The organism is Pedobacter sp. Leaf250 (genome assembly GCF_920984735.1).
GTDB lineage: Bacteria > Bacteroidota > Bacteroidia > Sphingobacteriales > Sphingobacteriaceae > Pedobacter.
In genome coordinates, this window is sequence record NZ_CAKLBU010000004.1 from 1 (window position 1) to 57,671 (window position 57,671).

At 37.5% G+C, this 57,671-nt stretch carries 44 protein-coding genes (1 of these 44 running past the window's edge); 18 read left to right on the top strand and 26 right to left on the bottom strand.

From position 1 onward, the window contains the following. Window positions 1–281: 281 nt before the first annotated feature. The 7 genes from LUA91_RS04450 to LUA91_RS04480 all read right to left on the bottom strand — a co-directional run bounded on the left by LUA91_RS04450 (window position 282) and on the right by LUA91_RS04480 (window position 8,849). Window positions 282–1,532, bottom strand: coding sequence for a sulfate adenylyltransferase subunit 1 (locus tag LUA91_RS04450; protein WP_231424825.1), 1,251 nt, complete (start codon window positions 1,530–1,532; stop codon window positions 282–284). Window positions 1,533–1,688: 156 nt separating this feature from the next. Beyond that, window positions 1,689–2,594 (bottom strand): sulfate adenylyltransferase subunit CysD, encoded by a 906-nt coding sequence (cysD, locus tag LUA91_RS04455; RefSeq protein ID WP_231424826.1) that lies wholly within the window; start codon window positions 2,592–2,594, stop codon window positions 1,689–1,691. Window positions 2,595–2,980: 386 nt separating this feature from the next. Next, window positions 2,981–3,700, bottom strand: a complete 720-nt coding sequence (locus LUA91_RS04460) for a phosphoadenylyl-sulfate reductase (protein WP_231424827.1) — start codon at window positions 3,698–3,700, stop codon at window positions 2,981–2,983. Between the two features lie 2 nt (window positions 3,701–3,702). Beyond that, window positions 3,703–5,214, bottom strand: coding sequence for a TSUP family transporter (locus tag LUA91_RS04465; protein WP_231424828.1), 1,512 nt, complete (start codon window positions 5,212–5,214; stop codon window positions 3,703–3,705). Next, window positions 5,198–5,968 (bottom strand): uroporphyrinogen-III C-methyltransferase, encoded by a 771-nt coding sequence (gene cobA, locus LUA91_RS04470; RefSeq protein WP_231424829.1) that lies wholly within the window; start codon window positions 5,966–5,968, stop codon window positions 5,198–5,200. The genes LUA91_RS04465 and cobA overlap by 17 nt, the downstream gene beginning before the upstream one ends. 108 nt (window positions 5,969–6,076) lie before the next feature. Continuing rightward, window positions 6,077–8,158: a nitrite reductase gene (locus tag LUA91_RS04475; RefSeq protein ID WP_231425045.1), complete on the bottom strand. Its 2,082-nt coding sequence runs from the start codon at window positions 8,156–8,158 to the stop codon at window positions 6,077–6,079. A gap of 244 nt (window positions 8,159–8,402) precedes the next feature. Next, window positions 8,403–8,849 (bottom strand): Rrf2 family transcriptional regulator, encoded by a 447-nt coding sequence (locus LUA91_RS04480; RefSeq protein ID WP_231424830.1) that lies wholly within the window; start codon window positions 8,847–8,849, stop codon window positions 8,403–8,405. Between the two features lie 301 nt (window positions 8,850–9,150). Here LUA91_RS04480 and LUA91_RS04485 point away from each other — a divergent pair, with 301 nt between their 5' ends. The 3 genes from LUA91_RS04485 to LUA91_RS04495 all read left to right on the top strand — a co-directional run bounded on the left by LUA91_RS04485 (window position 9,151) and on the right by LUA91_RS04495 (window position 12,769). Further along, window positions 9,151–10,758, top strand: coding sequence for an ATP-binding protein (locus LUA91_RS04485; protein WP_231424831.1), 1,608 nt, complete (start codon window positions 9,151–9,153; stop codon window positions 10,756–10,758). A gap of 91 nt (window positions 10,759–10,849) precedes the next feature. Then, window positions 10,850–12,070 (top strand): metallophosphoesterase, encoded by a 1,221-nt coding sequence (locus LUA91_RS04490; RefSeq protein WP_231424832.1) that lies wholly within the window; start codon window positions 10,850–10,852, stop codon window positions 12,068–12,070. A gap of 72 nt (window positions 12,071–12,142) precedes the next feature. Continuing rightward, window positions 12,143–12,769: a M23 family metallopeptidase gene (locus LUA91_RS04495; RefSeq protein ID WP_231424833.1), complete on the top strand. Its 627-nt coding sequence runs from the start codon at window positions 12,143–12,145 to the stop codon at window positions 12,767–12,769. Between the two features lie 186 nt (window positions 12,770–12,955). Here the strand turns inward: LUA91_RS04495 and LUA91_RS04500 are convergent, their stop codons facing one another. Continuing rightward, window positions 12,956–13,264 carry a hypothetical protein gene (locus LUA91_RS04500; RefSeq protein WP_231424834.1) on the bottom strand — a complete coding sequence of 103 codons (309 nt, stop codon included), beginning with the start codon at window positions 13,262–13,264 and terminating at the stop codon, window positions 12,956–12,958. Between the two features lie 317 nt (window positions 13,265–13,581). Between LUA91_RS04500 and LUA91_RS04505 the strand changes: the two genes are divergently transcribed. After that, the gene (locus LUA91_RS04505; RefSeq protein ID WP_231424835.1) at window positions 13,582–14,781 is read left to right on the top strand and encodes a GAF domain-containing sensor histidine kinase; all 1,200 of its coding nucleotides are present in this window, start codon (window positions 13,582–13,584) and stop codon (window positions 14,779–14,781) included. Window positions 14,782–14,871: 90 nt separating this feature from the next. Here LUA91_RS04505 and LUA91_RS04510 read toward each other — a convergent pair whose 3' ends face one another. The 4 genes from LUA91_RS04510 to LUA91_RS04525 form a co-directional block, all read right to left on the bottom strand. Then, the gene (locus tag LUA91_RS04510) at window positions 14,872–18,723 is read right to left on the bottom strand and encodes a TIM-barrel domain-containing protein (RefSeq protein ID WP_231424836.1); all 3,852 of its coding nucleotides are present in this window, start codon (window positions 18,721–18,723) and stop codon (window positions 14,872–14,874) included. A gap of 158 nt (window positions 18,724–18,881) precedes the next feature. Then, window positions 18,882–20,750 carry a RagB/SusD family nutrient uptake outer membrane protein gene (locus tag LUA91_RS04515; protein WP_231424837.1) on the bottom strand — a complete coding sequence of 623 codons (1,869 nt, stop codon included), beginning with the start codon at window positions 20,748–20,750 and terminating at the stop codon, window positions 18,882–18,884. 17 nt (window positions 20,751–20,767) lie between these two features. Then, window positions 20,768–23,905, bottom strand: coding sequence for a TonB-dependent receptor (locus LUA91_RS04520; protein WP_231424838.1), 3,138 nt, complete (start codon window positions 23,903–23,905; stop codon window positions 20,768–20,770). Between the two features lie 206 nt (window positions 23,906–24,111). Further along, window positions 24,112–25,536: a PLP-dependent aminotransferase family protein gene (locus tag LUA91_RS04525; RefSeq protein ID WP_231424839.1), complete on the bottom strand. Its 1,425-nt coding sequence runs from the start codon at window positions 25,534–25,536 to the stop codon at window positions 24,112–24,114. 112 nt (window positions 25,537–25,648) lie between these two features. Here LUA91_RS04525 and LUA91_RS04530 point away from each other — a divergent pair, with 112 nt between their 5' ends. Then, a complete protein-coding gene (locus LUA91_RS04530) occupies window positions 25,649–27,514 on the top strand; it encodes a TonB-dependent siderophore receptor (RefSeq protein WP_231424840.1) in 1,866 nt (621 codons plus the stop codon). A 42-nt stretch (window positions 27,515–27,556) separates the two neighbouring features. Next, window positions 27,557–28,354 (top strand): type I methionyl aminopeptidase, encoded by a 798-nt coding sequence (gene map / locus LUA91_RS04535; protein ID WP_231424841.1) that lies wholly within the window; start codon window positions 27,557–27,559, stop codon window positions 28,352–28,354. 56 nt (window positions 28,355–28,410) lie between these two features. On the opposite strand, the gene LUA91_RS04540 is transcribed toward map, so the two are convergent. From LUA91_RS04540 to LUA91_RS04570, 7 genes are all read right to left on the bottom strand, one after another. Beyond that, window positions 28,411–29,040: a sulfate/molybdate ABC transporter ATP-binding protein gene (locus LUA91_RS04540; protein ID WP_231424842.1), complete on the bottom strand. Its 630-nt coding sequence runs from the start codon at window positions 29,038–29,040 to the stop codon at window positions 28,411–28,413. Next, the gene (modB, locus tag LUA91_RS04545) at window positions 29,037–29,708 is read right to left on the bottom strand and encodes a molybdate ABC transporter permease subunit (RefSeq protein WP_231424843.1); all 672 of its coding nucleotides are present in this window, start codon (window positions 29,706–29,708) and stop codon (window positions 29,037–29,039) included. The genes LUA91_RS04540 and modB overlap by 4 nt, the downstream gene beginning before the upstream one ends. A gap of 12 nt (window positions 29,709–29,720) precedes the next feature. Continuing rightward, complete coding sequence (gene modA, locus LUA91_RS04550; RefSeq protein WP_231424844.1) at window positions 29,721–30,488, bottom strand: molybdate ABC transporter substrate-binding protein; 768 nt, start codon at window positions 30,486–30,488, stop codon at window positions 29,721–29,723. Continuing rightward, window positions 30,485–30,985, bottom strand: coding sequence for a molybdopterin-dependent oxidoreductase (locus LUA91_RS04555; RefSeq protein WP_231424845.1), 501 nt, complete (start codon window positions 30,983–30,985; stop codon window positions 30,485–30,487). Before LUA91_RS04555 ends, modA begins: the two co-directional genes overlap by 4 nt. Before the next feature lie 77 nt (window positions 30,986–31,062). Further along, window positions 31,063–31,959, bottom strand: coding sequence for an AraC family transcriptional regulator (locus LUA91_RS04560; RefSeq protein WP_231424846.1), 897 nt, complete (start codon window positions 31,957–31,959; stop codon window positions 31,063–31,065). 94 nt (window positions 31,960–32,053) lie between these two features. After that, window positions 32,054–32,776, bottom strand: a complete 723-nt coding sequence (locus LUA91_RS04565; RefSeq protein WP_231424847.1) for a carboxymuconolactone decarboxylase family protein — start codon at window positions 32,774–32,776, stop codon at window positions 32,054–32,056. Between the two features lie 21 nt (window positions 32,777–32,797). Then, window positions 32,798–33,256: a cupin domain-containing protein gene (locus LUA91_RS04570; protein ID WP_231424848.1), complete on the bottom strand. Its 459-nt coding sequence runs from the start codon at window positions 33,254–33,256 to the stop codon at window positions 32,798–32,800. A gap of 457 nt (window positions 33,257–33,713) precedes the next feature. Here LUA91_RS04570 and LUA91_RS04575 point away from each other — a divergent pair, with 457 nt between their 5' ends. The 12 genes from LUA91_RS04575 to LUA91_RS04630 all read left to right on the top strand — a co-directional run bounded on the left by LUA91_RS04575 (window position 33,714) and on the right by LUA91_RS04630 (window position 44,807). After that, complete coding sequence (locus LUA91_RS04575) at window positions 33,714–34,187, top strand: (2Fe-2S)-binding protein (RefSeq protein WP_231424849.1); 474 nt, start codon at window positions 33,714–33,716, stop codon at window positions 34,185–34,187. After that, complete coding sequence (locus tag LUA91_RS04580) at window positions 34,184–34,834, top strand: hypothetical protein (protein ID WP_231424850.1); 651 nt, start codon at window positions 34,184–34,186, stop codon at window positions 34,832–34,834. The genes LUA91_RS04575 and LUA91_RS04580 overlap by 4 nt, the downstream gene beginning before the upstream one ends. A 26-nt stretch (window positions 34,835–34,860) precedes the next feature. Next, a complete protein-coding gene (locus LUA91_RS04585) occupies window positions 34,861–37,017 on the top strand; it encodes a molybdopterin cofactor-binding domain-containing protein (protein WP_231424851.1) in 2,157 nt (718 codons plus the stop codon). Window positions 37,018–37,060: 43 nt separating this feature from the next. Then, on the top strand, window positions 37,061–38,173 hold the full coding sequence (locus LUA91_RS04590) for an XdhC family protein (protein WP_231424852.1): 1,113 nt from the start codon (window positions 37,061–37,063) through the stop codon (window positions 38,171–38,173). Further along, window positions 38,170–38,760, top strand: a complete 591-nt coding sequence (locus tag LUA91_RS04595) for an NTP transferase domain-containing protein (RefSeq protein WP_231424853.1) — start codon at window positions 38,170–38,172, stop codon at window positions 38,758–38,760. The genes LUA91_RS04590 and LUA91_RS04595 overlap by 4 nt, the downstream gene beginning before the upstream one ends. Beyond that, the gene (gene moaA / locus LUA91_RS04600) at window positions 38,757–39,737 is read left to right on the top strand and encodes a GTP 3',8-cyclase MoaA (protein WP_231424854.1); all 981 of its coding nucleotides are present in this window, start codon (window positions 38,757–38,759) and stop codon (window positions 39,735–39,737) included. Before LUA91_RS04595 ends, moaA begins: the two co-directional genes overlap by 4 nt. Window position 39,738: 1 nt before the next feature. Then, on the top strand, window positions 39,739–40,911 hold the full coding sequence (gene glp / locus LUA91_RS04605) for a gephyrin-like molybdotransferase Glp (RefSeq protein WP_231424855.1): 1,173 nt from the start codon (window positions 39,739–39,741) through the stop codon (window positions 40,909–40,911). A gap of 13 nt (window positions 40,912–40,924) precedes the next feature. Beyond that, window positions 40,925–41,155, top strand: a complete 231-nt coding sequence (locus LUA91_RS04610) for a MoaD/ThiS family protein (RefSeq protein WP_231424856.1) — start codon at window positions 40,925–40,927, stop codon at window positions 41,153–41,155. Beyond that, window positions 41,156–42,241 carry a HesA/MoeB/ThiF family protein gene (locus LUA91_RS04615; protein WP_231424857.1) on the top strand — a complete coding sequence of 362 codons (1,086 nt, stop codon included), beginning with the start codon at window positions 41,156–41,158 and terminating at the stop codon, window positions 42,239–42,241. It begins immediately after the preceding gene. Between the two features lie 9 nt (window positions 42,242–42,250). Beyond that, entirely contained in the window at window positions 42,251–42,694 is a 444-nt protein-coding gene (locus tag LUA91_RS04620) for a molybdenum cofactor biosynthesis protein MoaE (protein WP_231424858.1), read from the top strand. Then, window positions 42,663–43,604, top strand: a complete 942-nt coding sequence (moaCB, locus tag LUA91_RS04625; protein WP_231424859.1) for a bifunctional molybdenum cofactor biosynthesis protein MoaC/MoaB — start codon at window positions 42,663–42,665, stop codon at window positions 43,602–43,604. The genes LUA91_RS04620 and moaCB overlap by 32 nt, the downstream gene beginning before the upstream one ends. 84 nt (window positions 43,605–43,688) lie before the next feature. Further along, window positions 43,689–44,807, top strand: a complete 1,119-nt coding sequence (locus LUA91_RS04630; RefSeq protein WP_231424860.1) for an acyltransferase — start codon at window positions 43,689–43,691, stop codon at window positions 44,805–44,807. 516 nt (window positions 44,808–45,323) lie between these two features. Here the strand turns inward: LUA91_RS04630 and LUA91_RS04635 are convergent. The 7 genes from LUA91_RS04635 to LUA91_RS04665 form a co-directional block, all read right to left on the bottom strand. Further along, window positions 45,324–46,436, bottom strand: coding sequence for a formylglycine-generating enzyme family protein (locus tag LUA91_RS04635; RefSeq protein WP_231424861.1), 1,113 nt, complete (start codon window positions 46,434–46,436; stop codon window positions 45,324–45,326). An 87-nt stretch (window positions 46,437–46,523) separates the two neighbouring features. Continuing rightward, entirely contained in the window at window positions 46,524–47,321 is a 798-nt protein-coding gene (locus LUA91_RS04640) for a DUF4350 domain-containing protein (protein WP_231424862.1), read from the bottom strand. A 27-nt stretch (window positions 47,322–47,348) separates the two neighbouring features. Next, entirely contained in the window at window positions 47,349–51,452 is a 4,104-nt protein-coding gene (locus LUA91_RS04645; RefSeq protein WP_231424863.1) for a hybrid sensor histidine kinase/response regulator transcription factor, read from the bottom strand. A gap of 150 nt (window positions 51,453–51,602) precedes the next feature. After that, window positions 51,603–54,332 (bottom strand): DUF4962 domain-containing protein, encoded by a 2,730-nt coding sequence (locus LUA91_RS04650; RefSeq protein ID WP_231424864.1) that lies wholly within the window; start codon window positions 54,330–54,332, stop codon window positions 51,603–51,605. Next, complete coding sequence (locus tag LUA91_RS04655; RefSeq protein WP_231424865.1) at window positions 54,304–55,710, bottom strand: sulfatase; 1,407 nt, start codon at window positions 55,708–55,710, stop codon at window positions 54,304–54,306. The genes LUA91_RS04650 and LUA91_RS04655 overlap by 29 nt, the downstream gene beginning before the upstream one ends. A 10-nt stretch (window positions 55,711–55,720) precedes the next feature. Continuing rightward, window positions 55,721–57,586 carry a RagB/SusD family nutrient uptake outer membrane protein gene (locus LUA91_RS04660; RefSeq protein ID WP_231424866.1) on the bottom strand — a complete coding sequence of 622 codons (1,866 nt, stop codon included), beginning with the start codon at window positions 57,584–57,586 and terminating at the stop codon, window positions 55,721–55,723. 11 nt (window positions 57,587–57,597) lie between these two features. After that, window positions 57,598–57,671 carry the 3' portion of a TonB-dependent receptor gene (locus LUA91_RS04665; protein WP_231424867.1) on the bottom strand. The gene runs 3,094 nt beyond the window's last position, so 74 of the gene's 3,168 nt are visible here — the last part of the coding sequence; its start codon lies beyond the right edge, outside the window; its stop codon occupies window positions 57,598–57,600.

Here is a 57,671-nt window from a genome sequence, read left to right on the forward strand (position 1 = left end):
CCAGGCCTAATGAACTGTTCAAGTTTAGGATAAAGAAAGAGAAGGGGACTAACATCCTGAAGGACCTTATTGGCCAATGACAAGTAAAAGTCTTATTCCTTCTCTTTGCTGGATCTTTTATGCTGAACAAAATTATATTCTGACAGCAATTCTCAAAACCTATTTATACAAACTTACGATGACAACAACAAAAAGATTGGAATGAAAAACGGGGCTACCGTAACCGATGCCCCACTCAAATTGCTTTACTGCATAAATCTCTAAAAGGAAACATTGATTTACTACTCTACAGCTGCTCTAAACATTAAAGCGCCAACGGTTAAATTCGTTCTGCTATCCACTAAAATAGCCGAACCGTTTGCCCTATTGTCATCATATAAATCGAAAGCCAAAGCATCGGCTGTTTTCACAATTACACGCCCAATATCATTCAGTTTAAATTCATCTGCCTGGTGTTTCTCCAATGTGTTGATATCAACTTTATGCAAAATTTCGCTGATCTTACATTTCGTTACCTTACTGTTATGCTGAATTAAATACGTAATTGAAGTATCCAGAGCACGTGCATCCATCCAACATAAATCAGCTTCAATTAATTTAGATTCTTGCGGCAAAGCTTTTGCGTTTACAATCGTATCACCGCGACTGATATCTACATCATCTTTTAGGTGAATAGTAACCGATTGACCCGCATGTGCAGCTTCGGGAGTTTGGTCGAAGAATTCGATTTTCTCAATAACTGAGCTTGCTCCTGATGGTAAAACCGTAACCTTGTCGTTTAGGTTAAAAGTTCCGCTTAAAACACGACCAGCATAACCACGGTAATCATGCAATTCTTCTGTTTGTGGACGAATAACCCATTGTACGGGCATGCGAGCAAGCTGCGATTTATCCAGATTATCAGTATCAACTTTCTCTAAAAAGTGCAATAAACTTTCGCCACTGTACCACTCCATACGCTCCGAATTTTGAACGATGTTATCGCCTTTTAATGCGCTAACCGGAATGTAATTTACATCAACAAGTTTAAGCTGTTGTGCCAATACTTTGTATTTATCGATGATTGAATTGTAGACCTCTTCGCTGTAATCAACCATATCCATTTTGTTAATACAAACCACAATGTGTTTGATGCTCAGCAAAGAAACGAGATAGGAATGGCGAATGGTTTGTTCAACAACACCATTTCTGGCATCAATTAATATAATTGCCAAATTCGCTGTTGATGCACCTGTAACCATGTTTCTGGTGTACTGAATATGTCCCGGCGTATCGGCAATGATAAACTTTCTCTTATCCGTTTGAAAATATTTGTAAGCTACATCAATGGTAATTCCCTGCTCACGCTCGGCTCTCAAACCATCTGTTAAAATGGCTAAATCTATTGTTCCATCATCGTTTTTGCGATTAGAGCTTTGTAATGCCTCTAACTGGTCGGCTAAAATGGAATCTGTATCATATAACAAACGGCCAATTAAGGTACTTTTACCATCATCTACGCTGCCTGCTGTAAAAAATTTTAATATGTTCATTGTTTTTAAGTATTAAGATAAAAGTATTAAGTATCAAGACTAATTGCAGTCTATCATTTTCACTTTTACACTTGTTTCATTTAGAGGCCAGTTTGTATTTCGCATCCAGTCTTGATACTTGATACTAAATACTTGCTACTAACTATTTGCTACTCCCTAAAAATATCCACCCTTTTTCCTGTCTTCCATTGCAGCTTCCGAAACCTTATCATCCATACGGGCACCACGTTCAGAAATTTTCGAGGAACTGATTTCAGAAATAATATCATCAATTAAAGTAGCTTCAGATTCTACCGCAGCTGTACAAGACATATCGCCAACGGTGCGGAAACGCACTTGCTTATGGAATACAACATCCTCCTCATCCATATTTAAAAAAGGAGATGCAGCCATTAATTGACCGTTTCTGGTAATCACTTCACGCTCATGAGAAAAATAAATGCTTGGTAAATCAATTTTTTCCCTACGGATATAATTCCAAACATCAAGTTCAGTCCAGTTGCTAATTGGGAAAACACGTACATTTTCACCTTTATGAATTTTACCATTGTAAATATTCCAAAGTTCTGGTCGCTGGCGTTTTGGATCCCATTGGCCGAATTCATCGCGAACAGAGAAAATTCGTTCTTTTGCTCTCGCTTTTTCTTCATCTCTACGGGCCCCACCAATACAAGCATCGAATTCGTATTTTGCAATTGTATCTAATAAAGTAACCGTTTGCAAAGCATTTCTGCTGGCATTTTTACCTTTTTGTTCTACCACTTTTCCTTGATCGATAGAGTCCTGAACAGAACCAACGATTAATCTTTCGCCAATTCTTTCAATCATTTTATCGCGATAATCTATCGTTTCCTGAAAGTTATGACCAGTATCGATGTGCACCAAAGGAAAAGGGAATTTTCCCGGACGAAAAGCTTTTTCTGCTAAACGGACCAAAGTAATCGAGTCTTTTCCACCAGAAAATAGTAAGGCGGGTTTCTCAAATTGCCCTGCAACCTCACGCAAAATGTGAATTGCTTCAGCCTCTAGTTCATCTAAATAATCAAAATTATATGTACTCATTTGAAAAATGTTGTAATGTTTGATTGTTGAATGTTGGAATGTTCCTCGTTCAACTTATTTGTTGTTGTCGTTGTTGTTAATATTGTTGCCTTTTCAATTTGGGCTATAAACCTCCCCCTATTAATGTTTGGGCTTTGGCTTGTTTTCTACTTCCCCCCTCCTTGAAGAGGGGGAGTTAAAGGTCAGGATTCTTAAACCTGGGTTCAAAACACTATCTATCATTTCCCTCTCTTCAAGAAGAGGGATATAGTTAACTATGTGTTAAGACTTCCTTTCACAGGGAGAGGTTTTTCACTATCGCATTAAGATTGCTTTCCCGAAATGTCGGGATAAACTGTTCCTCGCAATGACGAAATGGTGAAGCCTTTCGCTTTAGTCTTGAGCTTTTATCTTTCTACTTTAACCTCTACCTCCGTTGCGTGTAAGCCACATTCTTTTTTACTTTGATCTTCCCACCACCATCTACCGGCTCTGAAATCTTCGCCGGGTTGTACTGCTCTAGTACATGGTGCGCAACCAATACTTGGAAAACCTTTATCATGTAAAGTATTGTAAACGATGTTATTGTCCCTGATATAAGTTTTTACATCTTCCAAAGTCCAATCGAAAACAGGGTGGAATTTTATCAATTGATTACCCTCGTCCCATTCCAAATCGTGCATGTCTTCACGGTTAGCGCTCTGTTCTGCTCTAATTCCCGTTACCCAAATTTCATTACCCGTTAATGCTCTTTTTAAAGGTTCGATTTTACGGATATAACAGCATTCTTTTCTATTTTCTACCGATTCGTAAAAACTATTCGGGCCTTTGGTATTAACCATATCCTGTAACAATTCATTCTTAGGGTAATAAGCATGAATGGGTTTGTTGTAAACTTCTAATGTGCGGTTCCAAACGTAATAGGTTTCCGAAAAAAGTCGACCTGTTTCTAGCGTAAAAACTTTTATAGGAATATTATTGGCAAAAATTAAATGCGTAATAGCTTGGTCTTCCCAACCAAAACTGGTAGAAAAAATAATTCTATCAGCATATTGATCAGCCAGATATTTTAATTTATCTATAGTATTTAAACCCTGAAGTTCTGTTTTTAATGCTTCTACTCCCATCACTAAATCAATTTTAAAATAAACAGAATTACACTGCGCAAACTTACAATCATTACAATAATACCCACAGCAACCATTATGGTTTTTGCAGAAATTTTGTTCGAAACTCTCGCCGCAATCGGTGATGCAATTGCACTACCAATAATTAATCCTAAAACTGCTTCCCAATATTTCCCGCCTAACATGGTAAAAAAAGTTAGCGAGCTCAAAGTAGCAATAAAAAACCTGCTAATTTTTACTGTTCCTAAAGAAAATAAAGGGTGGCGACCACCTGCAATTAAGCTTGATAATACGATAGAGCCCCAACCACCGCCAAATGCTGCATCGATAAAACCACCAACGAAACCAAGAAAGCCAATCTTTTTTATTTTCTGATCAGCTTTTTTTCTTTTAATATTGAAAGCTTTCATTAAGATAATTCCACCTAAAATTAAGGTGTAAACCCCAACAATGGGTTTAACATACGAACTATAATGTTCTAACGATGATAAAATATAAGCACCTAAAACTGCACCAATAACCGCTGGAATAATTAAAATCTTAAATAATTTCCAGTTTACATTGCCCATTCTATAGTGCATCCATCCTGCAATTCCATTACTCAAAACCTCTGAAATATGAATGGCCATACTGGCTGATGCAGGCGGAAGACCCATTGCCAGTGAAAACGATGCTGTTGTAACCCCATACGACATGCCAATTGCACCATCAATTAAGGCGAATATAAATCCGGCACCTAAAAACCAGTAAAATAATGGATCGATATTGATTAAGAAAGTTTGAAATTCTGGCTCAGTATTCCAAAGGGTAAAACCTATTGAACCGATTAACAAGATGGCTGCAACCCATATTAGCCATTTGATATTTTGCTCGGCAAAACTTTTCTTAGGATTAATTAAACTTTGAGTAACCTTATTCAGCTTTTTAACTTTTGAAGAAAAATCGCCGTTTAATGTTTGGCGCAAGGCACTCATATTTTGCAGGGTTTCATCTAGTTCTGCAGGAATGCTCTCATTCAAAATCTGTTTTAACCGCTTTGCGATGGTGGGCGACTTGCCATTTGTAGAAATCGCAATTTTTAAATCCCCTTTCTGAACGATAGAACCCAGATAAAAATCACATAAATCAGGCTTATCGGCCACATTAATGAGCAAACCTTTTTCGTGTGTAACCTTTCTAATTTCTTCGTTTAAAATATTGTTGTTAGTGGCAGCGAAAACGATGTCGATATTTTCCAAATCAGACACATCGAAACTTTTCTGTTTCACTTTTATTTGAGGATAGTTCGAAATTAGCGCATAAACCTCTGGCGAAACCAACTCCGCAACAATCGTAATTTTAGCCTGACGACTATTATTTACAATTGCTGTTAACTTTTCTAAACCAATATTTCCTGCTCCAATTAATAATGTACGCAGCTTGTTCAGCTTAATAAAAACTGGAAAAAGCTGGTTCCCTTTCTCTTCTTCAAAGAAAGTTTCTTCACTATTAGGTTGGTTAGGCAATACTTGCATACTGTTTTACTAAGTTTTTAAATGATGGATGTAAGGAAACCACTTCGCCAAAAATTAAAAGTGCCGGTGCTTTAACATTTTCTTTCTGAACTAAACTTTCTATAGTTTCAATCACACCTACAACTAATTTTTCATCTGCCGAAGAACCGTTTTGAACCACTGCCGCGGGTAAATTTTGTCGCCCCGCTGCTTTAAAAATTTCAACAATTTTCGAAAGTTTTTTCAATCCCATCAAAATTAACACCGTAGCGTTTGATTCTGCAGCCTGATAAATATCTTGAGAAACTTCTCCAGAAGTAGTTGTGCCTGTAATTACCCAAAAGCTTTCGCTCAATCCACGGTGTGTAACCGGAATTTGTTGCAATCCCGGAACACCAATTGAGCTCGAAATTCCCGGAATAACATCAACGGGAATACTGTAAGATGCGGCATAATCTAATTCCTCATATCCTCTACCAAAAACAAATGGATCGCCACCTTTTAAACGTACCACATGACCGTAGTTTAAAGCATAATCAATCATTAATTTATTTATGGTTTCTTGCGGATAAGAATGTTCACCAGAACGTTTGCCTACATAAACTTTAATAGCCTCTGCCGGAGCATGTTCCAATAATGCCTCGTTAGTTAAGGCATCGTACAATACCACGTCTGCGGCTTGCAAAGCTTTAACGCCTTTCAAGGTCAATAAATCCGGGTCGCCCGGACCAGCACCTAAAAGGGTAATTTTTGATTCTTTATGTTGATTTACCATGTTTTTTAATTATTGAATTTTGATTGAGAGAATGATTGAATGTTCTTCTAGCGTTTGTAATATTCACTCATGCTATCATTCAGTCATTTACTCATTCTATCATTTCCCTTATGCTGCCCTTTTTTCTTTAATTTGATTTAAAAATGCCACAGCTTCGCCAAAATATTTTTCTGCAAATTCTGCTGTTGGCTCGTTTTTATTGATTTGTAAAACTAAATCTGAAAAATTGGTTGATAAATTAAATTCGCCTGTTTCCACATAGTGATTATCGAATTCTCTGATTACCCCAACCTGTGTGCTGCTATTTACACCTTTATCTAAAAGCAATGATTTTGCAGCGCTAACAAAAGTGCTGTAGGTATGGTAAATCGCATCAGCATAAGCGCATTTATCCAGATTTTGCTTTGCCCAACTAAATTTCTCATCAGCTTCTAAAAGTAAAGTGGCTACTAAATCAATTACAACACCTGCACATTCCCCTACACCAATTGCGGTTACAAATTGCTCTACATGGCCCCAGTCTACAAATTCTTCCTGCTGAAGATTGGTTAAATCTGCCAAAGGTTTCAAGAGTTGATAAAAATGGTCTTTCCCCTTTCTATCATAATATTGATGGAAGTTTTCGTTCTCTTCGTTATTTGCTTTAAAATCATTTAGGATGAAATGTAAAACGCTGGTTGCTCTTTTCGATGGTACTTTGATTACGCGTTCTGCCACACGGCCAACACCATTCCCAACTGTTCCGCCGCCAAGCATTACCTGTACAGCTGGAACAACTTTTCCTTCTGCTTTAACTGAACTGCCATGGAAACCAATCTCGGCTAAACCATGCTGACCGCAAGAATTCATACAACCACTGATTTTTATCTTGATGTTTTTCTCGTAAATAAACTCTGGAAAATCCGTATAAATTACATCTTCTAAAACCTCGGCTAAAGTCATTGAATTTGAAATGCCCAAATTACAGGTATCTGTTCCCGGGCAAGTGGTAATATCAGCTAAACTATCAAAACCAGCCGTTGTATAACCAATTTTATTTAAAGCTGAATATAATGATGGCAAAGCTTCTTCACGAACAAACTTTAAAAGCAAACCCTGATTTTGAGTTACTCTGATTTCATCGGCTACATAAGGTTTAATCGCTTCTACGAAAGCCCGAGCCTTATCAGTTTTAATATCACCAACCTGAACTTTCACATAAACAGAATAAAAACCTTCTTGCTTTTGCTCCACAACATTCGTTGCCGACCAATGTTTGTAATGCGTTTCGTTCAGGATTTCAACAGCGGAATATTCACGTTCTAAAGGTAAAGCAGGTTGAGGAACTGAATCTCGATCTATTGTATAAGTTTTTACCTTGTTGGCAATTCGCTCCTCGGCAACTAAATGTAAAACTTCTTCTAATCCTAACTTTTGAACCAGATATTTTAAGCGAGCCTTATTTCTATTGCTGCGTTCGCCATAACGATCGAAAACACGAAGAACCGATTCAGTGAAAGGAATCAACTGATCTTCCGGCAAAAAATCGTTAATTGGGCTAGCTAAAAATGGCTGTGCACCTAAACCACCGGCAAATAAAACCTTAAAGCCACGTTCACCGGCTTCATTAATTTTTGGAATAAAACCCAAATCATGGATGTAACTGAAAGCTGTATCCTTATCGCTTGAAGAGAAAGAAATTTTAATCTTTCTGCCCATCTCCTGGCAAATAGGATTACGCAAAAAATATTTAAAAACCGCGTGGGCATAAGGCGAAACATCGAATGGTTCATCTTTGTCAATACCCGAATTTGGCGATGCCGTTACATTACGAACGGTGTTTCCGCAAGCCTCACGCAAGGTAATATCATCTTGTTCTAATTTCGCCCATAGTTCAGGCGTTCTATCTAAACTTACATAATGCAACTGAATATCCTGACGAGTTGTTAGGTGTAAATTTCCACTTCCGTATTCATCAGCGATATCGGCAATGCGCAATAACTGCTTAAAAGTTACCTTTCCAAATGGCAACTTAATGCGAATCATTTGAACACCTGGCTGTCTTTGTCCGTAAACACCACGGGCTAAACGTAAACTTCTAAATTTCTCATCGTGAATGGTTCCATCGCGAAAAGCTTTAATCTTATTCTCTAAATCGATAATGTCCTGCTCGACAATATTGTTTTCGAGTTCTGTTCTGAAACTTTGCATATGTGCTGTTAGCTTATTCAAAAAATGCTCCTCGTTTAAATGAGAAGCATCCTAATATTTTATAATAATAAATTATCCGTGTAGCCTCTTTTACAATGATTTACAACAACATTGCATCATTCGGGTATTGGTTAAATTAGATATAAAACTAATATTCATCTGCCAAATATATAAAGTATATAGGAATAGTAGTAATTTTTCTTAAAAAAGATTACATTTTATTGAAGATTTCGAAAACTATTTGTTAAATGTTGTTGATGCCCAACTTGAGTGTATCTTCTCTGCCAATTACATCTGCAATGCTGGTTTCGCTTAATACTTTAAGCGTAGCATCCCTCACATCAATAAAAGCACTTCTAATGCCACAGGTTTTTTCATCTACACACTCATCACATTTGTGGTAAAAATTTAAGCTTGCACATGGTACCATGGCAATTGGTCCGTCAGTAACACGCATTACCTGTACCAATAAAATTTCTTCGGGTTTTTTGTTTAAACTGTAACCGCCTCCAGCACCTTTTTTACTATACAAGAAGCCAGCATTACGTAAATCAAGAAGGATTTGTTCCAAGAATTTTTTAGGGATATGCTCCTCCTCGGCAATCTTTGAGATTTGCATAGGTGGTTTTTCTACATTTTTGCCAAGCGCAACAAGTGCTTTTATGGCGTATTTTGTCTTTTTTGATAGCATATTTGCACAAAGCTAATAAAAGAAAGTAAATTATGAAATATGCAAATATATCTATGTAACGCACAACTGATTAGCATATATTCAAAAGATAGCATAAAAAATTATATCTTTAAAAAATAATTTCCTTTAGTGCTCAAAAACATTAAAATCTTAAACATTCGAAATCGTAAAATTAGCATCGAGTCTAAACTTTTTGCTGTTTTATGCCTGTTTAATTATTATATCGCTCATTAATATTACTGCCAACATTTTTATAGGCCTTCCATGGTTTTTAAACCTCTATATTTTCCTGGGGATTTTTGTGCATGCCACACTTTACTATTATGCAATACAAGACAAGATTGCTGATAGAGGAAGATTTTGGTACTTTATTTACAACATTGCAACCTTTGCCCCAGCTTGGTTTATGAATGAAGGTTCGCAAGGATCTACCCCCCTATTTTTTGTGTTTTATCTAAGCATCGCCATGCTCTCGCTTTCTAAAAAATACAGGTTCATTTTTGTTTTCTTTTTCTTTAGTGTGGTAACTCTTTGTATTGTTTTCGAAAAAGAGTTTCCTAATTGGGTTATTCAATATCCTAGTGAAACTGCCCGCACTTTTGATTTAACCTTCGCTTTTGTAAACATATCTTTAATGATCATCATTATGCTAGTGGTTTATAAAAAAGTAGCTGATTACGATCGGTTTTTACTTTTAAAAAGCAAGAAACGACTGGAAAATTCGCAGCAAGAACTTATAGTTGCAAAAGAAAAAGCTGAAGCTGCTACCATTGCCAAATCAAGCTTTTTAGCCAATATGAGTCATGAAATCCGTACTCCACTGAATGGAATTACTGGTGCTTCGGAGTTATTAAAGCTTACCGATTTAAATCAAGAGCAATCCGAATTACTAAATACGCTTCAGGCAAGTAATAGTATAATGACTGATATTGTGAATGATCTGCTTGATATTTCTAAAATCGAGGCCAACAAGATGGAAATCCACAATCATCCATTTGATATTAGGAAGTGCATCGTTAATGTCGAAAATATTATTAGATCATTATTTATTAAAAAAAATCTCGAACTGATTATAGAGATTGATCCAAACGTACCTCAATTATTGGTGGCGGATGAAATTAAGTATAAACAGATTATCATTAACCTGTTAAGCAACGCAGTGAAATTTACAGAATTTGGCTATGTAAAAATGAGCTTAAAATACGTTGTTGAAAACGAGACAAAGCAACTGGTTAGTGCGATAAAAGACACTGGAATTGGTATTGATGAAGACGGCATGACTAAATTGTTCCTTCCATTTTCGCAGATAAATCCATCCACTACAAGGCAGTTTGGGGGTGCAGGTTTAGGACTTCTAATTTGCCGAAAGCTTGCAGAAATGATGAAAGGCAAAATTTCGGTTAACAGCGAAATTGGTGCTGGATCTACATTCACATTTGTGATACCTGCAAATTCTTACCAGGCAGATCCGCTGGCTAAGAACGAACGAAAAGTTCAGATCAGAAACATGATACCTGTAGCAGGCATGAATATTTTAATTGCAGAAGATAATGTATTCAATCAAGTGATTACATCCAAAATGCTCGAAAAATCGGGATATAAACACATGATTGCTAATGATGGATTAGAAGCTGTAAAAAAAGCGAAGGAAACGCACTTCAACATTGTATTGATGGACATGCAGATGCCAAATATGGATGGTGTTGCAGCATCAATAGAAATCCTGAATAACTACAAAAACAGCTCAATTATCCCTCCGGTAATAATAGGTTGTAGCGCCAATGCCATGCAAAACGACATAGAAAAATGTTTAAATGCTGGCATGAAAGATTTCTTGGCTAAACCATTTACTTTAGACGACCTTCGTTCTGTAATGATTAAATGGACAAAAAACGACGACCCGAATTAATCAAGCAACCGTAAAAATAATTTCAGTTTGAAACATTAATAGATTTCTCTAGGTTTAAAATCTATTTTTACAGTTTTACTGCAATTTATTTATGAAACGAAAGATTAATTTCTTGCCAATTTTAGTCATTGTGATCTTGTTTTTCGCACTCAATTCTTATGTGCTATCAGGCTTTGGTACAATTAACCACTCTACTTTACTGGCTCCATTTTTTTGGGTATTTATTGTCGGCTTAACGGTTGCGCTATTTTTTGCAATTTCCCAAATGCGAGCAAATGGAATGAGTAAGTTTTTCCAAATAGTTACACACGCCTTTTTAATTGTGTTTACCGCTGAAGTGGTTTTCGCATTCTTTCTACTTCTCGGAGATTTATTTCGCTTCATATTATCTATCTCCACAAACTTTCAGGCCGATGGATTTCAGATTTTAGGCAGGAGCCTTTATTGGGTAGATTTCGCATTCGTAATGTTTTGTGTTACCGTTATACTTTTCATTTTTGGTATTATTAGAGGTAAATATGCTTACCGGGTTATAAAACATACTTTGTATTTTGATGATTTGCCTCACAATTTTGATGGATTTACCATTACTCAAATTTCGGATGTTCATGCCGGGAGTTTTACCAAACCAAAGGAAGTTCAAAAAGGCATCGATTTAATTAATGCACAAAAAAGCGATCTCTTTGTTTTTACAGGCGATTTAGTCAACAATGCTGCATCCGAAATTGTGCCTTACATTGGTCATTTTTCACAAATCAAAGCTCCATTTGGTCAATTCTCTGTATTGGGAAACCATGATTATGGTGATTATATCAAATGGCCAACTGAAGCCGATAAAATCAAAAATTTACAACAGCTAAAAAACCATCACGCAGAACTTGGATTTCGTTTGCTTTTGGATGAGCATGTTGAATTAACTAAAAACGGAGAAAAAATTTTCCTCGCAGGCATTGAAAACTGGGGACTCGGATTTGGGGAACGTGGAGATTTAAATAAGGCTTTGGCCGGAACCAGCGTTAACGATTTTAAGGTGTTGCTTTCTCACGATCCATCGCATTGGGATGCCCAGGTGAAGAATAATCCATCAAAAATTCAGCTCGCATTGGCTGGCCATACCCATGGTATGCAATTTGGTATTGAAGCCTTTGGCATTAAATGGAGTCCGGTTAAATATCGTTACAAACATTGGGCAGGCGTAAAAGTTGAAAATGGAAGGTACTTAAATGTGAACAGAGGTTTTGGTTTCATAGGTTTTTCTGGCAGAATAGGAATTTGGCCAGAAATTACGGTAATCGAGCTGAAAAGAAAATAAATTGCTTGTAAAACTAAAAGAATAGTAGGTATTCTATTGATAAATATTATCTTGTTATAAAATACATATCAAATGAAATTCTTGCTCCTTTTCTTATTTACCTTTTCTGTTTATGAAACACCTACTATCGAAAAAGATAGAGAAAGATGGAAACCTTATTATTCAGATGAAAAACCACAAAGAATTGCAGATAAGTGGTTTTTGCCCTTTGATGTGGCTGATCGCAAAAAGGTTAGCAACATTAAAATCATCAGTATTTTTGGCGATCATCGTGATAGTTATTACAAGGGCCACATCCATACTGCGATTGATATTAATCCGGTGAAGCCGAAAACCAAGTTGATACCCGTATATGCAATGGCCAATGGAGTGGTTTGCTCAGTTCATCTCGGTGAAAATCAGAAAACAGTTGTGGTTAAACATACACTAAAAGATGGTAAAACCATGTTTACGAGTTATAAACATTTAAAAGAAGTTTATGTAAGCAATGGTCAGCAAGTTAATGAGCAAAGCAAATTGGCCAGGTTATTTACAAAGGAAGAAAGTAAAAAATACGGCGGCGATTATCATCATCTTCATTTAGAAATCAGGAAAAAATTTGATGATTATGGCTGTGCCAGCTGGCTTACTTTTAATAACAATCAGCTGAACGATAGATTTTACAATCCGCAGGTTTTCTTAAAAGAGAATGTAAAATAACACCTCGAAATTTGGTTTTAGATCTACACTGGTAAGGCTTGATTGCACACAACCATTGCAATTTAATTGATTATGATGGTTGTAGAATATTTAAGGAGTATTAAATAAGAATCGTAACATAACTTTAGGGCTAATCCAATTATTGTTCTAAAGGCAACATCCTATTTTATAGCTGGAAAATAAATTCTAAAATTTAATCTTCAAAGTGCATTTTTTTAATTCTTTATTATTTATAAAAACATCGGGCAAGGAAACCCTTAAGCCCTTTGCGCTTTGTTTCCAGTTTACTTCAACAACTTCGTTTTCAATCTTCAATTCTTTAACTTTTAACACATCTGTTGATAACGATTTTATAATCAAATCTCCATAATTAAACTCCTGAAGAACGATACTCAATTCATCATCTTTGCCCGAATAAAATATTATTGGCTTGATTTCATGAATATTCAACGGATTATTGTTTTTTTCTGGTTGAGACTTGATTTTTTTAGACATGATTTTTATACTGATATTAGGGAGCATTAAAAAACGTAAATAATTATTGAGCAAGTATTTATTGAATTATTAACGTATATTATTCATAAATCAACTTTACTTTAATTTATGTCTGCAAGATAAAAATATCCCTTACTCACATTTTATTTTTCTTCACGCAAACGTTTGAGAAGATATTTAAATAAAACATTGAATAATATTCCAACTTATAACTGATCATTTAATCAATAAATGGGTGGCTAGTTTAATAGAGGCTGTAAAAACAAATATTGATTAATTTCGTTTACCTTTATGCACTCAAAAAACCCAAGTCTTAAATGATCATTTACCCATTACCAATAAACGAGACTGAAAGGCTATCCGCTTTAGGATCTTATAATATTTCTGGGGATGGGCAAGAACGGGATTTTGATGACTTAACACAATTGGCAGCAGAAATATGCCAAACTCCTGTTGCACTGGTTACTATTGTTGGCGATGACACCCAATGGTTTAAATCGAATTTCGGAACAGATATAACACAAACCCCCAGAGAAGTAGCTTTCTGTTCACATGCCATTGCGGGCAATAGCGATATCATGGTGGTTAATGATGCGAGAAAAGATAGCCGTTTTGCTGAGAATCCCCTAGTTACTGGTCATCCAGATATTGTTTTTTACGCTGGTGTACCACTCATCAACCCTGAGGGATATGCGCTGGGCACTTTATGTGTAATTGATCATCAAGAAAAAGGCTTGAGCGAAAGTCAGATTTCTGCACTTAAAATTCTGGCTAAGCAAGCACAGCATCAGCTCGAACTGCGAAGAAAAGTGAGCGAACTCGAAAGGGTTAACATTGCTTTAAGCGAATCGAACTTATTTATTGAAAAGTTTGCGCAACGCGTAGCACACGATATTAAAAACCCATTGGCCAGCATTATTCTTTCTGCAGAATCATTAAGAAAGAAATTTGACACACAGGGTGATGAAAAAGCAGTAAGACTGATTCAAATTGCATTACGATCGGCAAGAAATTTAGTGACTTATGTAGATAACATGCTTGATTATTCGAAAGCACCATCTACCCTATTGGAAAGACAAGAAACTTTGGATTTTAGATTTTTACTTGAAAATTTAATCCCGATGTTAAATGTTCCTCAAGATTTCCAAATCATTATGCCCGAACGGATGAATATCCGAACCTCAAAAATTGCAATGGAACAAATTATGCTCAACTTGTTAAGCAATGCCATCCGTTATAATGATAAAGACAAACCTCAAATAGAGGTTTCGTGCTGTTTAGAAAATGATCAATACGTATTATCTGTAGCTGATAATGGCAGGGGAATTTCGGCTGAAGACATAAAAAATATATTCCGTGAAGGTTTTACAGCACAAGAAAACGACCGTTTTAACCGTAAAGGAAATGGTTTTGGCTTAGATGCAGTTAGTAGTTTAGTGGGTAAAATGCAAGGCAGCATTAAAGTAGATTCTATCTTAAAACAGGGTACAACTATTTCCATATCTCTGCCTGCATAAACCGATTTTTATTCATAAATGTGCATAAAAGCAAAAGTCTTGACTTTTAAATCAAGACTTTTACATCAACCCAAGCTTAATATCTAATCTTTATAGTTTCTTTGATATTAACGATTTATCAACCAAAATTCCATTTAACATTTTTAAATTGAATGTTAGTTTGTGCCTGGCCTTTAACCTAATTATAAATAATACTTCATTTCCTGATAGCGTTGGTTGGTTACCTACATTCACAAAGGTTGGATAGAGTACTTTGTTTCCATCCGAATGCAAACGATCGTAAGTTAAATTTTCCATAGATTTCATTCCGACAACGCTTACCCCCAAATATTCATAATCTTTTGCATCATATGGTAAAGCAAAACTGAGCGCATTCACATCTTTTAAGGCAATAGCTTTCACTGTAATTTCAATAATCTGATCCTTTTCAAAAGTTGATTTTGTAGTACTTAGGGCAAGGGTTCCACTTAATGCAGAATTTGATGATTCTCTTACACCACCATCCAGTTGCGTCGCTACTTTAGAAATATCGAAAGCATCGATTAAACCATTGCTGTTGATATCACCTTTACTGATGTATCCTTCAAAATCAGCATCTCCTTTTCTTAAACCCGTATAATTGGTATAGGATGTTAAATCATTTCGATCTATAACTTTATCGTTGTTTATGTCGCCAGCGATATTAGCCTCGCTTCCGGCAACCCTAAAAACGTACATTTCACGCCCCGAACCGAAGCCGCCAGCACCTTTCTCCACTTCAAATTTTAAGTATCTTGCTAAAGGGTTTCCTTTAAATGTGATCACTTTTTCGATTCCGTTATTTTTCCAATCGAAATCGGTTGCGGGTATCCATATAGTTTTATCTTCACTGTAAAACACTTTTCCTTTCATTAAAGTTCCATTGCCACCACCCTGACGAGGCAGATAGCTTAACCGATCTAGTTTGTTTACTCCTTTTAAATCGATGATCATCTCAAAAGAATCAGATTTTACGCCCCATTTGGTATGCCACATACTCGATTCGTCAAAATCAAAAAGATTTTTTAAGCCCTCTCCCTTTTGGTTTTCGGCAGTAGTTTTAGCCGTGAGGCCTTTAATAGCAAACTGCAACGGATTGGCTTCAGTGGTTACTTTTAATTCTGTCCAATTTGAAATGCCGTCTTTATTTACAGCCCTTAATTGTAACGAATAAGCAGTTTCTGGAGCTAAGTTTTCAAAAAGAAGTGTGGTATCCGTAATAGTTGAATACAACATATCTTTAAATTGTATTTCATAATAATCGGCATTCGCAACCTTATCCCATCTCGGTTTGAAGCTAAAAGCGCCGTTAGCTCCATTATTAAGTTTAAAGTTTTGCGGTGCAGTTAATTTCCCTGCCGACTTTAATTGTCTATCCACCAACTCCGATTTAAAACCATTTATTATAAGTGTGATTTCATTTTTGGTGATATCGGTTGCGGCCAATTTTACCGAAAATTGCGGGTTTTTGATAATGGCGACTTTTTCAAAATCAGTGCCTTTAGTGCTAAATTGATTTAGGTTTGGTTTTTCATCATAAAAGAAAACGTTTTCACCTTTAGCAAAGTCTTCTTTTGATAAAACCTCGCTTAACTTTACTTTTTCGTTGCCTACTTTTACCGAAACTTTTTTAGGTTTTTCAGTTAAATTAATTCTGAATTCGGTGGTTTTATTTGTTGTAAAGCCCTCAAAATTCCCCTTTGTTGTTTGAATATTGATGATAGCCTGATCTTGATCAACATTTGATTCGATTAATGTTTTAACACCTTTTCCTAATTTATAGGCTTCAGTAGTTCCGTCATCATCATACGCTGTGAATGAACTTTTACCATAAAGATAAACCTCAAAAATTCGCGTATTTTTATTGATTTGCTTTACATTATTATTGGCAGCAGTTAATGGAATGATGGCTCCTGCTTTTACAAAAACTGGAAGTTTCCAAAGTGGCGCATCAAAATTGTTGATGATTCGATCGCCCTGATACGTGTTGCCAGAAAAATAATCTATCCAAATCCCTTTTGGCAAATAAATTCCATTTCTGATATCGTTTCCATCTTTATCTGTTTTGGTTTCTTGATAAATCGGCGCAACCAATAAAGCCGGACCGTACATAAACTGGTATTGAGTAGAAACGCCTAGAGTGAAAGCGTTCGGATATTCCAGAAACATTGCCCTAATCATCGGCAGGCCATCTATAGCTTCATTTGCAATGCTATAAGTGTAAGGAAGCAATTCGGATTTTAACTTTAGATAATTGCGATTTATAGAAGTTATTGGTTCGCCCAAAGCATGTGGATACTTTTCGTTAGCACCCCAACCATCCATATTTAATTGCATGGGCGTAAAAGTTTTCCATTGAAAATCTCTGGCATTAACGGCAGCGTTTTTACCTCCGAAAATACCATCCATGTCTGACGTAATATTTGGCTGACCAGAAAGTCCGGAGCCGATGTAGGTTGGAATATGAAAGCGAATGTACTCCCATAATCCGCCGGTTTGATCGCCCGACCAAATGGTGGCATAACGTTGTGTTCCTGCCCAACCATCAAGTGAAATAATAAACGGACGATCGTTATTTCCGTAATAAGGCATGGTTTGGGCTACATCGGCAACGCCATTTAAACCAAAAGAATAACCTGCACCAACCCATGCCACATCGGTTTTTAAAACACGAACACCTGCATCTCTTACCTCGCGAACAATATCACGTTGCAACAACGGACTAATTCCTTCCTTTGGATGAAGATCTGACTGTGTCCAAAGGCCAATTTCTACACCTTTTTTACGGGCATAATCGCCGAGATCTTTTAAGTTTTGAATATTGCCTTCTAAAGTTGCTGTTTGACCGTAGCCTGCACCGTAACCATCGTTGGGCAAAATCCATCCGAAGGGCATATCATGTGCTTCATAACGATCAATAACAGCACGGGCAGAAAACTGATAATTATTTTTTTCCCCGTTTAACGATTCCTTTAGGCCGCCATTATCTTTTTGACTTTCCTTATATTTCTTTCCATCCTCAAAAAGAATTCCTTTTTCATCTTCTTTCCAAAAATCGCGGTTGTAGGCATTTAGATGTCCTTCGTAAAAACCAAACTTTGGCAATAAGATTGGATTCCCGGTTAGCTGGTAAAAATCATTTAAAATGGCTTTTGCGCCTTCATCTACCATGATGAATAGATCTAGATAACTGGTTTCATGGGTTAAGTTTACTTTTCCTAATTCCTTTGCACCAAAGTCGTATTTGCCTTTTGCAAAGGTGTACCACATTATCCCATAACCTTTGGTCGACCAATAAAATGGCGTTGGTGAAGCTACGCCGCCATCTGTCCAGCTATTTTGGTTTTCGATTGAAATGGTTTTTCCTTTATGAGAAAAGCGACCATTTTGAACTCCTCCACCATAAAAATATTCGTCTGCACCTTCTTTAAAAACAATTTTAGCTACATTATTTTCTAAGGATATTGGTGAAATTTGATCGAGTACAGTAGAGTTATTTTCCAGATTAACAACTTTAAACAAAGTGGATTTTTTATCAATTTGGATTGAAATTTTTGAGGTGTTTACTTTAATTATGTTTCCCTCATCATTTAATACAAGTTTAGCAACGGTCTTTCTAGGGGTTTTTACCAAAATTTCTGCAGCTGGTTTTGCTTCAGGATTTCTAATAAAACCACCATCTTGATCTTGAAACAACCTAAATATATTTTCACCATAAAAATCGATGGTTAAACGTTGCTTGTTAGAAAGCAATAATTCGACTGTGGTTTCATTAATTTTCTTTGCGCTAACTATTTCTGCTGGATTAGATTTAATAGTTAAAAAGGCAATGTCTTTATTATCGGCACAAGCATTTTCAATTTGAAAAATTAAAATAAATAGCAGCGTTGGAAAAATAATGGATTTTAGGAATTTTAATTTCATAAACAAGTTTTAACTTTTACTAAAATAAAGCGAAACATTGCAAAAACTAAATAAAACTCTGCGCAAACGGTTGATTAAAACTTGAAAATTAAATCTATAAAAAAAGGCCATCCCAATATGGAACGGCCTTAAAATCGAAACAAATATTTATTTAGATATTAATAACCATTATTACCAAATTCTGAAGCATTGGTAATGGCATCTAAAAAGTATTGTGGAATCGGCCTAACGGTGTGTTTTTTCGGATCAAAGTTAGGTGCAATAATTGGATTAGTTTGCTGGAAATAAGCATTTGTAAGGTTTCCAGTTCTTTTTAAATCAATCCAGCGGGTATGTTCGCCAGCCAACTCTCTTCCACGCTCTTTTAAAATATAAGCGACATTCATTTCTGCAGGTGTGGCTAACATTTCGCCTTCACGACTGGTAATGGCAGCTCGTTTACGAATTACATTTACGTAGATTGATGCTTTTAAAACGTCGTTATTTGCTAAAATGGCCGCTTCGGCAGCAATTAAATAAACCTCACCTAAACGAAGAATCGGAATATCGCCCAACCAGTTTTGATTAGACTGTGCATACATTTTACCAGAGAATTTTTTGAATGCTGGAAAAATATTGATCAAACTGGGTTCATTAGGAAAAGAAGCAGGTAATTTATAATTGTTTGATGAATCAAAAAGATCACTAGGATCTACAACCAATGCAGGGATTTTTCTTTTATCTGCAACAGGAATTGTCCAGTTTGGCGTAAAAACTGAAAGACCAACATCATTCGTCATATTTTTTTCCTCCTCGAAAGTACCTCCCGAAGCCAGAAAATAATCAGGGCCAGTGTATGCTTGTCTGGTACTCAAAATAGTTTTACCAACAATTGATGGATCTTTTTGGTAAGCCGTTGCCAATGCAGCAGTAATTACTTTATCAGCACTCGCATAAAATTTGTAAGTAAAAGTATTGGCAAATCTGGTATCAGGTGTATTTTCCCTCGGATCGAAAATATTGGTTAACAAATATTTTGTTGGCTTATATTGTTTAGAGTTCGATCTACCATAAAGCACAGTTGTTTCGATGGTTCCCCATTCTGCCCCTCTACCGCCTAAATCGGGCAAATAATATTGACGGGTACGGCCTCTGTTAAAACCTTCAGGGTTTAAACCAGAAACATCAATTGCCTGAAGAAAAAGAAATTCTGTATTGCTTTTATTGTTTTTTAAATCGAAAGCCTTTGCAAAGCCAGATCGTGTAGCATCACTCAAATATAAAGCTGCGTTATATTTAGCTGGGTTGTTAATCAGTTCTTCAGCCGTGGCTAAAGCAAGTTGTGCATATTGCTCTTTTTCACCCAACCGTGTACGCTGCAAGTATACTTTCGCCAACATGGCATAGGCAGCTTTTTTGGCAATCCGACCTCTTAAAGCACCTTGTGTAACAGGCAGCTTTTCACATGCAAATTTCAAATCAGAAATGATGACATCGTAAATCTCTTTTTCTGTACTACGCGTTGGTTGAATATTATTGCCTTCGGTAGCAGCAGATTTTGTGGTTAAGTAAACAGCTCCAAACTGCTCTACCAAATTAAAATATGCCCAGGCCCTCCAGAAATAAGCTTCGGCAACTTTTGTATCAATATCTGCCTGAGAACTGTAGCCTTTTACTTTTGAGCTGAATTCAATTGCAGTATTGGCAAGACCAATAGCCGAATAACAGCCTCCCCAAATGGTTCTAAGGGTAGATAGATTGGTATTTAAAGTGTTATCATAAGTGGTAATACCAATATCAGATCCAGCATAATTAATCCATAAATCGGTTCCCATTTCAGATGGGCCAATGAAATCTACTTTTCCATAGAAGAAATAATTATCAACGTAAATGGTATTAATTAATCCTTCAAAACCTGATTTATTTGTATAGGCAGTTTCTAAGGTGGTAGCTCCAGGGTTTACTTCATCAAGGTATTTTTTGCATGAAGTTGTGCTAAGCGAAAATACTACAATTAAGCCTAACGAATATTTATATAATGTTTTCATTTCCTTTTTCTTTAAAATTAAAATGAGGCGTTTAATCCAAAAACCATCTGTCTGTAAAGTGGAAAACTATCATTTCCAGCAGTTTCAGGATCGATGTTCTTCAGCAAATCACTTTTAGCAAACACGAAGCTGTTGTAAGCGGTGCCATAAAACCTAATGCGGCTAAAACCGGCCTTGCTGCTCACTTTAGTTGGCAAGGTATAACCAAGTGTAATATTTTTTATCTTAAAATACGATCCATCAACAATTGATAAAGCGCTGATTAGCGTATTATTTACTGCTCCAAGTGTTGGTCTTGGAAAATCATTTGTTGGGTTTGTAGGTGTCCAATAATTATATGTATCAGGCTGTGCAATTGAGTTCCAATAACCTAAAAGCTGTGCGTTTATGGTTTGTCCATAACGCATGGTCATAAATACAGTTAAATCGAAACCTTTATAAGCGAAGGTATTTTGTAAACCTAAACTAAAATCTGGCGTGTTATGTCCTAAAATCATTCTATCTGCTGCAGTGTACGGGTGAACCCCATTATCACTTACACCCGATGCATCAATTCTTGGTACAGTTGCCAATTTCATATCACCAGGTTTGGCACCATATTTAGCCGCTTCCGTTTCTTCGCCCAGTTGCCAAATACCTAATTTTTTATAACCGAAAATCACCGTTTGTGGCAATTGGCTGCCAACAAATAGGTTATTGGTAATTAATGCAGTGGTGGCAACAGAATTACCTAAATCAATTTTGGTTAGCTCTTCTGTAGCTCTTGTAAAGGTAAATGCAGAATTCCACCTGAAATTTTTCGTATCAATGTTCCTGCTGTTAATGGTTAACTCAATACCTTGATTTTTGGTTTCACCAATATTGGCATAAATAAAATATTGGTTCTTGGCATCATAACCACCATCCGTAGGAGGAAGATTTCGTGGATATAAAACACCTTTTGATTTGGTGTGGAAATATTCTCCGGCAAAATCTACTCTCCCATTAAACAAAGTAAAATCTAAACCTAAGTTGAAATTGTAAGATCGCTCCCAGGTTAAAGCCTCATTGCCTAAAGCACGATTAGTAGAATATAGCGGCAATGCTGTTGAGCCACCCAAAGTAAGTGGAAAATCCCCGGATCTCGAAGCCACCAAAGTGCTGTTATTATACGCAGGAATGTTTGGATTTCCGGCTACGCCATAACCTGCTCTTAATTTCAGATTGGTAACGTAAGCTTTACTAAATTCCATAAATTTCTCATCGCTGATACGCCATGCTGCCGAAACTGATGGAAAAGTAGACCATTTGTCAATCAACTGCGATACACCATCCCAACGGTTAGAGGCCTGGAAAAGATACTTTCCTTTGTAACTATAGTTAATTCTTCCAGCAAACGACATTCTATTTTGTTGCGTGTAACCAGTTGACTTAACTGTAGATATAGTCGCAGCGGCCAGGTTGTAAAATTGATAGTCATCAAATTCAAGTCCGGTACCATAAATAAATGAACGCTCTCCTCTTTTATCCTCTAATGATGTAATTCCAGTAAAGGTAAACTGATGATCTTTTGCAATGGTTAAGTTGTAGTTGATAATATTTTCCCACAAATAATTGTAGCCGATATTGTTTTCGTAACTGGCCTCTTTTGCAGTTCTACCTTCTGAAAGGATGTTATAAGAACGCTCGTTGGCAAAAGTACCTTGTCTGCTCGCCGAAAGTGTTAAACCCAAATTTGAACGGATCGACAGGTTTTCAATTGGCGTAAATTCTACATAAGGATTCACCGCCAGGAAAAGACTTTTTGTATTATTGATAAAAACGCCATCAGCATAATTTGCAATCGGACTCACGGCAGATACACCTGCAAGTGGAAGTGCATTTACAGATCCATCAGAATTATATGCAGAACCCAATGGATAAACGCCAAACGCTTTATTGATCCGACTATTGGTTTGGTCGCCATTTCTTAAGTTTACCGTAGTTTGTAATCCTGCTTTAAAATATTTATTAAAGTTTACATCCACTCCACCACGTACATTATAAAATTTTGATTGATCGCCTTGATAAATTCCTTTTTCCTGAATGTAACCCAACGACATGTAGCCCTGTACCTTCTCAGATCCACCACGGATTGAAATGTGATGGTTTTGTTGCGATCCGTTGCGTAGCGTTTCATCTACCCAATCAACCCATTGGTTATTGTTTATTGCTGTGATTCCCGAAGCTGGTATACCCGCATCAGTTAAATTTGCCGGATATCTTCCATTTGCCGCAAAATATCTTTCATTGATGTAACTCAACCAGGCATCACCTGTTAAAGCTTTTGGGAATTCTGCCCTTCCATTGGTGCCGTAATAAGTATCCACATCAATTTGCACTTTCCCGGCTTTCGCTTTTTTAGTGGTGATCATAATTACACCATTGGCACCAGCTACACCATAAATTGCGGTTGATGATGCATCTTTTAACACATCTATGGTTTCAATATCGTTTGGATTTAAACTGTTGATATTTCCAATGATTCCATCAATAACATATAAGGGATTTTGTGAAGCACCTGGAATGGAACCTACTGTAATGGAGCGGTTACCCCTAAGTAAAACGTTTGGCGACTGACCAGATTGGCCACTTGTACGCTGAATATCTAAACCAGCAACTCTGCCTTGTAAAGCTTCCATTGGGCTACTCACCGGATTTAGCGTAATGTCTTCGCTTTTTACGCTGGACACAGCACCAGTCAAATCTTTCTTTTTTACGGTACCATAACCCACCACCACAACATCGTCTAGATTGGCAATATCTTCAGTCATTACAATCTTGATTTCGCTTTTGCCATTCACAGGAATTTCTGTCGATTTAAATCCGACCAAGCTTAAAACGAGTGTTTCATTACCCGTTTCTAAATTAATCGTAAACTTTCCATCGGCATCTGTAGCAACAGCTGCACCGCCACCCTTAACTTTTACTACAACGCCAGGAAGTGGACCACCTTTAGCATCCACAACAGTTCCTTTTACTGGAATTAATTTTGTTCGCTTAATTTTTGTTATGGCGACCAGGTGCTTTGGTGATTCTGCTGCGAAAGATAGGAAAGGTAGCAAGGCTATTCCTCCTATTAAGCCGAGAACACCAACTGTCTTGATTAGACGGTTGTCATGTAAATTTTTGCTCATAGTTTATAATATTGGTTAGGTTTATTACACAATTCAATAATTAAACGTCAAAAATACGTTTATGAATTTTATCCAGACGATACACATCACATTTTTTACAAATGAGATTGATATTCTCTAATAAATTTAAGTGTAATCAAATTTAATGTCATGATGCACATTATGTATGTACTATACTTGCATTAGATTGTAGAATATTATCCTGTTTAAATTAGCATCGCTTTTAAAGATTGATCTAAAATATCAATGGCAAGTTCCATTTCTTTTTCGTTTAAACTGCCAAAACCCAAGCGGGTAGCAATAAGATTTTTGTTTTGATATAAGATTGTTTTAGGAATAAAAAGTCCATTCTCCAAGCATTTTTTTTGCAGCTTAATTAAACTGAAAGGAACTAACCACTGCACCCAAACTGCCAATCCTTGGTTTGGAATTTGAAAATTTATCAACCCAGAAAATTTATTGTTTAAGAGTGAAACAAAATAATCACGGCGTTCCTTATAAATCTTTTTATTTTTCTTCGCTAAGCGATGAATTTCTCCTTCCTTAATCCATTCAATAAGTACCTGCTCTTTTATTATATCTACGCCTGGCGCCAAAATGCGTTGATGTTTTTCCAATTCATTTATAAAATTTGGCGGACCAGAAACAAATCCATAACCAAAACCAGCCGGCACCGACTTGGCAAAAGAGCCTACATAAACTACACTTTTGTGCGTATCTATCGCTGCAAGTGGTAAAATGGTATTGTTATCGAAATGAAATTCAAAATCATAATCATCTTCAATAATAATGAAACCGAATTGCCTGGCCAATTCAAGAATTTCAATCCTTCGTTTTGCACTTAAAGAAATGGTGGTTGGATAATGGTTAATCGACGTGAGATAAAGGATCCTGATTTGTTGCTCATTGCATATTTTTAGTAAATGTTGGGTATCAATTCCTTCCTGATCAACTGAAACAGACACAATTTCTGCTCCGCTATCCAGTATAGTCATGTTAGAGAGATAATAACCTGGCGATGCCACAACTACTTTATCTCCAGCCGAAATGAATAACCTGAGCACCATGTACAAACTAATTTCATGATTGCTGGTGGTAAGTAAATTGGATGGCGCTATTTTGAGTCCACGTGTAAGGTTTAAATAATTTGAAAACTGTTTTTTAAAATCGAGGTGTGTTTGTGCTAAAAGCTGTTTACTTCTATTTCGTTTCAATTTCGACACGTACAATCTCGCAAGCACATCGGTATGAATCAACCTGGCATCGGGCAAACCATCGTTAAACTGAAGTGGCAACTCGCTTATTTCAATTGGGTTATCTAAAATAATTGATCGTTTAAAATTGAAATCAACCGGAGCATCAAGATCAATCTGCAAGGAAGAAGTATTTTCTTTTTTAACAATCTGCTTTTGATTAGAAAGTATAAATGTACCTTTGCTGGGTGAAATTTCTATAAATCCCTGCGATTCCAAATCTTGAAAAGCTTTAATAAGGGTATTTCTGTTTATCCCTAAGAGTTTGCACAGGATTCTCGTCCCCGGCAATTTCGTACCTTCTGGAAGCAGGCCAAGTTGTATCGCTTTAATAAACTCAAAAACAATTTGCAAATAAATTGATGTTGAGCTACTCATATCAAGTTTTATAAAACTTTTGAAAGGAATTTGAACCGGACTATCCATTATCTTCAAACTGGCATACTTTAGTGGTACGGCAAGGTACTACTTTTGCAAAAAAAATAAACAAGTGAAAAGATTTTATTTTGCCCTACTGATGTTTTTAAGCGCTAATTTATTTGCTCAGCAGAAACAAGATACTGTTATTAAGATTGATGATGTAGTGATCAACGAGAATGGTTTTAAAACGCCGATCTCAAAACAAAACAGAAATGTTTACATCATCGATAAAGAAATGATTGCTAAACTACCGGCCCGCAGCATTCAGGAATTACTGCAATATGCAAATGGGATCGATTTAAGGCAACGTGGACCGTTCGGTGCTCAAGCCGATATCAGCATTGATGGTGGAAGCTTCGAGCAAACTGTTGTGCTCTTAAACGGAACCAAAATTATTGATAGCCAAACGGCACACAATATGCTAAATCTGCCAATTCCTATTGAAGCTATAGAAAGAATTGAGGTTATTCGCGGACCTGCGGCAAGGATTTATGGCATCAACAGTTTAACAGGTGCCATTAACATCATTACCAAAAAACCAACAAAATCTGGTGTATTGGCAGATGTGCATGCAGGCTCAAATTTTGATAAAAACATTGAGGGATCTGGAAAAACTTTTTACAATGCCGGCTTTCAGTTGGGTGGTGTAATCAGCAAAGCTAAACAGCAACATTCTTTATTTGGTGCGCATGATAAAAGCAATGGTTACCGTTTTAATACTCAATTTGAAAACACGAAACTGTTGTACCAAGGTAATTTTCAGCTAGATGAATTGAATGAAATCAATGCTTCTTTCGGTTATACCAAAAATGAATTCGGGGCAAACGGATTTTATGCGGCTCCTGGCGATAAAAATTCGATTGAAACCGTGCAAACTACTTTAGCTGCCATACAATCGAAGCACATTTTATCTAATCGCTGGACTTTACTGCCTCGTTTAAGCTATAGATATAATTTTGATAACTATCGTTATTTTGGCAATGTTAATCCGAATGCAGGAGTGAGTAAGCACAGTACAAATTCATTTGCTACAGAAGTAACCAGCACTTATAGAACCAATAACGGTGAACTGGGTTTAGGTGCTGAAGTGAGAAGTGAAGACATCAATTCTTCAAACATTGGCAATCACCGCCGAGAAAATGTTGGTTTCTTTACTCAATATCGCACCAATTTGCTCGAAAAATTAAATGTAAATGCTGGAGCATACCTTAATTACAACTCCTCATACAAATGGCAAATTTACCCTGGTATCGATGCCAGTTATGCCTTAACAGATGAATTTAAGTTTATTGGAAGTATTGGAACCAGCCAGCGCATTCCATCTTTTACAGATTTATACCTTAACCAACGCCCGGGTAATATCGGAAACCCTGATGTAAAACCTGAAAATGCCTTCCAAAGTGAAGTAGGCTTAAAATTTTTGAAGAAAAATCTTACCCTGAATTCGAGTTTCTTTTACAGAAGCATAGATAATTTCATCGACTATACCCGCTTGGTAGCCACCGAACCTTTTCAGGCAAATAATGTAGGTTCGATGATTACAAAAGGATTTAACATCCGTTCAAACTATGGTTTTGAAATAAACGAGGACTCGAAATTCAATGTTAACCTGGCTTATTCTTATTTAGATTCAATGTTTAAAAACATGGCACAGGTATTGGCCTCTAAATATCAATTATCTGCATTGAAACATCAGGTTACCAACACTGTAGATTTTAAATACCACAATTTTTCGGTATTGTTTGCTACACGATTTAACCAAAGAATTACTGGTCCATCTTATTGGATTAACGATTTCAGACTCAGTCAATCCATTAATAAATTTACGGTTTATGTGGATGCTCAAAACATTTTCGATACCCAATATTTTGAGATTGGTGCAATTCCGCTTCCTTCCCGTTGGTTCAGTTTAGGGGTAAAATTTGTAACGCTGTAATTCTGGCGGGCATTTAAAAAACTTATTCGTAATTTTGCGGCAATGATTTTTTACAAAACTGACGAACAAGTAGAACTGATGCGAATCAGTGCACTTTTGGTAAGCGAAACACTATCTGAAATCGCTAAAATATTACGCCCGGGCTTGCAGACTATTGAAATTGACAAACTGGCTAATGAATTTATTTTAGATCACGGCGCCGTACCATCGTTCTACAATTACAGCGGCTTTCCACACCATATTATTACATCGGTTAATGATGTAGTGGTTCATGGCTTTCCAGGTGAGGAAACTTTAAAAGATGGAGATATCATTTCTGTGGACGTTGGTGTGATCAAAAATGAATACCACGGCGATCATGCCTATACTTTCATCATTGGCGATGCCAGTAAAGAAATTGTAGACTTGGTGAGAACAACAAAAGAATCGCTTTTTGTAGGAATAAACGAAGCCGTTGTAGGTAAACGCTTGGGCGATATTGGTTATGCCATACAAAATCACAATGAGAAACAAGGTTATGGTGTAGTTAGAGATTTCGTTGGTCATGGTTTGGGCAAAAGTATGCACGAAGATCCTCAGGTACCTAATTACGGCAAACGCGGATCGGGTTTAATGCTGAAAGAAAACCTGGTTATGGCCATTGAGCCGATGATTAATATGGGCAAAAAAGAGGTTTATATCGAAAAAGACGGCTGGACAGTAAGAACTAAAGATGGTAAACCTTCAGTACATTTTGAACACGATGTTTGTGTTAAAAAAGGGAAGGCCTTAATTTTATCAGATTATGCTCCGATTGAAGCTGCAGAAAGAAATAATCCCAATTTAAAATCTGATTATTAAAATTTTTATTGCTGGTTTCTTCATCGATAACACAGCAAAGAAATGAAATAAGATATTTAATCCTCCTGACTTAAAAGATTGAAGATTTGATTTTTGGGATGCTCCCACTCCTGGTCTTGATGTGTTACCATTAATACTGTTGTTTGCTGCTCTTCGAAAAGCGATTTCAATCTTTCCATTATACGGATTTTAAGTGCCGAATCGAGTGCGGCAAAAGGTTCATCCATAAGTAACAATTTGGGTTTCGTAGATAATGCCCGTAAGATGGCCAGGCGTTGCTGTTGTCCGCCAGAAAGTTGCCTGGGTAATCGTTCTTTAAGCGAAGTTAACTCTCCAAGTTCAAGTAACTGGTTGATGTAATCGGCATTATCACTTCCATAATGAAGATGTTGAGCTACAGTCATATTGGGGAAAAGTGCATAATCCTGAAAAACAAAACCAACATTACGCTCCTGTACCATTTTCGAATATTTTATTTGACTATCAAACCAAACCGCATCGCCAAATTTTATTAATCCCGAATCTGGCGTAATAAAACCGGCCAAAATTTTCAAAAGCGTCGACTTCCCAACACCCGATGGCCCTAAAATTCTGGTAACAGAATTAAACTGAAAAACAGTTTTAACTTGGAGCCTGAAACTGCCTGGCCCGCGGCCTATTCTTTTATTGATGTCTATTGCTATCATTCGAAAGGGCTTTTAACTGCATTCTTATTAATGATAAAAACACCTATAACAATCAAAAAAGTGATCGCAAATAAAATAAGCGCATAATAGTTAGCTGAAGCATAGTCCATCGTTTCCACTGCATCGTAAATGGCGATTGATGCCACTTTGGTTTCTCCCGGAATATTCCCCCCGATCATTAAAACTACACCAAACTCACCCAAAGTGTGTGCAAATGTTAAAACCACCGCAGTAAAAATTGACGGTTTGATATTTGGCAAAAGAACTTTAAAAAATGTTTGCACTTTCGATTTACCCATCACAAAAGATGCTTCCTCCATCGATTTCGGCAGATGAGCGAAAGCCGATTTAATTGGGCTAACCATAAAAGGAAGACTGTAAATAATGGAAGCAACCACCAAACCTTTAAACGAAAAAACCAATTGCAAATCGAAATGTCGGTGTAACCATTCACCAAAGCCATTGTTCGGACTAAAAGCCAGAAGCAGGTAAAAACCAAGCACCGAAGGAGGCAAGACCAAAGGCATCGTAATAAGTGCTTCGGCAATGAGTTTAAAGATAGTTTGCCTGCGTGATAGCCAATAAGCGATAGGAACGCCAATAAATAGCAATAAAATTGTGGTAATGGCAGCCAGCTTTAAACTTAGCCAAATCGGTTCCAAATCCATTATTTCTTATTTCTAATTTGGCAGATGATAACCATTGCTGTTTAAAATTTTTCTAGCTGATGCAGATGATAGGTATTCATAAAACTTTACAGCATTTATTCCCGATTTTTTTGCATTGGAGAGCAAAATTACCGCCTGCTCAATTTTTTGATAACTTATTTGATCTATCCTGGTCCATTTAAGTTTTGCATTAAATCCATTCTCATATAAAAAAGACTCCGTTGTAAAGCCTAAATTCACCACACCCGTTTGGAGATATGTATTCACCTGCGAGATACTTTCTCCAAATACCAGTTTTAGCTTAATACTGTTTTCTAAATTATAAAATTTTAACGATTGTTGGGCAGCTCTTCCATAAGGGGCAGTTTGGGGATTCGCAATTGCAACTTTCTTTACTGCATTAGTTGACAATATTTGCTGCCATTTTTTAATGTCACCTTGCACAGTTCCGCAAATAATCAGGCTGCCTAAAGCATAAATTTTCGGTTTTTCAATTCCATAACCTGCTTTAAAAAGCTTTGTAGGAAATTCTGTATCAGCAGAAAGAAAGACATCATATGGTGCTCCATTCATAATTTGCGTTGTAAGTTTTCCTGATGCGCCGGAAATCACTTCAATATCAATATTTGTTCGTTTTTTAAAATCAGCCTGCATTTTTTTAATCACCGCTTGTGCATTTGCTGCTACTGCCACCCGAACAATTTGAGCGTAGGTTTGAAATTGAATCAGCAACAGAACGCCAATACAAAAAAACATTTTACGATATACGATCCTCATCATTTAGCGAATTCAATTTTAATACTGGTTACCTGCTTTATACACCTTGCTGGCCGCTTATCATGCTCTACAATAATTCTGAATGGGCCATCTGTAGAAAGTAACGGTTCGTTATCAATTGTATCAGCCAAAATTATTTTCTCATCAGAAAAATCTGAATCCAATTCTGCCAACGAAAAAACCACCTGATAACCATCAATAGCCTCAACAATAACATATTTTGTTAAATTTTCTCTCCGAAGATCTTTACCCAAAGTTGCGCCACCTTTTGCCAATATAGTTGATAGTAAAACACCAGAATATTGAAAATCGGTACTATCCCTGTCTTTTCTCGAAACCTTTACCCTCGGCATTTTTTGGAAATCCGCCATTGTGAGTAGATATGGTTTGCTTAGCGCTCCTCCAACTTTTATAGCATCGGAAGTTTGTGCAGCTGCCGACAAAGCGTAGCAGACCATCACGACTAAGAATATAAATTTTGGAATAATATTGGATTTCATATTGGGATGCTGGGAAGTGTTGATTTTAAACGAAACAAATATAGAAAAATGACTGGCTATGTGCTTCTGGAATCGATTTAATTCAACTTGCGATATTCATTTGGAGAATAGCCGACACGTTGTTTAAAAACCCGACTAAAATGTTGTGGATATTTAAACCCCAATTCGTAGGCAATCTCATTAACTGTTTTCTCCGGATCGAATATTTTTTCTTTTGCAAGGTTAATGGTTTTATATTGAATTACCTCTAACGCTGATTTCCCAGTTTCCCTTTTGATTAAATCGCCAAAGTAATTTGATGAAAGGTTAAGTTGCTCTGCACAGTAATTCACATTAGGCAAACCCAATAATTGTGGCTTATCACTTTTAAAGTAATCATTAAGTAATTTTTCAAAACGGGCAACAATCCCTTTATTCGCATTATCTCTGGTGATAAACTGGCGATCGTAAAACCGGGTGCAATAATCAAGAAAGAGTTCGATATTAGCTGCAATAAGTTTTTTACTGTGATGATCGATATCTCGCTTAAGCTCATATTCAATTTTGGAAAAACAATCTAAAATAATTCCCCGCTCTTGAATAGAAAGGTGAAGCGCCTCATGTACCTGATAAGAAAAGAAGTTATAATCGTTCATGTGGCGACCGAGTGCCGTACCGAGTAGCAAATCGGGATGAAAAACCAAAGCCATGCCTTGTGGTTGGTAAACATGATCAGGGTTATTTTCTCCTATAATCTGATCGGGAGCTAAAAAAATCAACGTTCCCTCCTCGTAATCGTAATTATTCAATCCATAACGGAGATCACCACATTTAATCTGCTTAAAGAAGATCGTATAAAAACCGTAAGCCATTCGCTTCGATTCTCTTTTCGAAGCTTTAGATAGGTCGACTATGGAAACCAAGGGATGCAAGGTTGCATGATTGTTAAAATCATTGTAACTTTTAATGCTGTCGAATTTTAATATTGAATCCATTTTAGTTATTTTCTATTTGTAAACTTAAGCGATGATCCAGCAAAGAAAAATATTTCATGATATCGTTAATAGCTAAATAATTTATATAATTTGTTTATTTAGGATTGGTTTCAAGCAATTTTTTTAGTACTGTTTTGCCAGCCGCAGCCTGCGATTTGCCCACGAGTTCACCTACTATTTTAAACATTTGGTCGAGTTGTAAAGAAGTTAAACCATTATATAAACTCAAATTTAAATGCGCTTGCAATTGGCTATCAACATCGCCTAATGCTGCAAGTGCAGAAACAGTAACCAGTTCCCGATCTTGATAGCTAAGTACTCCGCGACTAAAAATATCAGCAAATAAATGTTCCTTTAAAAACACTTCAATAACTGGCACAAACTGCGCATAACCAGCTTTACTAGTTTCAGGCTTACCAGATAATTTCTCTAAATTACCTTTCCCCAACTCATATTTATTAACTCTCGCATCTAAAGTTTGAGGTGTTTTTCCTTCAATATCATTAATACCTTTTGCTTTTCTTTCTTCAGTAACTTTTTTTAAAATATTAATAGCATTTAGCGATCTTGGGAAGCCAGCGTAAGCAGCAAGTTGAATTAACACTTCTTTTGCTTCATTAATGCTCAAACCTGAATCAAGGGCTTTTGTAGCCTCAACTTCCAAAAGCTGCTGGTTACCGCTAGCCGTAAGCGCCGCAATAGAAACTAAACTTTTTTGCCTGAAATTTAAACCGCTTTCCGTTTGTGAAAAACTTTCGCTTCCAGCAAACAAGAATATTAAGGTTAATATGTTGCGTTTTATTTTTTTTCCAATCATAGGGTTATCTTTTTAGAATTATTATTTTGAATAGACACTATCATTCACTTTTTCCAACCAAACCACAGCGCCTCTATTGCTATTGGGACCAACTGCAACATGAGTCATTTTACTTTTTGCAGCGGCACCATGCCAATGCGCTACATTTGGTGAGCAGGTTACAGATTCGCCTTTTTCTAAAATGCGTTTTTTACTTCCACGCTCCTGATAATAAGCGGTTCCTTCTGTAATCAAAAGAATTTGGCCGCCAGTATGTTTATGCCAATTTGTTCTTGCACCAGGCTCAAAGCTTACTGTTCCTAAAGTACAATCCAAGTTGTTTTTTGATTCGGTATGCATTTTAACTGAAACTATTCCTGTAAAATTATTTTGCTTTTTCTGACTATTAATCGATGTAGCACCAGATTCTTGAGCATTTAGCAATATTGGAAATGCCAGCAAAAGGATCAATGTAAAAAGTTTTAAAAACAGATTTTTCATAAGATTGAATTAATGATAACTATTCAGAAATCTAACACTCAAATATCAGCGATTTTTTTAGCTACTAAAGTATATGAATTACCTAAATATCTACCAAAAACCACGGAAGAATGGTTTCATTAACTAGTGACAATATGTTTTTGTTTCTCTACAGGTGAAAATGGTAGTTTAATCAGTAATTTATATAAAAGATTGCTACAGACTTTTAAAGACATTTGCTAAGTAAAATAATAATTACGGCTATGGTTTTAAGTAATTGCTGTTGGCCTAAAATCTTATATTATAGTATTTAATTGCCTACCATAATTAATGATTCTATACCAAATTTACAGGTAAGCAAACACTTGCTTTAATTATTTGTAAATTACTTAAGGGATAACAATTTAATTGAAGATAGCTTAATAAAGCCTTGTATTCAATTATCATTTAAAGCTAAAACAAAACATAAAACAATCTTATGATTTCATTGAACGTTAATGATCAAAATTTTGAAATAGACGCAGATCCAGATATGCCACTACTCTGGGCCATTCGTGATCTTATCGGCCTAACAGGGACCAAATTTGGCTGCGGCGTAGCGCAATGTGGTGCCTGTGTTGTCCATTTAAATGGTGAAGCAGTTAGATCTTGTGTAACCAAGGTTTCCCGGGCGGCGGGACAAAATGTGCTTACCATCGAAGGCTTATCCAAAAATAATGATCATCCTTTACAAATTGCCTGGAACGAAGAAAATGTACCACAATGTGGCTATTGCCATTCTGGTCAAATTATGTCTGCAGCAGTATTGTTACGGGAAAAGCCAAACCCTAGTGATGCTGATATTGATATGGCTATGGCAGGTAATATTTGCAGATGTGGCACTTATCCAAGAATTCGCAAAGCCATACACATGGCTGCCGAACTTTCGAAAAAAGGAGGAATAACAAAATGACAAACAAGATAAAAAATTACGCTAAGGGCCATCGTGGAATTACCCGTATGACATATGTTATGGGTACAATACTTTCATTGGTAACCATAATGGCATTTGCTTTACACGAAGATGAAAAGCCATTTGTTGCTTCGAAGAAAATTGTTGTGGTAAAAGATAGCGTAGCATCAGTAGCTGCATTTCATAAAGTATATAAAGTTTTGATGAGTCCGAGGTGCATGAATTGCCATCCATCCGGCGATATTCCATTGCAGGGAGACGATAGTCATTTACACACTATGAATCCGCAACGCGGCGTTGAAGGCAAAGGACTTTATGCCATGAAATGTGCCAATTGCCACCAGCCTACTAACACGCCAGGCAAAAATACGCCTCCTGGAAATCCCAATTGGCACTTACCACCAGCAAATATGAAAATGGTTTTCCAGGGAAGATCGCCTTATCAATTGGCCAAACAATTGGTTAATCCAAAACAAAATGGCAATAAAGATTTAAAAAAATTAATTGAACATGCTGACGACGGTTTGGTGCTGGCAGGTTGGAATCCTGGCGAAGGCAGAACGCTTCCTCCAATGAGCCATGCCGAGTTTAAAAAAGCCTGGATTACTTGGTTAACAACAGGTGCTTATGCGCCAAAAGCAAAATAATTTAAAATCAACTCAATAACATAGCAATGAGTAACGATACTTTATCAAGAAGAAATTTTTTAAGAACAACCGGATTAGGTAGTGCAGGACTTTTCCTTGGTCTGTATTTACCAGATGCTGCCCGAGCCATGATTATGACGGAGCATGAAGCGCTGGCTGCAGATGTGTATACTGAACTTACGGCATGGGTTTTAATTGAGCCTACCGGAAAAGTAACCTTGATGTGTCACCGGGCAGAAATGGGTCAAGGAGTTTATCATTCTATAGCTCAAATTATTGCCGAAGAGTTGGAAGTTGATCTGGCATCAGTAGACATTAAATTTGCGCAGGGAAATGAAAAAAAATATGGCAGTCAGTTAACGGGAGGAAGTTCTACCATCCGTGGTTCTTACAAAAACTCATTAAAATTAAGTGCTTCGGCAAGGGTTGTTTTAACCATGGCTGCTGCTGCTCGTTGGGCAGTTCCAATAGCCGAATGTTATGCAGAATCTGGCCATGTTATCCATAAACCAACAGGTAAAAAATTCCATTTTGGAGAACTGGTGGTGGAAGCTGCCAAATTAAAAGCGCCAGAAAATATCGCACTTAAACCAAGATCAGCATATAAACTTATCGGCAAACCCCTTCACCGAAAAGATACGCCGATGAAAACCAATGGTTCGGCAATATTTGGTTTAGACAAAAGAATTCCGGGAATGGTTTTCGCCGCCGTAGAACGTAATCCTCGCTTACGCGGGAAAATTAAAAGTTTCGACGATTCGGCCACCCGTAAAATTCCTGGTGTTACCAACGTGATTAAAATCGCCATGGGCGTTTACGAAATGGATCGAGAAGGTGTGGCTGTTGTAGCTACTTCCACCTGGGCAGCATTGCAAGGAAAGAAAGCGCTTAAAATTGAATGGGACGATACTGGTTTTGAACATGTGAACAGCCTGGAAATTTTCAGCAAGCAACGCGAATTACTTAAAACTGAAGAAGGCCGGATATTAACTACCCAAGGCGATCCTAATGGTGTTATTACGCAATCAAAAGATCTTTTGGATGTGGTTTACGAAACGCCATACCAATCGCACTGTGCGATGGAACCATTAAATTGTATTGCTCACCACCGCGGCGATACCGTAGAAATTTGGGGACCTGTACAGGCACCAAACTGGATTCAGGACTACATCAGTAAAAAAATGGGGATTGCCTTTGAAAAAGTAATCGTAAACATGACTTTCTTAGGCGGGGGATTCGGTAGAAAAGCATTAACAGATTATCCGCATGAAGCTTTGGTAATTTCAAAAGCAATCGGACTTCCGGTGCAGGTGGTATGGACTCGTGAGGATGATGCCACACAAGGTCCTTTCCGTCCGGGAATTTCTTACAGATGCCAGGGTGTGATAGATGGAAACAAAAACATTAGTGCAATCAAATTCCGCATGGCGGGCCAAAACAATGATCATTTTAGATCTGGCGATAATGGTAAGGCAAACAGAAGCACTTCCGAGGGTTGGTTGAAACCTTATTTCGAAAGCATCAAAAATATCAGCTTTGCTGATGTAACGTTTAAAACACCAATCCCTACTATATTTTGGAGATCGGTTTATGCATCTACCAACGGCTTTGCATACGAAAGTTTTGTAAACGAATTGGCGCATAAATCAGGAAAAGATCCGCTGGAGTTTCGGCGGGAACATTTGAAGGAGGAAAGAACACAAAAACTGTTAGATAAAGTAGCTGAAGTATCTGGCTGGAAAAATAAAGGAAAAGGCTTTGGCATGGCAGTTACAGAATGTTTTGGAACAACCGTTGCTCAAGTGGTAAAAGTTTCTAAATCGAAAGGAGGAAAATTAAAAATCGATCAGGTTTGGGCCGTGGTAGATTGCGGTTGGTATGTTAATCCCGATATCATCCACGCACAGGTGGAAGGTGCTATTGTAATGGGATTGGGAGCGGCCACTATCCATGAAATTACATTTAAAGATGGTTTGGTTGAGCAACATAATTTTTATGATTATAAAATGCCAAGGATTACCGATATTCCGCCGATTGAGGTTCATATTATGGAGAACAATGAGGATGCAGGTGGTATTGGCGAGCCAGGTTTGCCTCCGTTTGCACCTGCATTAACCGATGCTATTTTCGACTTAACAGGAAAAAGGATAAGAAAATTACCATTCGATATGGCCAGTATTTAATTTTTATCCCAATCTTGCAGTTCGATTTGAATAAAATCTCCTTATGAAAGAAATTGTTGATATTCTGGGTGCGTACCAAAAGGCATTGGCCGACAATAAAAAATCGGCTTTGGCAACAGTGGTGAAGGTAGAAGGTTCATCGTACAGGCGGCCAGGTGCCCGTATGCTGGTAACCGATGATGGGCTTTTAACAGGCGCCATTAGCGGTGGCTGCCTTGAAGGTGATGCACTTCGTAAGGCGCTTTCGGCCATTCATCAGCAGGAAAATAAATTGGTAACTTATGATACAACCGATGAAGATGATGCAAAATTTGGCGTTCAGCTTGGTTGCAATGGCATTGTTCATATACTTTTCGAACCTATTTTTCCAGAAGATAAATTTAATCCGATTGAAATATTAAAGGCGGCAAATAGCCGAAGAGAAAATTGTGTAATTGCTACCCTGTTTTCAATAGAAAGTAAAAAGCAACCTGGTTCAATTATGTTGTTTCGGGAAAAAGACAGCTTCGAAAAAATTACCGACGAGATTTTAGGTTCCATTAAAAATGATGCCTTTGATGTATTGAAATTGAAGTTATCTAGATTTGAAAATTACGCATTCGAAGGTGAAGATTGCGATGCTTTTCTGGAATTTATCCCACCTCCTATCCAGTTGATCATTGCTGGTGCAGGAAATGATGCGCAACCGCTTGCGGAAATGGCAAACATATTGGGTTGGGAAATTACAGTTGCTGATGGGAGACAAACACACGCATCGCAACAAAGATTCCCTAAAGCAAAGCGGGTTTTAGTGGCTAAACCAGAACAATTATTACCTCAAATTGAAATAGATGAATTAACAGCATTTGTGCTGATGACCCATAATTACAACTATGATACCGCACTTTTAAGCTTGCTTTTGAAAACCCAGGCGCCTTACATCGGCACTTTAGGTCCAAAGAAAAAGTTGATCAGAATGTTGGAAGAGCTTAATCAAACGGAAAACGAATTGAGGGTAAATGGTCCGATTGGATTAGATATAGGCGCTGAAACTGCTGAAGAAATTGCCATTTCAATTATTGCAGAAATACAGGCCACTTTTGCTGGTGCATCAGCCGGAATGTTAAAGGAAAAGAAAAATCCGATACATTATTACGATTTAAAAGGCAATTCATGAGCACCGCAATCATCATATTAGCTGCAGGTAATTCGAGCAGAATGGGTAAGCCAAAGCAGCTTTTAAATTACAATGGTCAAACCTTTCTTGATATTGTAATTACTGAATCTGCAAAAACAACTTTCTATCCAATAATAGTTGTTTTGGGGGCTTATGCAGCAGAAATTAAGCAATCTATAGCCGATAAAGGTATTTTTTATGTAGTAAATGAAAATTGGGAAAGCGGTATGTCATCCAGTATTTCTTTCGGACTACAATCTGCACTAAATATTGATCCTGAAATAGAAAATGTAATTCTAACTGTGGCAGATCAGGTTCATATTTCTTCAGAAATTTTTGAAGCGCTTAACAGCACTCATCAATTTACAAATAAAAGCATCGTCACTTGTGCCTATTCTAAAACAACTGGTTCACCATCATTGTTCAACAAGAAATATTTCGAAGAATTGCTAAATTTAACGGGAGAAACTGGCGCAAAACCTGTAATAAAACAGTATATTACCGATACCGCTACGATTCCTTTTGAGTTAGGAAAAGTTGATATTGATACAGAAACCGACTATAAAAAATTAATAAACAATAAATGATAGCAGATTCGTTTGGGAGAGTGCATGATTATTTGCGAATATCGTTAACCGATAATTGCAATTTCCGCTGCTTTTATTGTATGCCAGAAGAAGATTATGATTTTACGCCGGCTTCGCGATTAATGCAACCTCACGAAGTTTTAGCTTTAGCAGAAACCTTTGTAGCGCAAGGCGTTAAAAAAATTCGATTAACTGGAGGCGAGCCGCTTGTTCGTAAAGATGCGGCTGAAATTATCAGAGGCTTGGGCAAACTTCCAGTAGAATTGGTAATTACAACCAATGGAACCCGAATTGCTGAAATGCTGCCAGTATTGATCGAAGCAGGCATTAAAACCATTAACATCAGCCTCGACACCCTGCAGCCTGAAAAGTTTTTCATGATTACCAGAAGGGATGTTTTTCATCAGGTCCGAAGCAATATCGAATTATTGCTGCAACATAAAATTGCCGTCAAAATAAATATGGTGGTGATGAAAGGGCTTAACGATGGTGAAATAAAAGATTTCATCGACTGGACAAAACACAATCCCATTCAAATCCGGTTTATTGAATTTATGCCTTTTACAGGCAACAAATGGACGAGCAATAAAATGTTCTCGCTGCAAGAAATATTGAGTATTGTGGAGAAAGATTTTATTGTGTTACCAGTAAATTCTGCCCCGCATGATACCGCTAAAGGTTTTATGATACCTGGGCATGAAGGTTCTTTTGCAATTATTAGCACCATGACGGCTCCATTCTGCAGCACCTGCAACCGCATGCGCTTAACGGCCGATGGTAAGCTGAAAAATTGTTTATTTTCTGATGGAGAAACCGATTTATTATCAGCATTAAGAAAAAATGAGGATGTTCTTCCTCTAATATTAGCTTCGATTTGGAGTAAGAAAAAAGAATTGGGCGGCCAATTAATGACAAACTTCGAAAATATCGACGCCAATACCATCAAAAACAGAAGCATGATAACCATTGGAGGATAAAATGATAAGTGTTGAAGATGCAAAAAAGCTGATTAGAGATCATATTTCGCAACTAAACCCCATTTTAAAATCATTGCAGGATTCTGCTGAACATGTTCTTGCGGAAGATGTTTTTGCTGCTTTTGATATTCCCGCTTTCCGCCAATCATCGATGGATGGTTATGCCATTATTTTTGGTGATCAAAATCAAGACCTTGATTTAATTGGTGAAATGGCAGCCGGAACTCCTGATAAAATTTCTATAATTCAAGGACAAACCAGCCGAATATTTACAGGTGCTCCACTTCCTGACGGTGCCGATACGGTGGTGATGCAGGAAAAAACCAGCAAGAAAAACAACAGCATCAGTTTTGAAGATGAGAAGTTAGTAAAGTGTGCCAATGTGAGGCAAATCGGTTCTGAAATTCATGTCGGCGAATTGGCTATGCAAAAAGGCGATTTGCTTAGTCCGGCGGCATTGGCTTTTTTAGCAGGAATTGGAATTTCTGAAGTTTTGGTTTACCCAATGCCAAGCGTTGCCATAATCCTTACCGGAAACGAACTACAAAAACCTGGTTTGCCATTAAACTTTGGTCAGGTTTACGAATCGAATTCCTATTCGCTCACCGCTGCATTAAACAAAGAGGGAATTTACCATATCGAGGTAGTAACAGCTGAAGATACTTTAGAGACATTAACAAATGTTTTGAAAACAGCTTTAGAAAAAAATGACGTGATTTTACTAACAGGCGGCGTTAGTGTGGGTGATTATGATTTTGTGTTGCAGGCCGCAGCAAATTGCGGAGTAGAGCAAATCTTTCACAAAGTAAAACAGAAACCCGGTAAGCCTCTATTTTTTGGCAAGCAAAACGATAAAGTTATTTTTGGATTACCTGGAAATCCATCATCGGTATTAAATTGTTATTACAACTATGTGGTTCCGGCAATAAAACAACTATCCAGAAAAGAAAATAACGTAAAATCAATCCAGGCAGAATTAACGCATACTTATAAAAAACCTAAAGATTTAACTCACTTTTTAAAAGGAAATTATATAGATGGCAAAGCTACAGCCCTTGGCGCTCAGGAATCTTATCGGTTAAGTTCTTTTGCACAGGCAAATTGCCTCATTCAATTAAACCAAGGGCAAGAAAATTTTTCCGCAGGTGAAAATGTAAACGTAATTTTGATTTAGAATTCGATTAGAAATGGAGATAGAAATAATCAGCTTTGGAAAAATATCGGAATTTATCAATAATCAAAAATTGAGTATTGATGTGGAATCTACTGATGATTTGAAAACTCATCTTGAGAAAATTTTCCCGCAACTTGTTGGAATGAAATATAAACTGGCTTTAAATAAAAACATTGTGCAACATAATTGCGCAATTAAAGATAATGACAGCATTGCCATTATGCCACCATTTTCAGGAGGATAAATGAATACGGAGCGATACCAAAGGCAGATTATTTTAAGCGGATTCGGAATGGAATCGCAGCAACGCCTAGCTGATGCAAAAGTTTTGGTAATCGGTGCCGGTGGATTGGGCTGCCCAGCCCTACAATATCTTGTTGCCGCAGGCGTAGGCTGCATCGGCGTTGCCGACCATGATGTGGTGGAACTTTCTAACCTGCAAAGGCAAGTACTTTATGGCATAGACGATATCGGTTTATTAAAAGTTGATGTAGCTGCAAAACGGCTTCAGCAAATGAATCCGGAAAGCAAGTTAATCCTCCATCCTACTTCTATTAATAAAAATAATGTAATCGAAATCATCAGCAATTATAACCTCATTTTTGATGGAACTGATAATTTCGAATCGAGATACCTGATAAACGACGCTTGCACATTGCTTAAAAAGAGCTTGGTATTTGCAGCAGTTTCTGGTTTTGAAGGACAAATAGCTGTATTTAATACCCCAGACGAGCAAAAGACTATTACCAATTATCGCGACTTATTTCCTGTTCAACCCAATGCCAATGAAATTCCAAATTGTGCAGAAAATGGCGTTTTAGGTGTACTTCCAGGCATTATTGGAACTATGGCAGCAGGCGAAATTGTTAAATTAATTACTGGAATTGGAAAACCGCTGATCAACAAATTACTTCACTATAACTTACTTAATCAAGAACAATATGAAATTAATATTAGTCCTTCAGATGAGTATAAACAAGTAACAGCATCTGATTTAATGAATAATACAGCTGAAAGTGTTTTATCAAGCTACACAGAAATCGATGCCGAAAGTATGTTAGAATTGAGCAAAAAAAAATCTACTTTGTTAATTGATGTTCGTGAGCGGCATGAATTCCCAAAACTAAACCCGACTACCTATCAACAGATTCCAATGTCTGAATTTGATGTTTTTGCCGCATCTGATATTGTTGCAGACAACATTATTTTGCTTTGCCAACATGGGATTAGAAGTGTTGCAGCAGCCGAAAAATTACATTCAATATATGGTGATAGCAAGAAAATTTACAGTTTAAAAGGCGGCATCGCAAAATGGAGAAACCATTTTTAACAACTTAGCATGAGCGAAAAGAAAATTAAAAATATATTTGTAAACGGTCCTGTTTCACCAGAATTTATTGCTAATAGCATTGGTAACCACAACACAAAAACCGATATTGGCGGTCATAGTATCTTTTTGGGCCAAGTAAGGAACGACGAAATAGACGGCAAAATAGTATCAGCGATAGCATATACCGCTTTTGAAGATTTGGCACTCACTAAAATGCATGAGATTAGAGAAGAAATTTTTGCAAAATATCCGCTAAGCTGCATGCACATTCACCACAGCCTGGGCGTTATTGGTGCTGGCGAAATTTGTTTATTTGTGTTTACATCATCAAAGCATAGAAAACCCGCAATTGAGGCCTGCAACGAATTGGTAGAAAGAATAAAGTCAGAACTTCCCATTTGGGGGAAAGAAATATTTGCTGATGAAACCCATCAGTGGAAAGAAAATATTTAAAATGGTAAACATCACAAAAAAATCGAATACTTTAAGGAAGGCCATTGCAAGTGCAACATTATGTGTTTCCAAACAAGAAACCATTGACGCTGTTGTGCAACGAAAGGTGCCTAAGGGCGATGTTTTCGAATTTGCCAGGGCAGCAGGTTTGTTTGGGGTAAAAAGAACCAGCGATGTAATTCCCGATTGCCATCCACTGCCTGTTGAGTACACTTCCATCACCTTCGAAGTAAAGGATTTGGAAATTGAAATTTTGGTTGAAGTGCATACCATTTACAAAACCGGCGTGGAGGTAGAAGCCATGCATGGTGCTTCGGTTACGGCGTTAACCATGTACGATATGTTGAAACCGATTGATAAAGGCATCGAAATTAGAAACATCAAATTGCTCGAAAAATCTGGGGGCAAATCAGATTTAAAAAATAAACAGTTCCCTCAACTTAAAGCAGCAGTGGTAGTTTGTTCTGATTCAATTTATCAAAAGCAAAATGAAGACCTTTCGGGTAAAGCAATTATTGCCATACTTCAGCAATTTGGCATTGAAACTTTGAAGTATGAAATTGTACCGGATGAAATAGAAGCCATCAGAAATGCGGCAACTAACCTTTCAGGAGCTGAACATCAACTTTTGATTTTTACGGGAGGCACTGGATTATCGCCCCGAGATGTTACCCCTGAAGCCATTTCACCACTTATTAACAGATCGATTGATGGGCTAATGGAAACTGCCAGGCGTTACGGACAAGAACGAATGCCTTACGCCATGTTATCAAGAGGTGTGGCAGGTTTTATTGGTGAAACATTGATAATTACACTGCCAGGATCAAAGAACGGGGTTGAAGAAACAATTGATGCGTTGTTTCCACAAGTATTGCATGTATTTAATGTTCAATCCGGAGAGCGACATTAGTTTAAAGATTTCTGTAAAATATCCGTAGGAAAAAGGTATTGTTTCTGGTTTTTAGACAAATTGCAGATCTTATAAGCTTTTTACATGATCACTGAAATGAATAAGTCCTCGTCTAAACCACACTATCCTATTTTGGACGGACTTCGGGGCGTTGCGGCTATAATCGTGGTAACATTTCATCTTACAGAGCCATTAGGAACTGGTCATCTTGATATATTGGTTAACCATGGCTACTTAGCAGTAGACTTTTTCTTTCTATTATCGGGTTTTGTTATTGGTTATGCTTATGATAACCGGTGGAACAAAATGACCATCGGCAACTTTATCAAACGCCGGATAATCCGTCTGCAACCTATGGTTATTCTAGGAATGACACTTGGCGCCATAGGATTTTATTTCACTGATTCAACAATCTGGCCACTCATTCACACCATTCCGATATGGAAAATGTTATTGGTAATGCTCATCGGATATACCATTTTACCCATACCATTATCATTAGATATCCGTGGCTGGCAAGAAATGCATCCACTAAATAGCGTGGGTTGGTCGCTTTTTTTCGAATACATAGCCAATATATTGTATGCAATATGGATAAGAAAATTTTCGAAAACAGCATTAATCATAATTGTAATTATTTCTGGCATAGCACTGGCGCAATTGGCCATCGCAAATGGAGATGTTAGTGGCGGGTGGACACTTAATGTAGAGCAAGTGAGAATCGGATTAACGCGAACCATCTATCCTTTTTTTGCAGGTCTTCTACTGTCTCGGATAATAAAACCTGCTCGGATAAAAAACGCATTATTATGGTGCAGTTTATTAATTGCTCTAGTTCTTTACATGCCACGTGTTGGTGGTGAAGCACATTTTTGGATGAATGGTCTTTATGAATCTATTTGTATTATTGTTGTCTTTCCAATGATTATTTACCTATGTGCAAGTGGTATGTTGCACACTCAGAGAGAGCAAAAAATCTGTAAATTTTTAGGTGAAATATCTTATCCACTTTATCTGGTACATTATCCACTGGTATATTTTTATGTCGCCTGGATTAGCAATAACAAAGGCACAACAATTGTTCAAGCGTGGCCTTATGCGCTACTTATTCTACTTGGTAGTATCCTATTGTCCTATATTGCCTTGAAATGTTATGATGAACCAGTAAGAAAATGGCTACAGAAGAAGGTTTTTAAGTTTTAAGCTATTGATGGCGTATGAGTGTAACGTGTGCAACTGTTAAATATTCAATCTTCGAATTCATTAATATTCTTTATATTTCTGAAATGTGTTTCACACACGACAAGCGTTTGCTAACAAGGATAAACCAAAAAAGAGAATAAATACAGCAGATTGAAGATATGAACTGTTAGATATGAACATCCATAGAAATTTATAAAAACAAAAAGCCTTAGATTTCTCTAAGGCTTTTTCCGTACCGATAATCGGGATTACTTTCAATATTTAAAAGCCTTTTTATTGCTTATTGAACCGGTTGTAGACGATTTGAAGGCGAAAGGATTTATATAATTGCTCCAAATATTTCAGTAATTATTTCTTCAAAAAACCTTTCATCGGGAAACTTTGAACCGAAAAACTTGACATTGTAGGTGATAGTAATTTATTTCAAAATTGGTTATAATTCAGTTATCAAAATGAATTATTGGAAACGATGTTAGCAAGGCAGCTACTCATCTTTTAATTAAAACTTATTAGATGTTATTTAGAACTAACGCACCTAAATCCGGTATGTTCAAGGCCAGTATCAGTCGAAGTTTTCATTCTCGAAGTAACCTTATATCCCTCACAATATGAGGCGTTGCACATAAACGACCCTCCGCGAACTACCTTCTTTGGTACGCCTGGCTCCATTGGATCAAAACTATCTGATGGGCCAATTGGATTTATAGCTGATCCACCTACCGTTTTATAATAATCTGAACGATACCAATCACTGCACCATTCCCAAACATTTCCTGCCATATCAAACAAACCATAACCATTTGGCTTGAATTGTTTTATAGGCGCAAGGCTTCCAAATTTATCCCAGTTTGTATTGCTAACCGGAAAACTTCCCTGCCAGGTATTGGCTTTAGCAATATCTTTTTCAACATCCTCATTTCCCCATGGATATAAGTTCTCTTTTAAACCGCCTCTTGCTGCATATTCCCATTCCGCTTCGGTAGGCAAACGCTTTCCAGTCCATTTACAATAAGCCATCGCATCATCCCAAGAAATATGGACAACCGGATAATTATCTTTTCCATTGATATTGGTTTTCGGTCCATGGGGATGTTTCCAATCAGCTCCTTTCATCCAGCGCCACCATTGAGCAGCATTATCCAAACCATCAATGGAATGAGGTTGATAAAACACAAGTGATGCGGCAACAAAAACACTATCTGGTGGCTTTGGAGTTCCTGCAGGCAGTTGTTTTTTTATTTCCTCCCACACCAGTTTCCGTTCTGCAGTTGTTAGATATCCCGTCGCATCCACAAACTTTCTAAATTCTGCATTGGTTACTTCACTAACATCCATCCAAAAAGAAGATAGTTTGACCATGTGTTGTGGGTATTCATCTTCTCGTCCTTCTTTATCCTTAGCACCCATATTAAACCTTCCGGCAGGAATCAGAATCATGCCGCGATGACTAACGTTATTGGCTACAAAACTAGATGAATCCTTTATCACCCCAAACCGATCAGGAAGATTTTGCTCGCAAGAGGCCAAAGAATCTTGCCCCTGTTTTTTTTCGATGCTATTCTTTGATTTAGAGCATGTTAAACAAAAGAGTGGCAGTATCGCAAAGATTAAAGTTTTAACTTTCCTCATATATGGAATCACAAAAATTTCAAATAGCGCATAAATAATAATAATACATCTGAAGTTATTAACTCACCGCTGATTACCTGATGTTTATTAACGCTTTAATTTTATTGATTTTAGCATAAACTTCGACAGATCATCTGCTGCTTTATCATTCTCGAAACTTTGCGGCAACCTGCCATTCGTATATTCATTATACAACCATGGATCACCAATAGCTAAAACAGTTCCCTTTCCATATTGAGAAATCACCATTGCAACCTCGCCTTTGCTAGTTTTTAAAACTGGCGTTGCTGTATGGCTTATGGAAATAGAAGAAGCATCTTTGATGAAAATCTTTTTCGAGGTTTTGAATACTTGGTTGTTTTTGATGTTTAGTGCACCCTCTTCAAAATGAGCATCATCTACAACATGTAAAATTAATTCGTTATTAAATTTGAAACCAAATTTTTCCGCTAAAAGATTAAAGTGCTCCAGGTCTGCGTTCGCTTTATCATTAGCAAAAAGTAAAAGAACGCCGCCACGTTTCACCCAGGCCGCTATTGCATTTGCATCCTCAGAGTTCATGTAGTTTGGTTTAGGATTATCTTTCAGGTGATCAGGATCTACAATGATGTAAACATCGCTCCCTGCCAGCGTTTTCGCTGTTGGTTTTTGAAAAAGTACGCTAAGTTCTTTTGCGCCATTACCCTTAAAAGATGCACCTAAAATAGAGAAACCGCTCATTTCCGTATCGTTCCACAAATAATGAAAAGGTAGGCTTTGTCCATTTGCGCCTGGCTTGGTTTCGCTGTTAAAGTAATGATCCAGCGTAACAACTTGGCTTTGAACATAGCTATTTATACTAATTAATGCCGCTGTGAAGATGAATTTTAAATAGGCTTTTGTCATGATTTGATTATATGTGGATAATTTGGTCTAGCCTTTTTCTGAATCTAACTTGATCAGGTATTCAGTTGGCATACAACCATAGTATTGCTTAAAAGCTGTTGAGAAATAAGATGGGGAGTTGAACCCGCACATATAAGTAACCTGGGCCATCGTATATCGCTTGCTTTGCATCAATTCAACTGCCTTTTTAAATCTGATGGTTTTGACGAAATCAGTTGCTGATTCTCCTGTTATTGCCTTAAATTTTAAATAAAGATTAGATCGGCTCATGCCAATCTCCTGACTAAATTTTTCTACCGAAAAATCTGAATCGGATAAATGCTTCTCCACCACATCTATTGCTTTTTTGAGAAACTCTTCATCAAGGGTATTGAAGGCCAGATTTTGAGGAACCACCTCCCTATTGCCGCTGTAATAATCTATCAAACGTTTTCTAGCTTTCAACAGGTTGGAAATTTTGGCTGCAAGCATCTCAATGGAAAAAGGTTTTGTGATATAATCGTCAGCCCCCATTTCCAATCCCTTAATCTGCTGATCGATTTCTGATTTCGCCGTGAGTAACATCAAAGGAATATGAGAAGTATTAATATTCTGTTTCACACGTCTACAAAAATGCAGACCGTCAAGCTCTGGCATCATCACATCGCTCACAATCAGATCAAAAGCCTGTTCTTCAAGTATTTTGAGTGCCATAAGCCCGTCAAATGCAACGGTAACCAAGTAGTCGGACTCAAAATATTCCCGCAAATAATCTAGTATTTCCTGGTTGTCATCCACTAATAACAAATGGCTTTTGTGCATGCCGTCTGCTTCAACAACATTGGAATCTTCCAGAACCTCTTCAACATTTTGATCCGCTTGGCTGGTTAATGCTTCAGATACAGTAGAGAGTTCATAAATCTTACTGTCTTTTTTATCTATATCTCCATAGGTAGTATCTGAAGTCGGGATCGAAACCGTGAAAACACTACCTTTACCGATTTCACTTTCGGCAGTAATAAATCCATGATGCAATTCAACCAGCCGTTTTGTGAAAGCCAGACCGACACCTGAACCCAGGTTCATTTCCTGGTTGTTGACCTGGTAAAAACGGTCAAAGATTTTGGCAAGATCATCCTTGCCAATCCCCACACCGGTATCGCTTATTTTGATAATGGCATAATCTTTTGAGATAGATAAATCGAGACTGATTTGATCTTGGTTTCTAGTGTATTTAAATGCATTGGAAAGCAAGTTGAACAATATTTTCTCCATTGCATCATGGTCAAAGAAAAAGGCAAGCTTTGCCTGGGTAGAGCGATAAGTATATTTGATATTTTTTTGATCTGATAAAGGCTTGAAAGATTCGTATATCTCATGTATAAAACTTACAATATCACCCCTTTCTACTTTTAAACGCCTTGTTCCCGTTTCTGTTTTCCTGAACTCGAAAAGCTGATCGACCAGATTATACAACCGCTTTGCATTCGTGAGCATCATTTCATGACGCTTTGTAATCGCCTTTTGCGCCAGTGGCTTATTGATCATTTCTTCCAGTGGAGCAAGAATTAAGGTTAGTGGGGTTCTCAATTCGTGTGAAACGTTCGTAAAAAAATCCATTTTCATCTGATTGATGTAGCGAACTTTTTCTTTATCCACACGTTCAAGCTTTAACTGATGCAGTGCTCTAACACGCTCTGCAATAATCCTGTAAGCAACATAAGCCCCAACTATAGCAAAAGCGAATACCAAAGTGTAAAACCACCAGGTATTATACCAGGGTGGAAGTACGTTGATTTGCAAACTCCGCACTGCACTAGTCTCTCCATTCGGGCCTACAGCCTTAATTTTAAAATGGTAGTTGCCTGCTTTTAGATTATTATAAACCACCTTCAAATCATCTGTTCGCTGCCAGTTTTCATCCACACCATCCAACATATAGAGGTAGTGGGTTCGATTAGCTGAAATATAATTGAAGGCATTGAAACGGATGGTAAACTGCTTATATTCAGAAGCGATCCAAATTTTATTGGTTTGATCCAGTGGATTTTCGAGTATTTCGGTTTCATCGCCCATATTCACCATTCGGCCGAAAACCTCAAGTGCAGTAAAGGATACTTTTAATGGTAAGGATTGTTGTTTGATATTTGAAGGATAAAAATAAGAAACCCCATTAATGCCCCCGTAAAGTAACATACCGTCCCTGGCTTTGCAAAAAGCATAGTCATTAAACTGATTATTCTGCAATCCGTCACTTTCATCAAAAGTTTGGACTGATTTGGTTGCTGGATTATAGCGGACAAGCCCTTTGTTGGTAGAAATCCACAGGTTGCCTTCCTGATCAGATTCAATTCCATAAATGGTACCTGTGATAAAATCTTTTCGGTTTCGATGTGTGATGAATGTTTGGCTTGATTCATCGAACAAACTCAAGCCTTCCCTTGATCCAACCCATATTCGCTGATTACTATCTTCAGTAATGCAGGTAATTACATCATCACTAATTTGAGATTTAGCGGTATTCCCGAAAAGCATATTATCCGGATAAAGCAAAGTAACTCCATTGGTTGTACCGATCCATATCCTACGCCTGTTATCCTCAAAAAGGTAGGTGATATCATCAGAACTCAACCTTTTTCCAGCCTTATCCAAATGAACGTGAGAAAACAAACCTTTGTCTGAATCAAATTGGTCTAATCCAGACCGGGTTCCCACCCAAATTCTGCCCTTATAATCTTTTAGCACACTGTATACCAAATTACCGGAAATTGAATTTGGATCATTTTCATCATGTAAAAAACGCTTAACTGATCCTGTAGCGGGGTTTAATATATTTAAACCGCCATTATGCGTTCCGATCAGCACTTGCTCGCGATCATCAAAAGCGATAGCTTTTATGTTATTTGATGCCAATGTGCTGGCGCTGCGCTCACTGCTCGTATAATAGCTAATCGTGTTGTTCTTTCTATCCCAATAATTCAGCCCCTTATCATTGGTACCGATCCAAAAATTACCTTTTTTATCCTGACTGATGGCACTAACCACCTCATCATTTAACGATAATTTGCCCGTGTTTTGACTCAGCAGGTTAAACTTGATATCATTGCGATGATAATAATTTACCCCTCCATAAAATGTACCCAACCAGATACCATCTTGCTTATCCCTGAAAAAGCACCGAACTGAATTCTGGCTAATGGTGTAGGGTTGAGAAACCTGATGAAAATAATTATCAAACAGCCCAGAAGCAGCACTAAGAATAGACAAACCTTTGAACGTTCCAAGCCAGATATCCCCCTGTGTATCTTTCCCTACACTCCTAATGTTATTGTCGGCAATACTGTTCGCATCCGCTTGATGTAAAAAAGTTTTCTTTTGATTCGTTTCCGGATTGTAGCGAATTAATCCAGCTCCTTCTGTGGCCACCCATAAAAGGTCACCATCCAGATAAACCTCATTTATCGCTGCTTTCTCCGAACCCAGATCAATTTTTGATAATTGGCTCTTGTTTCCCGACCTTTTGAAAAGCCCAACATCGGTTCCGATCAAAAGATCTTTTTTCCAGTTGCCGATATAAGCTATTTTCCTAATTCCATAATCGAATAAATTTAAATTTACTTCCTCAAAAGTCTTTGATTTTGGTGACAACTGAAAAATACCACCCACCACTGAAGTTGCCCAAAGATTATGGTGCTCATCTTCAGTAATCGAAGAAACATACCACTCCCCTAAGCTCCGAGGTAATTTATAGTTGATAAACTCATCTTTGGCATAATCGTATCGGCTAACGCCTTGATTACCTCCTATCCATAAATTACCGACATGATCGACAAATAATGTGCGGATGTAATAAGATTGAAGGCTATTTGGATGAGCCTTAACAGGACGGTAGACTTTAAAACCTTTGCTATCATAGCGGTTGAGTCCATCCTGCGTCGCCATCCAGATAAATCCCAGCGTATCCTGCTTTATCGAGAAAACGGTGCTCTGGGAAAGTCCCTTGCTTACTGAAATATTTCTGAAATTACGATCAGAAACCTGCGCTTCCGAATCGCCAGTTATCACAATAAAGCATAATACAAAAATGGCATTCAGCCACCTGAATCGTAACCAATTTGCTTTTTGTATGATTGATAACTTCTGTAGAAGCATAGAATTTATGATAACCTGATGATTAAATATTCAAGATAAGCATTTATAAGTTTACATAATCACACTCAACATTACGAAGTTAGCGATGCATACTGTAAGCCACTTTTAAATTTGATTAAAAATCTTTTAATAGTGATCAATTTTAACATGTTAGTTAGCGCTATCATATTTCAAAACATCAGGAAACTGATCTACCACTTCTTTTTTGACTAACTTACCATCGATCATCTCAAGCAAAACAGAACTTCCCTTTAGATCTCGAACCAAGGCCTTCCCCTGAAATTTCACTGGCATATTTCCATAAGTAAATAACGATTCGCTTTGCGCTCCGTCTATTGTTAATGCAGCCTTTTTATCGCCATTCAACTGTGCCCTAATACGCCACTCTCCTATCCTTACCTCACAAATCCCTTCATCGCTATCAGGCATTTTAATCACTTCCACCTTACCGGTTTTAATTTGTATAATCGTTAAAAATCTGAAGTTTTTAGCTGGCAGAGACGTGATGCCCGCATGCCATTGGTTTTTGAAATCTTTGATTTTACCCTCATCATCCGTTACCTTATTCCAATTTTCGGCAAGTTCAGAAAATTGATTATGTACCACCAAGTTAATCGGACTGTTGGCAAAAACTGTTGCCACGCTGCGTACAGAATCATTTTCAGTAGTGAAATCTTTTCGATTTGTAACGTTCGAAATTTCTGCTTTAATCTTGCTATATGGTGCATGAAACAGGGTAGTCCATTTTACAGGTTTGCTGGCTGATAGCTCATCGTAAAGCACAATATATTCTCCAGCAAGCTGAAGCATGTGCCGGCGATATAAGGTTACGCCCGATTCTCCGTACACATTCCCTGCTGTTGGCGCAACTTTGATCTGATCAAAACGGTTTAACCAAAACTCACTTTGGATCTTTCCGTAGGCATTACTTGCATCTCCCAAAGCGTATTGAATATTTTTACCACTGATTGATCGGGGTATCCAGCCATAACCTTCTTCACCAATCTTTTGACTAATGCTATCCGCTAAAATTGTTGAATAGGCCCTGGAACTTCTATAATAAAAAAGGTTGTGTTTATCGCTAAAATTGCTGTAATATCCACTTCCACCAAACAACACCTTACCTTTATAATTGACGGTTAAAGCATTTTGTGAAGCATGTCCGTGACCTGATGCACCAAATGGACTGCTTAACAAATAACTGCTCAGATTATTTCTGGCATCGTTGAGGTTTTCATGCATGGCCACAACGCCTACATCATTGAATATCCTGGCTTTGGGTAAATCGTCGAAAGATTTTGTAACAATCTTTCGGTCTGGCTTATAATTTAGAAGTCTAAACAATAGATAATCATCCGTTCCTTTAAAAAATTCAGGATTATCGACTTTTATCTTCGCTACATAATTGTTTAGATAGGGATTATTTACTTTAAGAGCTAGTGCATCTGCAAACCAGGCTTCTCCTTTTACGATGTATGGAATATTTTCCCACATATCACCCGTTGCTGTCGATGCGGAACCGTTGGGATGGGTATAAATCAGGTAATAGGGTAAGTTTTGCATCCAAGGGAGCTTAAAATAATCTACTCCACTAAAATCACCAAACATCTGAGACAGGTAAATAATCGATTTGAAGTTAACCCTAAAATAACCATTGCCTTCATGCCAACCTCCATCAGTTGTACCCAAAACCGGAAACCTCGCTGACCAGACCTCATACATATAGGTCAACCATTCTTTTGCCTCGGGTACTTCATTGACTACTGAAACTGTCGCAATTGCCAGGTTCCTTAAAGTAATTTGCCAAACATGATTATCGCTCACATGAAGCTCAAAACGGTTTGGAAGATGATCATAAACCCTCTTTGCCCGCAGCGTGATCATATTTTTTAAGCGGAGTCTTTCTTCTTGATTCAAATAATCGTAACCCGCATCATAAAACCAGCCTAAAGCTTCCAACACTGCGCCACTCGTAAAATCATCGCCAGTAGCCAGCCCATTCGGATTCATGTTGGCAATATTCAATGCTCTTCTTTTTGCATCCAGAATAAAACGTTTGTCTTTGGTTAACTGGAAGGCAATGCAAAGATTTCTAACTGGTGTGCCTACCGCATCACCAAAGCCGTGGTACATGCGTTCGATAATAATCTTTTTTTCTAAGGGTGTTTTACCTGTGGTATCAATAATTCTTTGAGGTTTTTCAACAGGAAGCGGCTCCAACATCAATTTTTCAGCAAAAGCAATAAACTTTTTAGCTTCAGGATTTTGGAGATTTCTATTGTAAAAATCTTCACCAATCTGGTTCATATTCCACAATAATGGGTGCGATCCTTCATTCCGTTTTAGCACGGTTTCTATAGATGGCGAAACTTGTAAATTAGTGTATTTGGGATCTATTAAAAAGTTGTAGGTTTCGGACCAAATCCAATTATTGCTATTCTTAAGGGTGTAGCCATATTTCCAAAACCATTTACCAGGTTTCAAAGCCTGATGTAAGGGATAAACTGCCCATCGCTGTTCTTTCCCTTCTATAACATCGGTTTTGAAATTTGGATCGGTGGCCAACATCACTTTATATTTCACGTTTCCAATATTGGGATCCTCAGGAATCTCGCTGCCACTCTCCATTGGTAAGACTTTGGTTTTACCATTTGTACCAGGCCACAATAAAGCCGGGGCATTGGTTTGAAGCGTAATACCGTTAGCTGGATATGGCCATTCGCGTACCCGGGCATGAAGTTTTGCTTCATTTACGTGTTTTACACCCGACTGCTGTGCGAAGGAGTTGATGAAGAGGAAGGAAATAAAAACTACTAAAAAAAACTTCATGATGATATATTGAGATACTTTACTAGAAACCTGAATTAAATTTATCGCCATTTTTTGTGCCCCATTGCTTAAGGTAATTTCTCATTTTTAATAATTTGTCTTTGCTTGCAGTTTCCTTTGCTAGATTATGCATCTCTCCAGGATCATTTTTCAGATCAAAAAATTGCTCCCGAATTATACCTTTATTGTAAACGATATATTTAAAATCCTTTGTAATTACCGCTCTTCCACTGATCCCCAGCAATTCTTCATTATCGGCAAATTCTGTTTCTATCACCAAAGTATCGCGAAGTGAAACGTTCGGATTAATCAATCTTTTACTTAAATCTATTCCTTTCAAATAACCTGGCTTTTCTACAGCGGCAAGGCCACAAATTGTTGGAATCATATCTACACCGTTGCAAACCAGCATATCATCTGTATAGGATTTTATTAACCCATCCATTTTGGAAATGATAAAGGGAACTTTTGCAGATTCTTCGTATAAAATCTGTTTCTGATTCCAGCTGTGGCCGGCGTATCCATCGCCATGGTCAGCAGTGAAAATGATAATCGTATTCTTGTCCAGTCCATATTTTTGAAGCGATGCCAAAAGCATTTCGATATAACCATCCACTTTTTCGACCAAACGGTTATAAGCCCATCGATATTGACGCCACTGATTTCCTGTCCAGCCTACAGATGGGTAAGTGCGCAAACCCACCGTTTTTTGCTGATCCCGTACAATTTTTGGCTCAAGTTTGGGAATTCGCCAATTTGAAGGCAAGGGTGGGCACTCCGCTACAGGCGGTGCATTTGAAATGACATCCATCTTTAATGTTTCACCCCTTGCCCACTCGCAAATATCATGGGGATTTAGGAAAGAGGCAACTAATAAAAACGGCTTATCTTTATTTTCCTTTATAAATCTGGCGCAAAATGATGGAGTTGCGGCATCGTTATAATCTAAAAAATTGGTATTCTCGATGTATTTAAATCCGTGTTGACCTACTTTGCTTGTGGGTACAGGCAAGTGCCACTTGCCTACATATCCAGTTTGGTAACCTCCGTTTTGAAATATTTTACCCATCATCAGTAAGCTATCTGGCCATTGTCCATCTTTTTCGGGTGCATTACCAACAAAACCTGTATCGTGTGGCATTTTACCGCTAAAAATTGAAGAACGCGATGGCGTACACAATGGCTGTGCACAATACGCTTTCGTAAAGCGAACTCCGTTTTTCGCAAGCTTATCCATGGCGGGGGTTTTCAAATATTTATTGCCCGCTGCACTCATGGCTTCAGCAGTTTGCTGATCGGTCATGATGACAAGTATATTGGGCCGTTTTGGCGATTGAGCAAGCACATATATCCCTAATAAGGTGAATATGAGCGTAAGCATCATCCTTTTAAGTGAGGAATTTTCCCTGCCAATAGCGTCCAATTTCATATTTATAGATTTAAAAACCTGGGTTTTGTCTGGTGATATTCTTATTCACATCCAGCTCATTTTGTGGCAGTGGATAAAGCTCATGTTTACCTTTAACAAAGTTTGTACTTGCTACATAGGCATATTGCGGACGAATGGCTTTAACGGCATCCTGGGTCGATTTTATTTTATCTCCAAGTAAACCCCATCTTATCAAATCAGATCTACGCATACCTTCGAAACACAGTTCCCAAGCCCTTTCATTTTGAATTCTAAGCAGGAATGCATCTTTTGTTAACCCAGCAGGCAAATCTACAGTTGCGTTTGTACGCTTGGTTTGCAACCCAGCCGTTAATACAGCGCCCGTACCTACACCGTTAATGCTAAGGGTTGGCGGTGTTGTATAGCCGCTGCCTGCATTTAAAATAGTGACTGCTGAAATTCTTCCAGACGTAATTACTGGTACTGCAAAAGCATCAACACCCGAACCTGTAATACTAATTGTTGTGGCGGCTGTGTAACCCGTTCCACCCGCAGCAACTGTAATTGTAATTGCACTGCCCAATGTATTGGTTCCATAAGCTCTCCTCCTCACCGTATTGACCGCATCATAGGCTTCCATAGTGGGCCCATTATTCAATTCATTATCAATTTCTGCTTTCATCAGCAGAACATCTGCATAACGCATGGCAACATAGTTGATGTTAGTGTAGCTTCTTTCTAAAGCTGAATTTTTTTGATACTCGCGGCTCCATTTTCCTGGCGTCCAGGTTTCATCTTGTCGGGCAGTTAACAGCGGTACACGGTTTCCGTTTGCATCAAGGCTATATCTGGCAATGGAAAAATCGCGACGCAGGTCACCATTATCAAAACTGGTATAAAAGGAGGCAGGAATGAATACCCTATTCAATGTACTACCATAAAGACCATTAGCGGTTAAGCCGGCGTTGAAATAGCCAAAACTTGAACTCGAAGTTGTGGTGACAGTTGGCGTGTAAAAAGAAATTTCAAAAAGACTTTCTTTGGGTTCGAAAACCTGCTGCGATTGATTTTTAAATACCTGGCTATAACTGTTGTTCAATTGATACAGACCTGATGCAATCACTTCATTTACCTGCGTTTGGGCAATCTGATAATATTTAGTGTAATCATTTGCCCTTTGCATGGTGCCATTTGCCCTTAATGAATATCCACCAGCAAAAAGCGCCACACGTGCCAAAATTGCTTTCGCCCCAAACTTGTTAATGCGTTCATCAATTGGAAGAGATGCAGGCAACACGGCAATAGCTTCCTGCATGTCCTTCATTACCTGCTCATAGATTACAAAACGATCGGTAAGGGCTAATCTTAATTCGTCTCCGGTAACCGAACTTTTTGTTTTAAAGGGTACATCGCCCCAAAGTCGAATCAGTTCTGAGTAATAAAAGCCTCTTAAAAATTTCGCTTCGCCCAACATTCTATTTAAATCAGCTTTTTCAGCAGCCGACCCACTAATAAACAAGTCCATTTGCGGAATACGTTCAATAACCACATTTGCACGATCAATGCCTGCGTATAGCGTCGACCAGGTGTTGTAAAACATTGAATTTCCAGCCAGGTAGTAATAATGTGAAACCTCTCTAAAGTCGTTCACGGTAGTTCCAGGGCTTAAAAACTCTATATCTGTGTCGGCATCAAATACCAACGGAATGTTCCAGGCATAGGTATTTGGACTTTTCATCGCCTCATAAACTCCTAGGGTGGCTGAATAAGCTTCACTCACAGATCTAAAATAGTTCGATGAAGTGAAAGCGGAATATGGGGTGGTTTCAATCGATTTTTTGCAGGAAACCAAAGGCATCAGTGCAATTAAACCAATTACTAAAACCATTCTGATATTAATATTTTTATTTTTCATTTCGATCGATATTAAAGGGACAAACTTAATCCAGCTACAAAAGATTTTCCTCTTGGATAGGCACTGAAATCTACCCCCGGCGTTA

What these genes read in the sequence shown, in the direction of transcription:
- LUA91_RS04490 (WP_231424832.1), top strand. Translation starts at nt 10,850, where the DNA reads ATGAAACGAAAGATTAATTTCTTGCCAATTTTAGTCATTGTGATCTTG.
- moaCB (WP_231424859.1), top strand. Translation starts at nt 42,663, where the DNA reads ATGAAACCCATCAGTGGAAAGAAAATATTTAAAATGGTAAACATCACA.
- LUA91_RS04540 (WP_231424842.1), bottom strand. Translation starts at nt 29,040, where the DNA reads ATGATAGCAATAGACATCAATAAAAGAATAGGCCGCGGGCCAGGCAGT.
- LUA91_RS04475 (WP_231425045.1), bottom strand. Translation starts at nt 8,158, where the DNA reads ATGCAAAGTTTCAGAACAGAACTCGAAAACAATATTGTCGAGCAGGAC.
- LUA91_RS04495 (WP_231424833.1), top strand. Translation starts at nt 12,143, where the DNA reads ATGAAATTCTTGCTCCTTTTCTTATTTACCTTTTCTGTTTATGAAACA.
- LUA91_RS04570 (WP_231424848.1), bottom strand. Translation starts at nt 33,256, where the DNA reads ATGAAAAATCTGTTTTTAAAACTTTTTACATTGATCCTTTTGCTGGCA.
- LUA91_RS04635 (WP_231424861.1), bottom strand. Translation starts at nt 46,436, where the DNA reads ATGAGGAAAGTTAAAACTTTAATCTTTGCGATACTGCCACTCTTTTGT.
- LUA91_RS04525 (WP_231424839.1), bottom strand. Translation starts at nt 25,536, where the DNA reads ATGAGTAGCTCAACATCAATTTATTTGCAAATTGTTTTTGAGTTTATT.
- LUA91_RS04580 (WP_231424850.1), top strand. Translation starts at nt 34,184, where the DNA reads ATGACAAACAAGATAAAAAATTACGCTAAGGGCCATCGTGGAATTACC.
- LUA91_RS04620 (WP_231424858.1), top strand. Translation starts at nt 42,251, where the DNA reads ATGAGCGAAAAGAAAATTAAAAATATATTTGTAAACGGTCCTGTTTCA.
- cobA (WP_231424829.1), bottom strand. Translation starts at nt 5,968, where the DNA reads ATGGTAAATCAACATAAAGAATCAAAAATTACCCTTTTAGGTGCTGGT.
- LUA91_RS04450 (WP_231424825.1), bottom strand. Translation starts at nt 1,532, where the DNA reads ATGAACATATTAAAATTTTTTACAGCAGGCAGCGTAGATGATGGTAAA.
- LUA91_RS04515 (WP_231424837.1), bottom strand. Translation starts at nt 20,750, where the DNA reads ATGAAAACATTATATAAATATTCGTTAGGCTTAATTGTAGTATTTTCG.
- LUA91_RS04645 (WP_231424863.1), bottom strand. Translation starts at nt 51,452, where the DNA reads ATGCTTCTACAGAAGTTATCAATCATACAAAAAGCAAATTGGTTACGA.
- LUA91_RS04500 (WP_231424834.1), bottom strand. Translation starts at nt 13,264, where the DNA reads ATGTCTAAAAAAATCAAGTCTCAACCAGAAAAAAACAATAATCCGTTG.
- LUA91_RS04465 (WP_231424828.1), bottom strand. Translation starts at nt 5,214, where the DNA reads ATGCAAGTATTGCCTAACCAACCTAATAGTGAAGAAACTTTCTTTGAA.
- LUA91_RS04520 (WP_231424838.1), bottom strand. Translation starts at nt 23,905, where the DNA reads ATGAGCAAAAATTTACATGACAACCGTCTAATCAAGACAGTTGGTGTT.
- LUA91_RS04560 (WP_231424846.1), bottom strand. Translation starts at nt 31,959, where the DNA reads ATGGATTCAATATTAAAATTCGACAGCATTAAAAGTTACAATGATTTT.
- modA (WP_231424844.1), bottom strand. Translation starts at nt 30,488, where the DNA reads ATGATGAGGATCGTATATCGTAAAATGTTTTTTTGTATTGGCGTTCTG.
- cysD (WP_231424826.1), bottom strand. Translation starts at nt 2,594, where the DNA reads ATGAGTACATATAATTTTGATTATTTAGATGAACTAGAGGCTGAAGCA.
- LUA91_RS04640 (WP_231424862.1), bottom strand. Translation starts at nt 47,321, where the DNA reads ATGACAAAAGCCTATTTAAAATTCATCTTCACAGCGGCATTAATTAGT.
- LUA91_RS04590 (WP_231424852.1), top strand. Translation starts at nt 37,061, where the DNA reads ATGAAAGAAATTGTTGATATTCTGGGTGCGTACCAAAAGGCATTGGCC.
- LUA91_RS04630 (WP_231424860.1), top strand. Translation starts at nt 43,689, where the DNA reads ATGATCACTGAAATGAATAAGTCCTCGTCTAAACCACACTATCCTATT.
- moaA (WP_231424854.1), top strand. Translation starts at nt 38,757, where the DNA reads ATGATAGCAGATTCGTTTGGGAGAGTGCATGATTATTTGCGAATATCG.
- LUA91_RS04565 (WP_231424847.1), bottom strand. Translation starts at nt 32,776, where the DNA reads ATGATTGGAAAAAAAATAAAACGCAACATATTAACCTTAATATTCTTG.
- LUA91_RS04615 (WP_231424857.1), top strand. Translation starts at nt 41,156, where the DNA reads ATGAATACGGAGCGATACCAAAGGCAGATTATTTTAAGCGGATTCGGA.
- map (WP_231424841.1), top strand. Translation starts at nt 27,557, where the DNA reads ATGATTTTTTACAAAACTGACGAACAAGTAGAACTGATGCGAATCAGT.
- LUA91_RS04610 (WP_231424856.1), top strand. Translation starts at nt 40,925, where the DNA reads ATGGAGATAGAAATAATCAGCTTTGGAAAAATATCGGAATTTATCAAT.
- LUA91_RS04575 (WP_231424849.1), top strand. Translation starts at nt 33,714, where the DNA reads ATGATTTCATTGAACGTTAATGATCAAAATTTTGAAATAGACGCAGAT.
- glp (WP_231424855.1), top strand. Translation starts at nt 39,739, where the DNA reads ATGATAAGTGTTGAAGATGCAAAAAAGCTGATTAGAGATCATATTTCG.
- LUA91_RS04555 (WP_231424845.1), bottom strand. Translation starts at nt 30,985, where the DNA reads ATGAAATCCAATATTATTCCAAAATTTATATTCTTAGTCGTGATGGTC.
- LUA91_RS04650 (WP_231424864.1), bottom strand. Translation starts at nt 54,332, where the DNA reads ATGGCGATAAATTTAATTCAGGTTTCTAGTAAAGTATCTCAATATATC.
- LUA91_RS04655 (WP_231424865.1), bottom strand. Translation starts at nt 55,710, where the DNA reads ATGAAATTGGACGCTATTGGCAGGGAAAATTCCTCACTTAAAAGGATG.
- LUA91_RS04460 (WP_231424827.1), bottom strand. Translation starts at nt 3,700, where the DNA reads ATGGGAGTAGAAGCATTAAAAACAGAACTTCAGGGTTTAAATACTATA.
- LUA91_RS04660 (WP_231424866.1), bottom strand. Translation starts at nt 57,586, where the DNA reads ATGAAAAATAAAAATATTAATATCAGAATGGTTTTAGTAATTGGTTTA.
- LUA91_RS04510 (WP_231424836.1), bottom strand. Translation starts at nt 18,723, where the DNA reads ATGAAATTAAAATTCCTAAAATCCATTATTTTTCCAACGCTGCTATTT.
- LUA91_RS04505 (WP_231424835.1), top strand. Translation starts at nt 13,582, where the DNA reads ATGATCATTTACCCATTACCAATAAACGAGACTGAAAGGCTATCCGCT.
- LUA91_RS04480 (WP_231424830.1), bottom strand. Translation starts at nt 8,849, where the DNA reads ATGCTATCAAAAAAGACAAAATACGCCATAAAAGCACTTGTTGCGCTT.
- LUA91_RS04585 (WP_231424851.1), top strand. Translation starts at nt 34,861, where the DNA reads ATGAGTAACGATACTTTATCAAGAAGAAATTTTTTAAGAACAACCGGA.
- modB (WP_231424843.1), bottom strand. Translation starts at nt 29,708, where the DNA reads ATGGATTTGGAACCGATTTGGCTAAGTTTAAAGCTGGCTGCCATTACC.
- LUA91_RS04595 (WP_231424853.1), top strand. Translation starts at nt 38,170, where the DNA reads ATGAGCACCGCAATCATCATATTAGCTGCAGGTAATTCGAGCAGAATG.